We start from the raw sequence: 57671 nt of genomic DNA, 5'->3' as shown, positions 1-57671 counted from the left end.
AAAAACATGGCTTTCTATGGCGGGCTGACCGTGGAAGCGCTGGACGCCTTGCATGTGGACCTGCTGTTTCTGGGCGTGGACGGCTTCGACCTGGAGCGTGGCATCACCACCCACCACGAGCCGGAAGCCATGCTCAACCGCAAGATGGTCGAGGCCGCGCGCGCGGTGATCGCCATCACCGACAGCTCCAAGTTCGGCCGGGTCTGCCTGCACCGCATCATCCCGGTCAGCGAGTTGAATGCCCTGATCACCGACAAGGATGCCCCGGAAGAAGTGGAACAGGCCTGCCGCGCCCTGGGCGTGGATTTGCTGCTGGCCTGAGCCATCGCGCGAGGATCATCCTCCTGCCGTTTCCCGTGAGCTCTTGTAGGAGCCGATTCATCGGCGAAGAGGCTTTCCTGGTAGAGCCCTTCGCGGCTGAAGCCGCTCCCACAGCTAGCGACTAAGCCTCTCGTCGCTGTGCCTTTTTTGTGGGAGCGGCTTCACCGGCGAAGGAGCTTTCCCGGTAAAGCACTTCGCGGCTGAAGCCGCTTCCACACAGATCAGTGTTGCGCAGCATCAGGCCAGGCCAGCGCCTCAGTGCGCCCCGCCCTGCCCCTTGGCGCCGCCGAACTCCCGCACCGCATTGGCGTAGTAGATCTTGTCGATCACCGCGCGTGGCAGCGCCAGGCCGGGCACGTCGGCTTCCAGCATGTCGATGCGCTGCGACTCGCCGGTGGCCAGGTAGCGCCAGTCCGACGACCAGAAGGCGTGCGCTTCCTCGCGGAACACGGCCGGATCGCTGTCCGGCGCCTGGGTCAGGTCGGTGCCGTACAGCAGCCGATCCTGGTAGCGAATGAAGAAGTCGCGCACCTTGGCCGCATCGCGCAGGGACTGGTACTGCACCTGGCTCATGCGCGCGGCCAGGTCGACCGTGGCATTCGGGTAACGGTCCAGGAACTGGCCCAGCTTGCCCACGTCGTACTCCAGGCTGGCCATGTGCGCGCCGACGACCTGGAGCTTGGGATGGGCGGCCACGAAGCGGTCACGCGCGGCCATCAGGTCGCCGTGCGAGGGCATCTCCGGGTGCAGGTACATGTAGTAGTCCGGATGCTTGGAGAAATACTCGCGGTCGTTGTTGGTGGTCATCTGATCCAGCGGCAGCCAGCAGTTGTAGGGCTCGGCCTGATGCGCGATCAGCGGCACGCCCAGCGCGGCAATGTGCCCGGCGACCGGGCCCAGGCCCGGATCGTCCAGGAAGATCAGCTGGCCATCGGCGTTCTTCTCGACCATGCCGATGTTCTTCCACACCTTGACCGCGCGTGCGCCCTCTCCCACGGTCCGGTCCAGCTGGGCCAGGGTCTTCTCGCGCCAGCCCGGCAGGGTGTAGCCCTGCATCGAGAACGTCGTGGCCCAATGGAAACGCTGCGGGTCGGCCTTGGCCAGGGTCAGTGCGTCGTCATGCTGCTGGTCGATGCTGGGGAAGTCGGGATAGTCGACATTGATCGACAGCAGTTCGAAGTTGTCCTGGCGCGCCTGATCCAGCAAGGCCGTATTGGTGGTGTTGGCGTGGACATGCGCGTCGTACTTGCGCACCTTGGCGAAGTCCTCCATGGCGTAGGGCGCCTGGACGGCGGGCTTGGCCGCTCGCGCCTCGGCGCCTGGACCGGCCTGTGGTGCAGGGCTGCAGCCCTGGAGGACCAGGGCGAACAGCGAGCCCGCCAGCATTGAGACCTTCTTCATCCACTTGCCCTCGTCAACGAAACATAGTGCAAACATAACGAAACAAAACGCTTGCATCAATCGTTACGCTGCGCGCAGAATGCGGCCAACGCCACCGGACCTTTCTCCATGCCCCCGATTGGACGCCGCAGTGTTCTGAAGTATTTCGCCGGCAGCGTGGCCGGTGGTGTCGCCTGGAGTGCTGCGCCCTGGGCGCGTGCCGCCGCACCCGCCCAGGGCAGCACCGCCAGTGACAAGCCCGTGGTTGGCGATGCGCTGCTCAGCCTCGCGTTCGATCGCCGCATGCACACCCGCGTGTCCATGCAGGGCAAGGCGCTGACCGGTTACCAGCCCAGCGAGATCCTGTTGCTGGCCGACGGCACCGAGCTGGCGGATTTCGCCCTCACCGGCCAGGACGCCCATGCGCTGGACGATCCGCGCCATGGTCGCGGCCGGCAGACGGTGTTCCACGGCCGCGCCGCCAAGGCCGGGGTGGAAAAGCAGGTCGCCGTGAGCCAGTTTGATGCCCTGCCCGGCCTGGCGCTGCTGCAGGTGCGCTACCGCAACCTCGGAGATGCCGCGCTCACGCTGGCTGGTTGGCGCAATGCGGCCCATGCCCTGGACGATGCGCCGGGCGGCTTCTGGAGCTTCTCCGGGGCCACCCACACCGACCGCCGCGACTGGGTGCAGCCGGTGGGCAAGGACTTCGACCAGCGCAACACGCTGGCGATGGATTCTTCCGACTACGGCGGTGGCACGCCGGTGGCCAACCTGTGGCGCCGCGACGTCGGCCTGGCCGTGGGCCATGTTGAACTCGTCCCGCGCCCGCTGGACATGCCGGTGGCCCGCACCGCCACCGGCGCCCGCATTGCCATCGAGTCGCAGCAGGCCATCACGCTGGCGCCCGGGGCCGAGCTGGTGACTGAGCGCACCTTCCTGGCCGTGCACCGCGGCGACTTCTATGCCCCGCTGCAGCAGTACCAGGCCTTCATGAAGGCCGAGGGCATCGAGGGCCCGCGCCCGCCGGACTCGGCCTTCGCGCCGATCTGGTGCGCCTGGGGCTACGAGCGCGACTTCACCATGGAGCAGATCTTCGGCACCCTGCCCAAGGCCCGCGAGCTGGGCTTCGAATGGGCGGTGCTGGACGACGGCTGGCAGACCAACGAGGGCGACTGGAAGATCGACCGCAAGAAGTTCCCGCGTGGCGATGCCGACATGCGCGCCTTCACCGCGCAGGTGCGCAAGCACGGCATGCGCCCCCGCCTGTGGCTGGCGCCGCTGGCCGCCGACCCGGGCAGCGACGTGCTGCACGACCACGTGGACATGCTGCTGCTGGACAAGGAAGGCGCTTTCCAGACCGTGACCTGGTGGAACGCGTTGACCCAGTGCCCGGCCTACCAGCCGACCATCGACTTCTACGTCGATCTGGTAAAGAAGGCCATCGGCGACTGGGGCTTTGAGGGCATCAAGCTCGACGGCCAGCATCTCAACGCGGTCGCGCCCTGCTACAACCCCGCCCACAAGCACGCCAGCCCGAGCGACTCGGTCGAAGGCCTGGCCAGGTTCTGGGAGGCGATCTACCGCGCCGCGCATGAAGCCAATCCGCAGGCCGTGGTCGAGCTGTGCCCCTGTGGCACTGCGTTCGCCTTCCACAACCTGCCGGCGACCGACCAGTACCCGTCCTCCGACCCGTTGTCCTCCTGGCAGGTGCGCAGCAAGGGCAAGTCGATCAAGGCCCTGATCGGCGATCGCAGCAGCTATGCCGGCGATCACGTGGAGCTGTCGGACAACCGCGACGACTTCGCCTCCAGCGTCGGCATCGGCGCGGTGATCTCCACCAAGTTCACCTGGCCCAAGGACACCGACAAGCCCAGTGCGCCGCTGCCGCCGGGCGGCTACGTGCTCACGCCCGAGCGCGAGGCGCTGTGGCGCAAGTGGGTGAACCTCTACAAGACCCACATGCTGCCCAAGGGCGAGTACCTGGGCACGCTGTACGACATCGGCTTCGACAAGCCCGAGGCCCACGCGATCCGCAAGGACGGCGCGCAGTACTACACCTTCTATGCGCCCAGTTTTGAGGGCAAGGTGGAACTGCGCGGGCTGCCTGCCGGACGCTGGAAGGTGCGCGACTTGTTCAACGAGCGCGACCTGGGGGAGGTCGATGCGACCGCGGCGAGCCTGCCGGTGGCGTTCACGCGCTTCCTGTTCCTCCAGGCAACGCCCGTGCAGGCCACGCCGAAGGCCGCCGCATGAATGCCGCCGTCGCAACCGCACCGGCCCGCAGGCGGCCCTGGCTGGTCTTCGCGCTGACCACTGTCGCGCTGTGGGGCGTGTGGGGCGCACTGTCGCCGCTGTCGGCCGCCAACGGGTTCCCGGACACGCTGGTGTATGCGGTGTGGGCGCTGACCATGCTGCCGCCTGCGGTCTACATCCTGTGGCGCGGCGGCTGGCAGCTGGAGCGCACGCCCAGGGCGGTGGCCTACGGCCTGACCATCGGCCTGCTCGGCGCTGGCGGACAGATGCTGCTGTTCCACACGCTGACCATCGGCCCGGCGTACTTCATCTTCCCGATCATCTCGCTCTCGCCGGTGGTCACCATCGCGCTGTCGTTCCTGCTGCTGCGCGAGCGCACCGGTTGGCAGGGCACGCTGGGCATCGCGCTGGCGCTGATCGCCCTGCCCTTGCTCGATCTGTCTTTCGGCCGTGGCAGCGGCGGCCTGGGCTGGTTCCTGCAGTCGCTGCTGATCATGCTGGCCTGGGGCGTGCAGGCCTACTTCATGAAGCTGGCCAACGACAGCGTGCGCGCCGAGAGCATCTTCGCCTACATGGCGCTGGGTGCGCTGCTGCTGGCGCCGGTCGCGCTGTGGATGACCGACTTCAGCCAGCCGATCAACACCGGGCTGAGCGGACCCTGGCTGGCCGCCGGCATCCAGGTGCTCAACGCCATCGGCGCGCTGACCCTGGTGTTCGCCTTCCGCTACGGCAAGGCCATGGTGGTCGCGCCGCTGAGCAATGCCGGCGCGCCGCTGATCACCGCCGTGCTCTCCCTGGCGTTTGCCGGCGTGGTGCCGGGCCCGCTCAAGGCCGTGGGCCTGGTGCTGGCGCTGGTGGCCTCGCTGCTGCTGGTGCTCGAGCCCGAGCGCGAACCTGCCTCCCTCCCCTGACTGGATTTTCCATGCACGCTCTGCTCGACCTGATCGCGCGGCATCGGCAAGGCCATGCCCTCGGCGTGACCTCGATCTGCTCGGCCCATCCCATCGTCATCGAGGCCAGCCTGCGCCAGGCCCAGCGCAGCGGGCAGTCTCTGGTGCTGTTCGAGGCGACCTGCAACCAGGTCAACCAGGACGGCGGCTACACCGGGATGACCCCGGCCGATTTCGTCCAGTTCGTGCACGGCATCGCCCGGCGTGTGGACTTCGATGTGGCGCGCATCGCCCTGGGGGGCGATCACCTGGGTCCGAACCCGTGGACGGCGCTGGATGCCGCCGCGGCCATGGACAAGGCCGAAGTGATGGTCGCGGCCTATGTGGCCGCCGGCTTCCGCAAGATCCACCTGGATTGCTCGATGGCCTGCGCCGGCGACCCCGAGCCGCTGCCGGAAGCGGAGATCGTGCGCCGCGCGGTGCGCCTGGCGCGCGCTTCGGAAGCCGCCTGGCAGCAGGCCGGCGGCGAAGCGCCCGTGTACGTGATCGGCACCGAGGTGCCGGTGCCCGGTGGTGCCACCGAGGCCATCGAGGGCCTGGCCCTGACCACCCCTCAAGCCGCGCTGGCCACCATCGAGGCCCACCGCGTGGCCTTCCAGGACGCCGGCCTGGGCGATGCCTGGGGCCGCGTGATCGCCTCGGTGGTGCAGCCGGGCGTGGAGTTCGACCACCACGATGTCATCGATTACGACAGCGCCAAGGCCCAGGCGCTGAGCCAGTCCATCACCAGCGTGCCCGGCATGGTGTTCGAGGCCCATTCCACCGATTACCAGACCCGTGATGGACTGGCGGCACTGGTGCGCGACCACTTCGCCATCCTCAAGGTCGGTCCCGGCCTGACCTTCGCCCTGCGCGAGGCGCTGTGGGCGCTGGATGCGATCGAGCGCGAATGGATCGCCGCGGACAGGCAGGCCAGGCTGCGCGAGGTCACCGTGCAGCGCATGCAGGCCGCGCCCGGCTACTGGCAGCGCTACTACCACGGCCAGGGCCGAGGCCTGGCCACCGACCTGCAATACAGCCTCAGCGACCGCATCCGTTACTACTGGCCGGATGCGCAGATCGAACAGGCGCGGCAACAGCTGTTCGACAACCTGCGTGCCGACCCGCCGCCGCTGCCGCTCATCGGCCAGTATCTTCCCCACGCATTGCACGCTTTCCGTACCGGGACCGCCACGCTCGACCCGCAGTCCCTGGCCATGGCCCACGTCAGTGCCGTTCTGAGCGATTACCACCATGCATGCCATGACCAAGACCACGCCTGATTCCCTGGGAATTCCCGAAGCCGAGCTGGAAGCCACCGGCGCGCTGTGGACCGCGCGCGAAATCGCCCAACAGCCGGCCATGCTCGAGCAGACCCACGCGCTGGTCGCAGGGCTGCACGCGCAGCTGCAGGCCTTCGCCGGGCCGGTGACTAGCAACCCGCTGGCGCGCGTGATCCTCACCGGCGCCGGCACCTCGGCCTACATCGGCCAGTGCCTGGCGCCACTGCTGGACCGGAGCCTGGCCGCGCGCGTGGACGCGGTGCCCACCACCGATATCGTCTGCGCCCCGCAGCTGTACCTGGAGGCGGACCAGCCGCTGCTGCTGGTGTCCTTCGGGCGCTCGGGCAACAGCCCGGAAAGCATCGCCGCGGTCGAGCTCGCCGAGCAGCTGGTCAAGGACGTGCGCCACCTGGTGGTGACCTGCAATGCCGGCGGCAAGCTGGCCACCGCCGATGTGGCCAGCGCCATGACCGTGCAGCTGCCCGAGGCCACGCACGACACCAGCTTCGCCATGACCTCCTCCTTCAGCTGCATGATGTACGCCGCCCTGGCCGCGCTGCTGCCGGCGCGGGCGCTGGATGGCCGCATCGGCGCGATCAGCGATGCGGTCGAACGCGTGCTGGTGCGGGCGCGTCCGCTGCTGGAGGAATTGACCGCCGCCCGCTACGAGCGCGTGGTCTACCTGGGCAGCGGCCTGCTGCAGGGCCTGGCCCGGGAAGCCACGCTCAAGCTGGGCGAGCTGACCAATGGCGCGGTGGTGACCTGCTTCGATTCGCCGCTGGGCTTCCGCCACGGCCCCAAGACCTTCGTCACCGAGGGCACGCTGGTGGTGGTGTTCGTCTCCAACGATGCCTATACCCGCCGCTACGACCATGACCTGCTCGATGAGCTGCGCCGCGATGGCCGCGCCGCGCGGGTGATCGAGGTGACCACCCAGCCACGTCCCGGGCTGGAAGAGGACACCCTGGCCGTGCCGGAACTGGCCGGCGCGCACGATGTCGACCTGCTGTGGCCCTACATCGCCGTGGCCCAGGTCTACGCCTTCCTGACCTCGCGGGCGATGGGCGTGACCCCGGACAATCCCAACCCGTCGGGCCTGGTCAACCGCGTGGTCCAGGGCGTGCAGCTGTACGCGTTGAGCGCATGAGCGCAGCGTTCTACCTCGGCGTCGACGGTGGCGGCACCAAGACGCGCTTCGCCCTGGTCGATGGCACCGGCGCGCTGCGCGCCGAGGCCCAGCTGGGCACCACCTACCACCCGCAGATCGGGCTGGAGGGCGTGCACCGGGTGCTGGCCGAGGGCATCGGCCAGGTGCTGGCGCAGGTCAGTGGCAGCGCGGACGGCATCGCCCAGGCCTTTTTCGGCCTGCCCGCCTACGGCGAAGACAGCCGCGCCAGTGCGCGCCTGCGGCAGATTCCGCAGGCCGTGCTCGGCCATGCTCGCTTTGCCGTGGACAACGACATGGTGTGCGGCTGGGCCGGCTCGCTGGACTGCGCCGATGGCATCAACATCATCGCCGGCACCGGCTCGATGGGCTACGGCCGTCGCGGCCCCGCCGCGGCGCGTGCCGGCGGCTGGGGCGAGGCGTTCTCCGATGAAGGCTCTGCCTACTGGATCGCCATGCAGGGCTTGAACGCCTTCTCACGCATGAGCGATGGACGCCTGCCGCGCGGCGACCTGCACGGCATCTTCCGCGCGCACTTCCAGCTGCAGGACGACCTGGACATCTGCGCCTTCGTCTATGGCGATCAAGGCGGCGGACGTGGCGACCTGGCGCGCTTGTCGCCGCTGGTGGCGCAGGCCGCGCAGGCCGGCGATGCGGTGGCCATCGACATCTTCCAGCGCGCCGGGCGTGAGCTGGCCGCAATCGCCGAGGCCTTGCGCGTGGCCCTGGGCTTCGAACCTGGCGAAACGGTGCCGCTGTCCTACTCGGGCGGGGCCTTCAGCGCCGGTGAGCTGCTGATGCAGCCATTCAAGGCCGCCCTGGCCCAGGCTGCGCCGACGTTCGAACTGCGCACGCCCATCCATGCGCCGCACTACGGCGCGGCGCTGTACGCGCTGCGACTGGCAGGCGCAGCGCCGCACGCCTGAGATCGCAGGCGCGGCCAGGCGCTCCACCCATCGTCAGGCCGCCGCGGCGGTCACAAGGAACCGCGTCATGAAGTCCCTGCTGCTCGCTCTCCTGATGTGCCTGCCGTTGTCGGCTGGCGCGCAGGACACCACGCCGGAAGCGCTACGCCCCAGCGCTCACTTCTCGGTCTATGGCCATGGCGCCGCCGCCACGCCGCCGATGGGCTTCAACCCGTGGAATGCGTTCCGCACCGAGGTGGACCAGGCGCGCATCCTGGCGGTGGCCGAGTTCATCGAGCAGCACGGCCTGCAGCAGGCCGGCTACCGTTACATCAACATCGACGACGGCTGGTGGCTCAAGCGCGGCGCGGACGGCCGCATCCAGATCCGCACGTCCATGTTCCCCATCGCCACCGTCGACGGCGGCGCTGCCAGCTTCCGCGCCTGGACCGACAAACTCCACGCAATGGGCTTCAAGGCCGGGCTGTATACCGATGTCGGCCGCAACGCCTGCTCGCAGGCCTTCGACCGCCACAGCCCCAACCTGCCGATCGGCACCGCCGCCGAGCGCGAGATCGGGCTGCAGGGCTTCGAGGCCGGCGACCTGCGCACGATGTTCCAGGACTGGGGCTTTGACTACCTGAAGGTGGACGCCTGCGGCCTGGCCGACTTCGGCCAAGGCAGCGAACCGGTGCTGCAATCGGGCCATCAGGCGGTGCGTCCGCTGATCGTGCGTCGCGACCCGGTCGCCACCGACCGCACCGGTGTGGAAACCCAGTACGCGCGCGTGGGCCGGCTGCTGGCCGCGCTCAACCCGGATGAGGACTACGTGCTGGCGATCTGCCCCTGGGGCGAGGCCGGCGTGCGCGACTGGGGCGGCCGCCACGGCCACCTGTGGCGCACCAGCCCGGATATCGAACCGACCTGGGACAGCATGCTGGTCAACCTGGATTCCACCGTGGGCCGTGAGCTCTACGCCGGCCCCGGGCGCTGGAACGACCCGGACATGCTGGCCGTGGGCCTGGGCGAGTTCGATGACAGGCACCTGGTCAACGCACGCAGCCATTTCTCGCTGTGGGCAGTCCTGGGCGCGCCGCTGCTGATGGGCTTCGACCTGACCCAGGCCCCGGCCTCGCTGATCGAACTGCTGTCCAACCCCGAGGTCATCGCCATCAACCAGGATCCCGCCGGCAACCAGGCCAGCGTGGTCGTGAATCAGGGTGATCTGCAGGTGCTGGTCAAGCCGCTGGCCGCCAGCGGCGAGCGCGCCGTGGTGCTGTTCAATCGCGGCGACACCGCCACTTCCGCGCAAGTCACGCCGGCCCAGCTCAAGCTGGCCGACGGTGCCCCCTACCAGGCGCGCGATGTGTGGAAGCACCAAGCCCTTGCCACCCAGCGCGGCGCCTTGCAGGTGCGCCTGGCGCCGCATGAGGCGGCCATGTTCAAGGTCGCGGGCGCGCCGGTGATAGGCGATGCGAAACTGCTCACCGAGATGACCGGGCGCATCCATGTGGCCGTCGATGGCGCGCCGGATGAAGTCTCGCGCCAGTCCACCCCGGGCCTGGTGCCGCGTGCGGATCTGTCGCCCTCCGGCGTGCCGCTGCGCATCGCAGGCCAGTCGATTCCCTACGGCCTGGGCGCCTTGGCCAACTCGCGTTTCGAGGTCCGCCTGGGCAAGGACTTCAGGCAGTTCAGCACGCGCGTCGGCCTGCAGGACGGCGCCCGGCGCGATGCAGGGGTGGTGTTCCGCGTCTACGGCGATGGCCGGTTGCTGCAGGAAGTGACCGCGGGTGCGGGCGATGCGCAAGCCGTGCCGGTGACCGTGCCCGTGGACGGAATCGACGTACTGGAACTGGTCGCCATCGCCTCACCGCAAGCGAAGGCCGCGCTGCCCCCCGCCATCGTCTGGGGCGATGCGCAGCTGCGTTGATCCGGCGCCTGTGCCTGCGCCGATCTGGTCTCGACCTGTGTGTCGCGAACGCAACCTGCGAGCGCAGTCGGAAGAAGGGGCACGACGGCCGATCGCGATCTTGCAGGTGCTGATGTCAATGAATGCCTGCTCGCATAGCCTTCTCCTCTTGGGGAGGCCTGGGTGAGGGCGCCCCGCGCGACGAAGTCCCCAGTGGAAAAGGCCGCGCCGTTTTCCACGCTACGGCTCCGCTGGAGATGAACGCCTGCTCGGATAACTCCCTCTCCCCTCGGGAGAGGGTTGGGGTGAGGGTGCGCCTGCGCCACGCAGTCACCCGTGGAAAAGGCTGCGCTTCAGGCATGCTCCAGGAAATTCAACAGCCGCCCGCCAGGATCGCGCACGAAGAAGCGGCGTACGCCCCAGGGCTCGGTCACCGGACCGTACTCCGGCGCATAGCCCGCCCGCTCCAGCCGCCGCAAGACCTCGTCCAGGTCATCGACTTCCAGCGACAGCTCCGGCACCGGCGTGCCCGAGCCACCCTCCACCGCGAAACTGACCTGGGGACTGGTCTGGCCCGCGCCGACGAAGGTCAGGAGCCAACCATGATCCATCGCCAGCGTCAGCCCCAGCAACTCGCCGTAGAAGGCCTTGGCGGCGGCCAGTTGCTCGGTGGCGATGTTCGGTACGATGCGCGTGATCTGCATGGACGACTCCTATTTGGCACCCGCGTAAAAGGGCTGTCGGTACGAAATTGCCAGGATGACAGCTGGAATGCGAGGCCTCTCCCGGCGTGCCCCCGGTCCTAGGTCTGCCACTCGTCACTACTGCATCGCTTCGGCGCGTAAGGCCGCCTGCACTGCAGGCCGAGCACCGACCCGCTTCACGTAGTCCAACAGAGCGGGCCAGCGATCTAGGTCGATAGAGAAGAACTTACACCACCCCAGTACAGTGAACAGGTAGGCATCGACCACACTAAAAGCGGCACCCATCAGATAGTCCTGCCGGCTCAGGGTGTCCTGTAGGAAGTCGTTGTGGGAGTCGCCAGGGGGGTCGTTGTGGGAGCGGTTCCGAAATCACCGCTCGCACAATGGCCCGGATCGCAATGACCTTCGCCACACGAGCCCTCCAACCCCGCGAGCTCCCAAGCCGTACATCAACCTACGGTCGGTGTACCCGCGCAAGGCGCGAAGCCTCGAACCACCGGCCGCGCCTCGGGTTCAACGCGCGCGAAGGCCTGCACCACACCCTGATGCACCTGCCGCATCGCGAACACGCGCCCCTCCTGCGCCGGATCCAGTCCAGCGCCGAATGCCTGCCGCAGCGGCGCCAGGTCGCTGGGCTCGGCCTGGCGACTGACCTCGCTGTCCGACGGCAGAGCCATGAGCAGCTCTTCCGCCGCCAACCGGAACTGCTCGCGCCAGGCCTCGAAGGACAGCATCGGCGGCTCGCCCGATTCGGCCAGCGGCCAGGTCAAGATGTCGGTCGGCTCCGGATTGCGCAGCAGGTCGTCGATGCCGAAGTCCGGCCCATTGGCGAACAGCTCGGCCATCATCCGGCCATAGTGCTCGGTGCGGTTCTTGCGGCCGTTCGGGCGGTGGTAGGCCTTGTCCACGCAGTCGGACAGGATCGCCAGGCGCGCAACCTGCCCGGCGATGTACGGCGCATCCGCCCGTCCGCCCAGTCGGTAGTCCGAACGGATCTGCGCGCGCAGCACCGGCAGCAGGCCTTCCAGCACATTCAGTGGCTTCTCCTGCGCCTCGCGCTCGGCTTTCTCGGCGCTGTGGCGCACCTCGGCCGATCGCAGCGCGATGAAATAGCGCTCCGGCAGCGGCGCCTGCTCCGCCTCGGCCTCGATGCCCCCGCCTCCTTCGCCCATTGCCAGCTCCATGACCGACAAGCTGGGCGCCTGCTGTGCCTGCTGTGCCTGCTGTGCCTGCGGTGCGGAACTGGGCTGCGCTGGCGCAACCGCCGCAGGCTTGGGCACCTGGTCCAGCGCGGCGGCCGGGGCTGGCGCCTTGGGTTCCTGCCGGTAGGCCGCTTTCCTGTCCGGCGTGGCCGGCTGCAGCACTGCGGCCTCGGCCATCAGCGCCTGGCGACGAGTATCGCGCGCGGCCGGCCCGTGCGCGCGCCCCTGCAACTGGTCGATGCGGTCCTGCAGGAACACCGCGCGCTCCAGCAGGTCACGGCGCAGGCTGGCGCCCAGGGCCGGGTCATGCGCAGCGGACAGCCAGTCCTGGCGTGCCTGCGCATAACCGCGCTGCGCCGAGGCCAGGTCCAGCTCGTCGACCTTGGCCTGGTGGTAACCGCGACGCGCCGAACTCTCCAGCGTGACCAACCACACCAGCCCAGCGACGACGGCAATCACGATGAAGGCGATGGTGACCAGCATGGTTTCTCGAAACGGGGGGCGCGGAGCGCTCGTCACGGTAACGGCCGGGCGTCGGGTTTCTTGACGGCATCCTGCGGCGATCCTGGGGCCAAGTCGCCGCTTGCGTGCCGGATCACACTTGCGACATCGACCCGCGCACGCACCGCGCGGCCTCGCAGGCTTGGCCTGGTGACCATGCTCTGTTGCAATGCCCCACCCCCTGCGCGAGTGCACCGCTTGAGCCTTCCACGCAAGACTTACCAGGCCTTCCTGTTCGACATGGATGGCACCCTGCTCACCTCCATCGCCGCAGCCGAGCGCGTCTGGACCCGCTGGGCGCAGCGGCACGGGCTGGATGCGGCGCGTTTCGTGCCCACCATCCATGGTGCACGTGCCATCGACACCATCCGTCGCCTGCAGCTCCCGGGCGTGGATCCGGCGGAAGAGGCCGACTGGGTCACCCGCGAGGAACTCATCGATCTGGAGGGGGTGCGGCCGATCGCCGGCGCGCCGGCGTTCCTGCGTGCCCTGCCCGCCTCGCGCTGGGCCATCGTGACCTCCGCGCCGGCCGAACTGGCGCGGCGGCGCTTGCAGGCCGCGGGCCTGGACGTGCCGGAAACGCTCATCAGCGCCGACGATGTCGAGCACGGCAAACCCGATCCCAGCGGTTACCGGCTCGCCGCCAGCCGCCTGGGCGTGGACCTGGCGCAATGCCTGATCTTCGAGGATGCCGCCGCAGGCATCGGCGCGGCCGAAGCCGCCGGCAGCCGGCTGGTGGTGATCAGCGCCACCCATGCCCAGCCGATGCAAACGCCGCACACCCTCATCCCCGACTACCGCGCCCTGACCGTGCATGTGCACGCCGATGGGCTGGGCGTGGACGGGTTGCCCTGACCCCGGCTTCAGCGGCAATGGCGGGTGACCTCGTCATCCAGGCGCCGCAACTGGTCGTGGGTGCGTTTGAGCTTCAAGCGCTCGAGCGTGGCCTGCTGCCGGTGACGCGCGCGGGCGCAGGCATCGGCGCGCGGCGGGCGGCGCTCACCGCGTGCCCGGCGCCTGGTGGTCGGCACGATGGGCCGGTTGCGCTGGATCAGCTCGCGACCGATTGCGTCCAGGCGCGCCTGCAGCGCCGGTGACGTCGGCGGACCTGGCACATAATCCCAGCGCCGGCTTGCCGTGCCCGGCGGACAAGGTTGCGACTGATAGCTGACGGCATCGGCGCTGTGGCAGCGATACACGTGCTGCGCATGCGCACTGGCGATGGCCGCGCAAGCCAGCCACATCAGGACCAAACGTCCCACCTTCGGAGTCGGCATTCCCTGCCCTCGCTGTCTTCACCGCTTCACCATGCCAGGCCCCGGCACGCCAGCCACTCGGCCGACCGGCCGTCGCCATGTAGGAATCCTTGCCGACGGCGCGGACGGCCGCACACCTGGCCGACTTACAGCACGCCAGTCCTGCGCAGCTCCGGTCGACTGCGCGCGAACAGGAAGCCGTCGACGGCCAGCTGCCAGGCATGCTCGCCCGGCGGCAGCGCCAACTGACGCCGCGCCGTGCCCGCACGGCGATTCAGGCGGTACTCGCGGGACCAGGCCACCGACGGCTGGCCGGGCGGAACGGCGTGGTAAGCGCCCACCACCAGATCCAGCTGCAGGGCGCCCACCTGCCGAAGCAGCCCCGCCTGGCCGCCGCGGACCCACTCCACCCGCGTATGGCGGGCCTGGGCCAGGGCCATGACCAGGTCGCATTCCGGCCCGCTCGGTGGCCGGCCCTCCTGCAGCACCACGTACGGCGGGTCGTGCATGACTCCAACGCGCATCACCCCACGCTCGACCTGCGCCAGGGTCCCGCCCGCGTCCTGCGGCACCCGGCCGCAGGCGCTCGCAAGCAGCGCCACGACCAGGGCGGCGGGCGCCATGCGGGTACAAGGCAATCCACATGAAAAGGACATGTCGTCCACCTGCCTGGGAAGCGGGTGATCTCAGGCAATGGGCGGTGAACATCGCGTGCATCCGGCTTAGCGCTTTGGTCGTAGTGTCCATTGGCCTGAGCAGCCTCCATCCGCGCCGATCTTTCTGTACCGTTTCCCCACATGGCCGATGCGCGGCAACCCCGCCACCGCGCCTTCGGTTGTCGCGCCATCGTGCTGCTGGAAAGACATCCAATCGCGCCCCCGGAGATCGAATGTCGTTGCATCCCTACCAAGAAGACGCCAAGGACAGCCTGACCACGCGCCTGGCCGAATCCGGCCGCCTGCCCGACCCGCTCCTGCGCCTGGCCATCCGCCGCATGTGCGCGCAACGTCTGAAGCAGGAGCGCAAGGGCGGGACCGAAGCGGTGTTTGCGCGCCAGGAGGCCTGGCTGCGCGGCCTGCGCGAGGACGCCCTGGCCGTGGAGAAACCGGCGGCCAACCGCAGGCATCCCGAGCTGCCGCCGGAGTTCTTCCAGCTCTGCCTGGGCAGGCACCTGAAGTACAGCGCCTGCCTGTGGGATGAGACCACCCGCGATCTCACCCAGGCCGAGGAGAAGATGCTGCGCCTGTACTGCGAGCGCGGCGAGCTGCACAACCGCCAGCGCATCCTCGAGCTGGGCTGCGGCTGGGGCTCGCTGACGCTGTGGATGGCCGAGCGCTATCCGCAGTCGCGGATCACCGCGGTGTCCAACTCGCGCCTGCAGAAGGACTACATCGAAGCGCGCTGCCGCGAGCGGGCGATCTTCAACGTCGAGGTGCTGTTGGCCGACGTCAACACGCTCGCGCTGGCCACGGCCAGCTACGACCGCGTGGTCTCCATCGAGATGTTCGAGCACATGCGCGACTACCAGGCGCTGCTGGGCCGCATCGCCGACTGGCTCGCGCCCGGCGGCAAGCTGTTCGTGCACCTGTTCTGCCACAAGGAGCTGCTGTATCTGTTCGAGGCGCAGGGCAAGGACGACTGGATGGGCCGGCATTTCTTCACCGGCCGGTTGATGCCATCGGCCGATACCCTGCTGCAGTTCCAGGATGCCTTGCAGATCGAGGAGCGCTGGCTGCTGTCCGGCACCCATTACGAGAAGACCGCCAATGCCTGGCTGGCCAACCAGGATGCCCACCACGACAAGGTCATGGGGGTGATGCGCCAGACCTACGGCCTGGCCGATGCCGCGCTGTGGTACCAGCGCTGGCGCATGTTCTGGATGGCCTGCGCCGAGCTGTTCGGCTACTCCAAGGGCGAGGAGTGGATGGTGGCGCACTACCGCTTCCGGCGCTGACGCGCCGCGGCGGCCGTGGCCCGGCACGGGCTGGCACGGGCTGGCACGGCCGGGCGCGCCCCGCCGCTCCGCCACTTCCCTTCGCGGCATATATGGATAATATATGATCCATATATCCGGGAGGTTCCATGGGCATCGTCAACATCGACGACGAGCTGCACGACCAGCTGCGTCGCGCCTGCACCGTCACCAGCCGCTCCATCAACGCCCAGGCCAACTTCTGGATCAGGATCGGCATGCTATGCGAGACCAACCCCGGCCTGAGCTTCCAGGAGCTGGTGGCGCGCGAACTGCAGGCCGCCGGCGTGCGGCCACAGCCGATGGCTGCGGCACGCACGTGACCAAGCGGCCCGAGGAAATCGCGCTGATGGCCGAATCCGGGCGCCTGCTCGCCTCGGTCTTCCGCATGCTCGACCAGCTGCCGATGGAAGGCATGAGCACAATGGAGATCAACGACCGCGTCGAGCGGATGATCGTGGACGACCTGCAGGCGCGACCGGCCAGCAAGGGGCAATACGATTTCCCCTACGTGCTCAATGCCTCCATCGACGATGTGGTCTGCCATGGCATGCCCTCGCACCAGGACGTGCTGCGCAGCGGGCAGATCGTCAATCTCGACATCACGCTGGAAAAGAACGGCTACATCGCCGACTCCAGCACGACCTACCTGATCGGTGAGGTCGCCTATCCCGCCCGGCGCCTGGTGAAGGCCGCCTACGAGGCCATGTGGAAAGGCATCGCCCAGGTGCGGCCGGGCGCGCGCCTGGGCGATATCGGTCACGCCATCGCCCGCCACGCCAGGGCACAGGGCTACAGCGTGGTCAAGGAATACTGCGGCCATGGCATCGGCCGGCAGATGCACGAAGATCCGCAGGTCTTGCACGACGGCCATGCCGGCACCGGGCTGGAACTGCAGGAAGGCATGACCTTCACCATCGAGCCGATGCTCAACCAGGGAAAGGCCGCTATCCGCGCCAAGCCGGACGAATGGCCGGTATATACGCGCGATCGCAAGCTCTCGGCGCAGTTCGAGCACACCGTCGCGGTGACCCGCACCGGGGTGCGCGTGCTGACCCTGCGCGCGGATGAAACGCCACTGTGCGCGGTGGAATAAGCCCGACAGCAGCGCAGGCGCCGCGCCGCCTCAGCTGGCAGGCCGCAGCTGCAGCGCCAGCCACGCGCCGAGCGCGACCAGCACAAGCCCCCCGGCCAGGCTGATCCCAAGATTGGCCAGCAGGGCCGCACTGCGGCCGCTGCGGAAGAAGATCAGGCTCTCCATCATCAGCGAGGAGAAGGTGGTCAGCCCGCCCAGCACGCCGACGATGAGGAAGGCCCGCAGGTAGAGGGCCGCCGCGCCGCGATGCTCCAGCCAGACCAGCAGGAACCCGGCCACGAACGCGCCGAGGAAGTTCGCCGCCATCGTGCCGTATGGCAGCGTGTTGCCGAACTGCCGCAGCATCACCCCGCCGATCCAGAAGCGCAGGCCGGCACCGAGCGCACCCCCGGCCATCACCAGCCCAAGCTGCTGCCACCACAGGGCCGGGTTCATCACATGCCTGCCCTCGCCGGCGCAGGCCGAGGCGACAAGGGACGCCCCTGTCGCGCTGGCGCGATTCTCAGCGGGTGTTCCGGGTAGTCACGAACGAAAGCCGCCACCTGCGAGTACTGACTGGGAAGCGGCGGGCCATCGTTGCCGCGATAGCTGAAGAAGCGAAAGCCCGCCGCGTACAAGGCTTGGACTTTTTTCCATTGCGCCAGGTTGCGCGATGGCGGGGCCTTGAAAGCGCGCCCCATTTCATACAGCGCTGCGCTGCAGCAGGGACAGCGCAGCTCGCGCGCCGGCCGTGGAGCGACCTTGAAACTCTTGCGACACGCAAAGCAGGCATGTGCGACCAGGTAGGCGCCGCCGCACCCACGCGTGGATTTGGCCGCGGCAGGCGCACGATTGCCGAGATCGCGTCGCAGCGCCATGCGCCGGGCGCGCTCCTCGAGTTTCTTGTCGGAAGCGATGCCGCCCATCCTCAACCCCGCGCCTTGTCCGCGCGCGCCTGCGCCCGTGCCTGGCGCAGGGCATCGAGCTTCTGCTTCAGCTTGATCTCCAGGCCGCGCTCGACCGGCTGGTAGTAGATGCGCTCGCCCATGGCATCAGGAAAGCCGGTCTGGTCCAGCGCAATGCCGCCTTCGGCGTCGTGGTCGTACTGGTAGCCCTGCCCATAGCCCAGCCCCTTCATCAGCTTGGTCGGCGCATTGCGCAGGTGCATCGGCACTTCCTGGGTGCCAGTCTCGCGCACCTCGGCCTTGGCCTGGTTGAAGGCCGCATAGCCGGCGTTGGACTTGGCGGTACTGGCCAGGTACAGCACCAGTTGGGCGAAGGCCAACTCGCCTTCCGGGCTGCCCAGGCGCTCGTAGATGTTCCAGGCCTCCAGCGCCATCTGCTGCGCACGCGGGTCGGCCAGGCCGATGTCCTCGATCGCCATGCGCGTGAGCCGGCGCGCCAGGTAGGCCGGGTCGCAGCCGCCATCGAGCATGCGCGTGAGCCAGTACAGGGCCGAGTCCGGGTTGGAGCTGCGTACGGACTTGTGCAGCGCCGAGATCTGGTCGTAGAACTGCTCCCCGCCCTTGTCGAAGCGGCGCGTGCGGTCGGCCAGCACCTGCTCCAGGGTCTGCGGGGTGATCTGCCCGGCCTCGTCAGCCGCAAGCTCGGCGGCGATCTCCAGCAGCGTCAGCGCCCGGCGCACGTCGCCGTCGGCAGCCGTGGCGATCTGCAGCAGCAGCGCGTCCTCGATGCCAATGCCCTGCCCGCCCAGGCCGCGCTCCTGATCTTCCAGCGCGCGGCGCAGCGCCACCGCCACGTCCTGCGGCGAGACCGACTCCAGCACGTGCACGCGACAGCGCGAGAGCAGCGCCGAGTTCAGCTCAAAGGAGGGGTTTTCGGTCGTGGCGCCGACGAAGACAATCGTGCCGCGCTCGATATGCGGCAGGAAGGCGTCCTGCTGGGCCTTGTTGAAGCGGTGCACCTCGTCCACGAACAGCACCGTGCGGCGTCCGTCGGAAAAACGATGCGCGGCCTCCGCCAGCACCTGGCGCACCTCCGGCAAGCCCGAGAGCACCGCCGAGATCGCCTTGAACTCGGCCTGCGCGTAGTGCGCCAGCAACAGCGCCAGGGTGGTCTTGCCGCAGCCCGGCGGCCCCCACAGGATCATGGAATGCACGCGCCCGGATTCCACCGCGCGGCGCAGCGCACTGCCCGGTGCCAGCAGGCGCCGCTGTCCGACCATGTCGTCCAGCGCGCGCGGACGCATGCGCTCGGCCAGCGGTTGCAGGTCCGAGCGGTCCACACTCAGCAGGTCGGGACCGTCGGAAGAAGGGGAGCGGGATCTCGGCACCCGCCTAGTTTACGCGCTGGGCGCGTGCAGGCTCAGTTGCTCACCACGTCCACGCCAGCGGCTGGCGCATACTTGAAGGTGGACGCACCGAAGGACGGGTTGCGCTTCCAGCCGGCGAAGGAGATCACCGTGCGCTGGCCGACCGCATCGGTGACTTCCATGCGCGCCAGGCCCGCGGCGTTGAAGCCCAGCCGCGCGCGCTCGAAATTGGCGGTGGCCGGGTCCTTGGGCCACAGCGTGAGCCACTGCAGGCCCTCCTGCTCGGCGTTGTCCTCGACCTGGAACATCTGGTCCAGCCGCGCCGGGTCCAGCAGCGCCGCCAGCGGGCTGTTCTGCTCCTCGGTGCCCTGGTCGCGCACCGTGGCCTGCTTCAGGTCCGGCTCGTAGATCCAGACCTTCTTGCCATCGGCCACGATCAGCTGCTCGTAGGGCTTGGTGTACTCCCAGCGGAACAGCCGCGGCGCGGACAGGGCCACCCGACCGCTGGAACTCTCCTTCAGCTTGCCGTCCTTGTTCAGCACCTGCTGGCTGAACTGCCCGTCCAGGCCCTTCAGTCCGGTGGTGAAGGTCTTGAGCTCGTCGCGGCCGCCTGCCTGGGCCATCCCTGCGAACAGAAAAGCGGCCAGCACCGCGGTCTTGATCATGTGTTTCATGGGATCGGGCCCCTAGTCCCCGGTTGCTGCCATCGATGGCGCAAAGTGTGCCGTGGCATGTCTGAACGCGCGACCGTTGACTGCATCCCACAGAGCAAGCAGTTCAATCCCGGCGGTTGAAGCTGCATCAAGAGCCTCTCCCACAGGACCACCAAGGCCGTGGAATCGAGTCGAGGCCTTCAAGGCGCAGCCTGCGTCTGCACCGTCCGCAGGTCGCCATAGACCACCTGCCCGCGGAACCCGCGCAGCACCTGCCGGTACAGCGCGCGGAACGCCGCATAGTCCTGCGGCTGGCACAACGCCTGCGGGCCATGGATGGCGCGGGTCTCCAACACATGCCGCGCGCTCACCGTGCGGCCTTCGCGCGTCCAGTCCACCGTGTAGCGCCCGGCCGCGGTTTCGAAGCTGCTGGCCTTCGGGATGGCCACCACCGGCACGCTGGCCGGAAAGCTCAACCGGTAGATCTCCTCGCGCCGCCCATCGGTGCAGTAGAACGGCGTCAGGTTGCGTTCGCTGGAGGCGCTGGCCGCCAGCTCACGCATGGAATCCACGCCCGGCGGCTCGGGCAGGGTCATCCCCCCCACCACGCCGAAGTCCACGTAGTCGTTGGCGCGGAACTGGAAGCTGTAGTTGAACGGCGCATCCAGATCGTCCGGGCGCCCCTGCAATTCCAGGCGACCGACTCCATCGAAACCGGCACTGGCCATCAGCGCATCCTCAATGCGCCTGCGGTTCTGTCCGGTCAAGCGCGAGAACGTCTCGCGCAAGGTGATTTCGCCGGTCGCACCGCTGTCCAGTCGGGTCCGCCCTTCCAGCCCGCCATCGGCGCTGAAATCGAAGACGCCCTCGAAGACCGAGGCGCTCATCGCCGGGCCATTGTCCGGCGTGCGCGCCAGCGCGCCATTGACGGTATGCACCACCGGCGCGCCCAGGTCACCGGCCGGCATTTGGCCGAAACGCGCATACGGGCTGGTCGAATCCAGGTACAGGTCGAACTCCGGCAGATAGGTGATGGCGTGGTTGAAACGCCCCAGCACCGCCACTTCCGGCAGGCTGGGCCCGCCGCCGGCCCCGATCAGCACCGGCGAGCTGGCGATGCCCTTGGCCGCCAGCAGCGCCTCCAGGATCACGGTGTGGTCCTTGCAGTCGCCGTAGCGACTGGCCAGGATGCTGTCGGCCGGATTCGGTTCCAGCCCGCCGTTGCCCAGGTACACGGCCACGTAGCGGATGTTGAGCGCCACCCATTGATAGATCGCCCGGGCCTGCTCGCGTCGGTCGCCGATGCCGGCAGTGATGGCCTCGGCCTGCGCCCGCACCTTCGGCGTCACCTGCGCGGCGGGTCCGGCGCTGCGCTGGTAGGCACGGCCCATCGCGGCGTAGTCGGGATAGGTGCTGGCCAGGATGGTTGGGCTGTACTCCCAGGCCGCGGCGGTCCAGGGCTGGTTCGGCAAAGGCTGGCGGTTGCTGTAGCTCCAGGACCACTGACGGCGCCCGTCCTTCAACCGCACCTGGCGGCCGCCCTGCACCTGCCGGGATGCGACATGCAGCGGCAGCTCGCGCGGCGCGGTCAGCGTGACCCGGGCGTCCTCGAACTGGGTGAACAGGCTGAAGGTCTCCCACAGCCCGAAATACCCAGGGAAGTAAGGCTGGCGCTGGTCGCGACGGTAGCGATAGACCAGCCGCGTGCCCGGCGCCAGGTTCGGGAACACGATCACCCGGACCTTGCGGTCGGCGTACATGGCCGCCTGCGCGCTGGAATAGCTCTCCTGCGTATAGATCTTGTCGGCCGGCACGTCGTGCCGCGCACCGTCGGTGCCAAGCGTATAGGCCTGCTCCACCGTCAGCGCTTCCATCTTCTCGCTGTAGCTCAGCCGCACCTGGCTCCAGCTCTCCACCCCGGCCTGGGTCTTGACCAGCACCTCGTACTCATCCACTTCGCTGCTGGTGAAGTCCGGTTTGACCTCGTAGTCGGCGCGATAGCGCAGGAAGCTGAAGGCGGTTGCGGCTTCTTTCGGTTCTGTGGACGCGGATGTCCTCGCAGGTGCTGCGACCGATGCGGACTGCGCCGACGCGCTGCCCGGAAAGGCAGAAGCAAGCAGGACCAAAGCGCACGTAGTCAGCGAAACGATGGCGTCGAACAGGCGCATCAGACCTACAAACTCGATCAGGGACGTCGGTACCGTGACAAAGCATGGGCGTGGGCGCAATGGCCAAGGGCCGGGAGCCGGCAACTCGGGTGTGTCCAAGCTCATGCAGCGATTCGATGCGCCCCAATCGCGGCACGCTTCACCGGATCAGGTCCGGGCGCCTGTCACCCGCAGGGACAGCGCCGAGGCGTACACCTGCCCCGAGATCGCATCGAGCGATTCCATGCCACGTATCAGGCGGCCGCTCCGAAAAGGCGCGTAGTCGTTGAAGCTGCCCATCCCACCGAACACCGACATCACCCTGCCCGACAGCGCGCTGAGCTGTCCCTGGTCCAGGCCCTTGCAGCCAAGCTGCTCAGCCTCGGACAGGCAGCGCTCGAAGTGAGCGGTCCACTGGCACTGCCCATCCAGCGACAGCACCTTGGTCAAGGTCTGCAAGCACCTGATCAAGTCCTCCAGCTGGACGCGACGATCGGCTTGCGACACCGCAGCCGGCTGATCAGGAACTCCGTGCAAGGGCGGCCTATCGCGGTGGCGGCGGCGCCAGCACACTGCGGTCGCCGTTGTGCTCGGGCGGCGACACCACACCGGCCGCTTCCATCGCCTCCACCAGCCGCGCGGCGCGGTTGTAGCCGATCTTCAGGCGCCGCTGCACGCCGGAGATCGAGGCGCGGCGGGTCTCGGTGACGATCTTCACCGCCTCGTCGTACAGCGGGTCGCTTTCGTCTCCGCTTGAACTGGCCGCCTCGGGCAGTCCGGTCGCCCCGATGGCCGTGCCATCGCCCAGGGTCTGCACCTCGTCCAGCACCCCCTCGATGTAGTCCACCGGACCCAGCGCCTTGAGGTGCTCGACCACGCGGTGCACTTCCTCGTCGGAAACGAAGGCGCCATGCACGCGCTCGGGCATGGCCGTGCCCGGCGGCAGGTACAGCATGTCGCCGTGACCCAGCAGGGTTTCGGCGCCGGACTGGTCCAGGATGGTGCGCGAGTCGATCTTGGAGCTGACCTGGAAGGCGATGCGCGTGGGCACGTTGGCCTTGATCAGGCCGGTGATCACGTCCACCGACGGGCGCTGGGTGGCCAGGATCAGGTGGATACCGGCCGCGCGGGCCTTCTGCGCCAGGCGGGCGATGAGCTCTTCGACCTTCTTGCCGACGATCATCATCATGTCGGCGAATTCGTCGATGAAGATGACGATGAACGGCAGCGTCTCCAGCGGGCGCGGCGCCTCAGCCAGGTCGGGGTTCGGCTTGAACAGCGGGTCCATCAGCGGCTGGCCGGCCTCGATGGCGTCCTTGACCTTCTTGTTGAAGCCGGCCAGGTTGCGCACGCCCACCGCGCTCATCAGCTTGTAGCGGCGCTCCATCTCGGCCACGCACCAGCGCAGGCCGTTGGCGGCCTCCTTCATGTCGGTGACCACCGGCGCCAGCAGGTGCGGGATGCCCTCGTAGACGGACAGCTCCAGCATCTTCGGGTCGATCATCAGCATCCGCAGGTCCTTGGCCGAGGCCTTGTACAGCAGGCTGAGCACCATGGCGTTGACCGCCACCGACTTGCCCGAACCGGTGGTGCCGGCCACCAGCAGGTGCGGCATGCGCGCCAGGTCGGCCACCGTCGGACGGCCGCCGATGTCCTTGCCCAGGGCCAGCGTCAGGTGGCTGGCCGAGCGGTCGTACTCCTTGGACCGCAGCAGCTCGGACAGAAAGATCATCTCGCGGCTGGTATTGGGGATCTCCAGGCCGATCACCGACTTGCCCGGGATCACGTCCACCACGCGCACGGACTTGACCGACAGCCCGCGGGCGATGTCCTTGTCCAGCGAGCTGATCTGGCTGACCTTCACGCCCGGTGCCGGCTCCATCTCGAAGCGAGTGATCACCGGGCCCGGGAAGGCGCCGGTGACCTGCACGTCGATGCGGAAGTCCTTGAGCTTGAACTCGATCTGCCGCGACAGCGTCTCCAGGGTCTGCTCGGAGTAGCCCTTCACCTGCGGCTTGGGGTCGTCCAGCAGGGCCAGCGGCGGCAGCCCATCGGCATTGCCGCCGGTGCCATGGAACAGCGGGATCTGCTGCTCGCGCTTGGCGCGTTCGCTTTTCTCCACCACCGGCGCGGCCGGCGGCTCGATCTTGACCGGCTCGCGCTTGGCGCGGGCCACGGTGTCGGCCTTGCGGATCTCCTCGCGCTCCTCGCGCATGGCCCGGGTCTTGTTCCAGTCCTCGGCCTGCTTGCTGCCACGACGCAGCAGGTCGGGCAACGTCAGCATCCAGCCGCCGATGCGCTCCATCACCGCCAGCCACGACAGTCCGGTGGCCAGGGTCACCGACACCAGGAACAGCGCCAGCAGGAACAGGTTGCCGCCCAGTCCGCCGAACAGCACGGTCAGCGAGTTGCCGATCAGGCGGCCCAGGATGCCGCCGGGCCCGGCCGAGAAGTCCGCCGCCGGCACCCCGCGCAGCATCAGCAACCCGGTGGCCGACACCAGGAAACCCACCATGCCGGTCAGGCGCAGCGCCGGGCCCAGATCATCGCGGCGCTCCCCTTCCTCGCTGGTGCCCATGCCGAACAGGGCGATCCAGGCGATCGCGCCCAGGATGATCGGCAGCAGGAAGGCCACGTAGCCGGACAGGTACAGCAGGATGTCGGCCACGTACGCGCCGACCTTGCCCCCCATGTTGTGGATGGGCGCGGTGATCGAGCCGGACTTGGACCAGCTGGGGTCATCCGGCGAATAGGTGAACAGACAGGCCAGCAGGTACAGCAGGGCCGGCGCGATGCAGATCAGCGCCAGGTCGCGCCACAGCTTCTGGCGGCGAGGATTGGGGGGCACGGCGGCGCCGCGGCTGGGCGCCGCACCGGCCTTGGGCTTGCTGTTGCGCTCTGGTAACTGCTTCGCAGCCAAATCGATCGACCTTGAGGAATGTTCCGTTAGTCGTTGATGTTAAACGAATCGCCGAGGCATTACAGCCTGCACCGCATGCTGGGGCGACCACAAAAAACGCCGCGGGTGCGGCGTTGCCGGGTGACGCCCGCCGATGCCTGCGGACCGGCGCATTCCATTCGTGCGCCTTGATTCGACACCCCCGCATCGCCACTCTATGGCCCTGCAAGATGCGCCCAATCCTCGCGCCATCGCCTGTTTTTTCAACCATTTCGAGTATACATGAGCACTTCCAAGCACAGCCGCCTGTTGATCCTGGGCTCTGGCCCGGCCGGTTGGACCGCCGCCGTCTACGCCGCCCGCGCCAACCTCAAGCCGGTGGTGATCACCGGGCTGCAGCAGGGCGGTCAGCTGATGACCACCACCGAGGTCGACAACTGGCCCGGCGATGCCCATGGGCTCATGGGACCTGACCTGATGGCGCGCATGCAGGCCCACGCCGAGCGCTTCGAGACCGAGGTCATTTTCGACCATATCCATACCGCCGACGTGTCCCAGCGCCCGTTCAAGCTGATCGGCGACAGCGCCGAGTACACCTGCGATGCGCTGATCATCGCCACGGGCGCCACCGCCAAGTACCTGGGCCTGGAATCGGAAGAGGCCTTCAAGGGGCGTGGCGTGTCGGCCTGTGCGACCTGCGACGGCTTTTTCTATCGCGAGCAGGACGTGGCCGTGGTCGGCGGCGGCAACACCGCCGTGGAAGAGGCGCTGTACCTGTCCAACATCGCCAACAAGGTCTACCTGGTGCACCGCCGCGACACCTTGCGTGCCGAGAAGATCATGCAGGACAAGCTGCAGGCCAAGATCGACGCCGGCAAGATTGTTCCGGTCTGGCACCACGTGGTGGACGAAGTCCTGGGCGACGAGACTGGCGTGACCGGCCTGCGGGTCAAGTCGGTGCAGGACGGCAGCACCCAGGACCTGAAGGTGCATGGCTTCTTCGTGGCCATCGGCCATACGCCCAACACCAGCCTGTTCGATGGCCAGCTGGAGATGAACAACGGCTACCTGAAGATTCAGTCCGGCCTGGACGGCAATGCCACCCAGACCACCGTCCCGGGCGTGTTCGCCGCGGGCGATGTGGCCGATCAGCACTACCGCCAGGCCATCACCTCGGCCGGTTTCGGCTGCATGGCCGCGCTGGATGCCGAACGCTTCCTGGACAAGGCGGAGTAAGCGCGCCCAGCCCAGGACGCCTAGATGGACAAGCTGCTGCTCAAGCAGTGCATCTACTACGGGAGCTGGCTGGTCTGGCCACTGGCACTCTGGGTGCTCTGGCAGTGGCGTCGCCGCCGTGGCCGCTGGCTGGCGGCGCTGCTCCTGGCAGGCTGTGCGGTATTCGCCTGGGCGCGGTTCGCCGAGCCAAACTGGATCCGCGTCCAACGGACCACCCTAACCGGCACCGGCGCGCAGGCGCGCGTGGCGCTCATCAGCGATCTTCACCTGGGCGTCTACAAGGGCCGCCAGGACCTGCGCCGGCTGGTGGAGCGCATCAACGCGCTGCAGGTCGATGCGGTGCTGATCGCGGGCGACCTGACCTACGAACCGGCAGGGAGTGCGCTGGCGCCGCTGTTCGCGCCCTTGTCCCAGTTGCGCGCCCCGGCCTTTGCCGTGTTGGGCAACCATGACCAGCAGAAGCCCGGCCCCGATATCGATGCCGAACTCCGCACCGCACTGGCGCTTCACGGCGTCACCGTGGTCGAGGGGCGGCAGGTCGCGCTGAAGGGGTTTCGTCTTGCAGGCCTGGGGGATCGATGGGCGCACCGGGACGACCCCTCGTTCCTCACGGCGCTGCCTCCGCAAGGCCCGCTGCTGGTGCTGGCGCATAACCCTGATAGCGCGGTCGCACTTCCGCCCAGGCGTGTCTCGCTGGTGCTCTCGGGCCACACCCACGGTGGCCAGATCCGCATTCCCTGGTTGTACAAGCGCGTCATTCCAAGCCAGTACGGCTTTGATCGCGGCGAGCAGCTGCTGCAGACTCCGCAAGGCCCGGTGCGTGTGTTCACCACGGCTGGCACGGGCGAGATCGGACTGCCCCTGCGGCTGTTCAATCCCCCGACCATCGATGTGCTGGAGCTGCGTCCGTAGGATCGCGGCATCCGAGCGCGTCCCGCTCGCACCGGCCGATCTGTCAGACCAGGCGCAGCATGAAGCCGCCTCCCACAGCGTCCTCCAGCTTTCCTCGCAGCCCGGTAATGGCGACCCTATCCGGTGCCGATCTCCCGGCCAATTCTTGACCACCGCACCACCTTCTTCATCGACGTGTCGAGTCCGGGTCCGTAGCATCGAGGGCCATGCTCCGCACCCTGACTTCTCTCGACGATGTCCCTGCCCAGGCGTGGGACGCCCTGCACGATGGACGCAACCCTTTCATCGCCCATGCCTTCCTTGCCGGACTCGAGCGGCACGGCTGCCTGAGGCCGGATTGGGGCTGGCAGCCTCACCACCTGACCCTGTGGCAGGACGGGCAGTTGCTCGGCGCGGTCCCCGGCTACCGCAAGACCAATTCGCACGGCGAGTTCGTGTTCGACCACGCCTGGGCCCAGGCCTATGCGCGCTATGGGCAGGACTACTTCCCCAAGTGGCTGGGCGCGGTCCCGTACTCCCCGGTGACCGGGCCGCGGCTGCTGGCGCCGGATGCGGGCACCCGCCAGCGCCTGCTCGACGCGATCAGTGCCCATGTCGTCGAACAAGGCTGGTCTTCGGCCCACATCAACTTCCATACCGAGCAGGACGAGGCCAGCTTTCCAGGCACCTGGCTGCAGCGCCTGGATGTCCAGTACCACTGGCGCAATCCCGGCCATTGGCAGGACTTCTCCGGCTTCCTCGCCGATTTCGACCACAAGCACCGCAAGAATATCCGGCAGGAACGCGCCAAGCTGGCCAGCACCGGCGTGCGGTTCCGCACGGTCGATGGCCACCAGGCGTCGAGGCAAGACCTGCGGGCGATGTACGGGTTCTACCTGCAAACCTTCAACGAGTACGGTAACTCCCCTGCGCTGACAATTGAATTTATTGAACATCTTGCCGCCGAGATGCCGCGGAACCTGGTCATCGTCCTTGCCGAACTGGAGGGCGAGGCCATCGCCGGCGCCCTGTATCTGCGCGGTCCCGACACGCTGTACGGACGCTATTGGGGGGCTAGCCGCACCCTGCCCGGCCTGCATTTCGAGACCTGCTACTACCAGGGGATCGAGTACTGCCTGCGCGAGGGCCTGGACCGTTTCGAGCCTGGCGCCCAGGGCGAACACAAGATCGCTCGGGGCTTCCTGCCGGAGTTGGTCCGCAGCCGGCACTGGATCGCAGATCCCGATTTCGCTGAGGCGCTGGGCCGCTGGTGCGGGGAGGAACGCGAGGCGATCCTGCGCTACGCCCGCAGCCTGCAGGCACACAGCCCGTTCAAGACGGCGCCCGCGCCGTGAGCCGCCGGCTGCCCTTCCTGCTGGGCGCGGACCCGGCATCGCCGTTCCCGCCCGCCTCCCAGGCGTTGACCGAACCGGACGGCCTGCTGGCCCTGGGCGGGGACCTGTCGCCGCAGCGCTTGCTCAATGCCTATCGTGGCGGCATCTTTCCCTGGTTCTCGAAAGGCCAGCCGCTGCTGTGGTGGTCGCCCGACCCGCGCATGGTGTTCGCCACCGACGCGGTGCGCCTGTCCTCGCGCTTCAGGCGCGCCTTGCGCCATTCGGACTGGATCGTGCGGGCCGACACCGCGTTCGACCAGGTGATTGCCGCCTGCGCCGCCGCGCCCCGGCCCGGCCAGGACGGAACCTGGATCACCTGGGAGATGCAGCAGGCCTATTGCCAGCTGCACGCGCTGGGCCACGCGCATTCGGTGGAAGTCTTCGACGGCCAGGCGCTGGTCGGAGGCATCTACGGCGTGGCCATCGGCCGGATGTTTTTCGGCGAGAGCATGTTCAGCGGCGCCAGTGGCGGTTCCAAGGTGGCCATTGCCATGCTGGCAATGACCTTGCAGGAATGGGGCTGGCCGCTGATCGATGCGCAGCTGCACAACCCGCACCTGGATTTCCTCGGCGCGCGGATGCTGCCGCGCGAGCGTTTCCTGCGACGCATCGCCCCGCTGGTCGAAAGCCCGGGCCAGCCCGGCCTCTGGACCGAGGCCTTTGGCGAGCGTCAGGCCTCGCTGCTGGCCCAGGCCACCGGGCCCGCTTAACTGAATTTTGCCTCTCTGCGCAAGTCCGGGTAAAATACCCGGCTTTGCAGGCTTGCCTGCCCCAGACAACAGGTTTCCATGTCGAAAGACGATTCCATCGAATTCGAAGGCACCGTTGCCGAAACGCTGCCCAACACCATGTTCCGCGTGAAGCTCGAGAACGGTCACGAGATCATTGCGCACATTTCCGGCCGGATGCGCAAGAACTACATCCGCATCCTGACCGGCGACAAGGTCAAGGTCGAGATGACGCCCTACGATCTGACCAAGGGTCGCATCACCTACCGCATGAAGTGATTGCGGTAAGTTGTTGAACAAAAAAGGCGGCCTAGGGCCGCCTTTTTGGTTTCGCCACAAGTGACGGTCATTCGACCGTCGCGGGTAGCAGGCGCTCGGGCTCGGACTGGGTCTCCACCGACAACTTGCCATCGCGCACATCGATGGTGACCTTGCCGCCGTTGACCAGCTTGCCGAACAGCAGTTCGTCGGCCAGCGGACGCTTGACCTGGTCCTGGATCACACGCGCCATCGGGCGGGCGCCCATCAACGGGTCGAAGCCGTTCTGCGCCAGCCAGTCGCGCGCCTCCGGCGTAGCGCTCAGGCTGACGTGCTTTTCGTGCAGCAGCATTTCCAGCTCGATCAGGAACTTGTCCACCACGCGCAGGATGTGGTCGAAGCCCAGTGCCTGGAACTGCACCACCGCATCCAGGCGGTTGCGGAACTCCGGCGTGAAGCCGCGACGGATCACCTCCATCGCATCGCTGGAATGATCCTGCTTGGTGAAGCCGATGCTCCTGCGCGAGGCCTGTGCGGCACCGGCGTTGGTGGTCATCACCACAATCACGTTCTTGAAGTTGGCCTCGCGCCCGTTGGTATCGGTCAGCATGCCGCGGTCCATGACCTGCAGCAGGATGTTGAAGATGTCCGGGTGCGCCTTCTCGATCTCGTCCAGCAGCAGCACGCAGTGCGGGGTCTTGACGATCTTCTCGGTCAACAGCCCGCCCTGGTCGAAGCCGACATAGCCCGGAGGCGCGCCAATCAGGCGGCTGACCGAGTGCGGTTCCATGTACTCGGACATGTCAAAGCGCACCAGCTCGATGCCCAGCTGCATGGCCAGCTGCTTGGTGACCTCAGTCTTGCCCACGCCGGTCGGGCCGGCGAACAGGAAGTTGCCGATCGGCTTGTCCGGGTTGCCCAGGCCGCTGCGCGCCAGCTTGATGGCCGAGGCCAGCGACTCGATCGCCTGATCCTGGCCGAAGATGACCATCTTGAGGTTGCGCTCCAGGTGCTGCAGCACATCCTTATCGGTCGCGCTGACCTGCTTGGCCGGGATGCGCGCCATCTTGGCGACGATGGCCTCGATCTCCTCGGTGTCAATCAGCTCCTTGCGCTCGGCCTGCGGCAGCAGGCGCTGGCGGGCGCCAGCCTCGTCGATCACGTCGATGGCCTTGTCCGGCAGCAAGCGGTCGCCGATATGCTTGACCGACAGGTCCACCGCGGCCTGCAGCGCCTCATCGGCATAAGTCACGCCGTGGTGCGCCTCGTACTTGGGCTTGAGCCCCTGCAGGATCTCGAAGGTCTCGGCGATGGTCGGCTCGACCACGTCGATTTTCTGGAAGCGCCGCGCCAGCGCGCGATCCTTCTCGAAGATGCCGCGATATTCCTGGAACGTCGTCGAACCGATGCAGCGCAGCTCGCCCGAGGCCAACGCTGGCTTGATCAGGTTGGAGGCGTCCATGGTGCCGCCGGAGGCCGAACCGGCACCGATGATGGTGTGGATCTCGTCGATGAACAGCACCGCGTGCGGCACCTTCTTCATCGCCGACAGCACCGCCTTCAGGCGCTTCTCGAAATCGCCGCGGTACTTGGTGCCCGCCACCAGCGCGCCCAGGTCCAGCGAGTAGATCACCGCGTCTTCCAGCACCTCTGGCACGTCGCCGTCGACAATGCGCTTGGCCAGGCCCTCGGCCAGGGCGGTCTTGCCCACGCCAGCCTCGCCGACGTAGAGCGGATTGTTCTTGCGGCGGCGGCACAGGACCTGGATGGTGCGCTCGATTTCCTCGGCGCGGCCGACCAGCGGGTCGATCTTGCCGTTGCGGGCCGCCTCGTTGAGGTTGCTGGCGTACTCGGCCAGGGCATCGCCCTTGGGCTCGGCCTCCCCGCCTTCGCTGGCGCGGGCCTCTCCGTCCGGGCCGGGAGCCGCCAGGCCCTCCTCGCCCTGCTTGGCGATGCCGTGGGACAGGTAATTGACCACGTCCAGGCGGGTCACGTCCTGCTGGTTGAGGAAGTACACGGCGTGCGAGTCCTTCTCGCCGAAGATGGCCACCAGCACGTTGGCGCCGCTGACCTCCTTCTTGCCCGAGGACTGCACGTGGTACACGGCGCGCTGCAGGACGCGCTGGAAGCCCAGCGTCGGCTGGGTGTCGCGGCCATCGTCCTCGGCCAGGCGCGAGACCGAAGCCTCGATGGCCTGCTCCAGGTCGCTGCGCAGCCGGCCGGCATCGGCGCCGGTGGCCTTGAGCACGGCCTGGGCCGAGGGATTGTCGAGCAGGGCCAGCAGCAAGTGCTCAACGGTCATGAATTCGTGGCGCGCTTCCCTGGCGCGCTTGTAGCACTGGCCAATGGTCTGTTCGAGGTCTTTGCTGAACATCGTGGGGGCTCCAATTGCCTATTGAGGACAATATGCGGCCAGTCGGATCAAATTCCACAACACCGTCTGGTTTCTGTGTTCAGGAAACGTCGCCATTGGCCTCGGCGCGGCGCCCCCGGTCAGGTCTTCTCCATCGTGCATAGCAGCGGGTGCTGGCTCATGCGCGAATATTCGTTGACCTGTGCCACTTTGGATTCAGCCACCTCGCGCGTGTAGACACCGCATACGCCGCGGCCGCGGGTGTGGACGTGCAGCATGATCTGGGTCGCCTTTTCCAGGTCCAGATTGAAGAATTGCTGCAGGACGGTCACCACGAAGTCCATCGGGGTGTAGTCGTCGTTGAGGATCAGGACCTGGTAGCGCGGCGGCGGCGCGACTTCCGGCTTGCCGGTCTCCACCATGACCCCATGGTCGTGTTCGTGTTCGTGCTGGTTCTGGCGCGTCATGGGGCAATTATAAGGAGCGGATTGGACGCATCGGCGCTGGAGCCGCACAATTTGCGCCGTTCATCAGATCCGTCGAGACCGATGCCCCTGTATTCCTGCTCACCCTCCCCACCCCGGCCCGGCGCGTGCCCCGTGCCGGTGGCGCATCCCGTGACCAGGTGCGACTGATGGCCGCCGGACAGGCCCCGTGGTACCCGGACGTCACCGTGGCGACCGTGGTGGTGCGCGAGGGCAAGCTGCTGGTGGTGGAGGAGTACGCCGGCTCGGATCGCCTGCAACTCAACCAGCCTGCCGGTCACCTGGACCCGGACGAGACCCTGGCCCAGGCCGCCGTGCGTGAGACGCTGGAAGAGACAGGCTGGGATGTGGAGCTGACCGGCTTCATCGGCGCCTATCAATGGACCGCGCCCAGCGGGCAGGAATTCCTGCGCTTTGCCTTCTTTGGAGAGCCCCTGCGCCATCATCCGCAGCGCAGGCTCGACGATGGGATCGAACGGGCGATCTGGATGACGCCCACCGAGCTGCAGGCCCAGGCCGATCGCCACCGCAGCCCGCTGGTGTGGAAGGTCGTGCAGGACTACCTGGCGGGGCAGCGCTATCCCCTCTGGCTCGTCCAGGCCGTGGCGTGAGCGTGCGCACCGTGGTCGGCGTGTCCGGCGGCGTGGATTCCAGCGTGGCCGCCCTGCGCCTGCGCGATGGCGGGGAAGAGATCGCCGGCCTGTTCATGCAGAACTGGGCCGACGATGGCAGCGGCGAGTGCCGTGCCGACGATGACCGCCGCGACGCGGTGGCCGTCTGCGGCAGGCTGGGGATCCCGTTCCATTTCCGCGACTTTTCAGACGCGTACTGGAAAGGTGTGTTCGAGCACTTCCTGGCCGAGTACGCCGCCGGGCGCACGCCCAACCCGGATGTGCTGTGCAATCGCGAGGTCAAGTTCAAGCACTTCCTCGACGCGGCCCGCGAGCTGGGCGCCGAGCGCATCGCCACCGGTCATTACGCACGGGTCGCCCATCACCACGGCGCCTGGCGCCTGCTGCGCGGACGCGACCGCGGCAAGGACCAGAGCTATTTCCTCCATCAGCTGGGCCAGGAACAGTTGGCGGCCACGCTGTTTCCCGTGGGTGAGCTGCACAAGCCCGACCTGCGCCGGATCGCGCGCGAGGCCGCACTGCCCACGCACGACAAGAAGGATTCCACCGGCATCTGCTTCATCGGTGAGCGCGATTTCCGCACTTTCCTTGGCCAGTACCTGCCCGCGCGCGAAGGCGAGATGCGCGACCCGCAGGGTGCGGTGATCGGGCGGCACCCGGGGGTGTTCTTTTTCACCTTGGGACAGCGCGAAGGCCTGCAGATCGGCGGGGTCAAGGGCCGGCCCGCGGCGCCCTGGTACGTGGTGGGCAAGGACGTGGCACGCAACGTCCTGTATGTGGATCAGGACACGCGCAGTCCTTATCTGCACTCGCAGCAGCTATGGTCCGAGCGCGCGCATTGGATCGCAGGCGGCCCGCCAGCCGCACAGTTCGAATGCACCGCGCAGACGCGCTATCGCCAGGCCGACGAACCCTGCCGGGTCACGGTCGCCGCGGACGGGACGCTGGAGGTGGACTTCCCCACGCCGCAGCGTGCCGTCACGCCGGGGCAATCGGTGGTGCTGTACCTGGGGGAACAGTGCCTGGGCGGCGCGGTCATCGCACGGACCGATGCCCCCCTGGAACGCAAGATCATGGAGCAAGCAGCTTGAGCAATTCCCTCGAAGACCGTGTGATGGCGCTGGCCGGCCTGATGCAGGCCTTGACCCAGGTCCGTCGCGTGGCCGAAACCGGCGAACACGACGGCCCCATCGTGCGCACCCTGATGGACAGCATCTTCCGCATCGACGCGCCGTCGGTGCAGGCGGTGTACGGCCGCGTGGGCGAACTGGCACCGGGGCTGCAACTGGTGCGCGATTATGGCCTGGGGCGGCTCGCCGACCCCACGCTGCCCAAGCTGGCGATGGCGGTGCTGCAGCTGGAGCGCCGGTTCGTGGCAGAAGACGAGACGGCCGCGGCCGTGCGCGCTGGTCTGCAGGACCTGGCGCCGCAGGCGCAGGCCGACGGCAGCATCCATCCCGACGTGCTGGCCGCGGTCGGCACGCTGTATGCCGACACGGTCAGCCATCTGCGTCCGCGGGTGATGGTCTCGGGCAATCCGCATTACCTGGCCCAGCCCGGGGTGGTCAGCGAAGTGCGCGCCATCCTGATGACGGCGCTGCGCTCGGCGGTGCTGTGGCGCCAGTGCGGCGGCAAGATGTGGGACTTCATGTTCTCGCGCCGCGCCATGGCGGCCGAGGCCGAGAAGCTGCTTTGAGCCATTCCCGCCAGGTGCGCGGCGCGGGTTGCGAGCTTCGAATCAGCCTTTGAACGCACGGGTCACCGGCTCGGCGCGATGGCGCCATGCCCGGCATCCACCACGTGACCTGATCAATCGGGGATCTCTCTACTGACGCGCGCCTGGTGTCTACGGCTTCGATGCGCGGGTGATCGATTCCGCCGGGAAGGCCGAACGGACGCGGTTGAGTAGGCAAAAGAAAACCGATGCCAGGGGACTGGCATCGGAGGCTTTGGAACCTAGTTGATCGCGTGCACAACGTGGATCCGGGAGAGCACCTTCGGTGCCGTGTCGCGGCCTGTTGCCCGGTGGACAAGCTTCGCGTTGTCCACCCTACGACGTGCACCTGGGGTCGACGGTAGGGTGGATGACGCTCTTCCATCCACCACCGCGGCAAACCACACCGCGGGCAAGCCCGTAGGGTGGATGACGCTCTTCTCATCCACCACCGCCGCAAGACCAACACCGCGGGCGTACCGGCCCAGCACGTAGGGTGGATGACGCCCTTCCATCCACCACCCCGCCGGCAACACGCAGGCATGCCGGCTCAGCCGCCGCAGGCCTGCCCGCTGTGCGGCAGGCCTGCGTGAACCAATGCGTCACCGCATTCGCCAGCTTCCGTGTTGCCTTAAGGCCTGACTCAGGCCGCGGTCTTCTCGCCGACCTGGTAATCCTCGATCTGGTCGAAGTTCATGTAGCGATAGATGTCCGCGGCATTGGCGTCCAGCACGCCGATATCGGCCATGTACTCCTCCTTGGTCGGGATGCGGCCCAGGCGCGAGCAGATCGCGGCCAGCTCGGCCGAACCCAGGTAGACGTTGGAGTTGCGGCCCAGGCGGTTGGGGAAGTTGCGGGTGGAGGTGGAGAACACCGTGGCGCCCTCCTTCACCTGCGCCTGGTTGCCCATGCACAGCGAGCAGCCCGGCATCTCCATGCGCGCACCGGCGGTGCCGAAGGTGCCGTAATGGCCTTCCTTGGTCAGCTCGGCGGCATCCATCTTGGTCGGCGGGGCGACCCACAGCTTAGTCGGAATGTCGCGCTTGCCTTCCAGCAGCTTGGAGGCGGCACGGAAATGACCGATGTTGGTCATGCACGAACCGATGAACACCTCATCGATCTTGGCGCCGGCCACTTCGGACAGGGTTTTCACATCGTCCGGGTCGTTCGGGCAGGCCAGGATCGGCTCGTGCACGTCGGCCAGGTCGATCTCGATCACCGCCGCGTACTCGGCATCGGCGTCGCCCTTGAGCAGCTGCGGATCGGCCAGCCATTCCTTCATCTTGTCGATGCGGCGCTGGATCGAACGTGCGTCCTGGTAGCCCTGCTCGATCATCCAGCTCAACAGCGTGATGTTGCTGTTGATGTACTCGATGATCGGCTCCTTATTCAGGTGCACGGTGCAACCGGCAGCAGAACGTTCGGCCGAGGCGTCGGACAGTTCGAAGGCCTGCTCGACCTTCAGGTCCGGCAGCCCTTCGATCTCCAGGATGCGGCCGGAGAAGATGTTCTTCTTGCCCTGCTTGGCCACGGTCAGCAGACCGGCCTTGATCGCGTACAGCGGGATCGCGTTGACCAGGTCGCGCAGGGTCACGCCCGGCTGCATCTTGCCCTTGAAGCGCACCAGCACCGACTCAGGCATGTCCAGCGGCATCACGCCGGTGGCCGCGGCGAAGGCGACCAGGCCCGAGCCGGCCGGGAAGGAGATGCCCACCGGGAAGCGGGTGTGCGAGTCGCCGCCGGTGCCGACGGTGTCGGGCAGCAGCATGCGATTGAGCCAGCTGTGGATGACGCCATCGCCCGGACGCAGGGAGATGCCACCGCGGGTGGAGATGAACTCCGGCAGGGTGTGGTGGGTCTTGACGTCCACCGGCTTGGGGTAGGCCGCGGTGTGGCAGAACGACTGCATCACCAGGTCGGCCGAGAAGCCCAGGCAGGCCAGGTCCTTCAGCTCGTCGCGGGTCATCGGGCCGGTGGTGTCCTGCGAACCGACCGAGGTCATCTTCGGCTCGCAGTAGGTGCCCGGACGCGCGCCCTGGCCTTCCGGCAGGCCGATCGCGCGGCCGACCATCTTCTGCGCCAGCGAGTAGCCCTTGCCGGAATCGGCCGGCTGCTGCGGCAGGCGGAACAGGTCCGTGGCCGGCAGGCCCAGTGCCTCGCGCGCCTTGGCGGTCAGGCCACGGCCCACGATCAGCGGAATACGGCCGCCTGCGCGCACTTCGTCGAACAGCACCTCGGACTTGACCTGGAACTCGGCGATGACCTGGCCGTCCTTCAGCGCCTTGCCCTCGTACGGACGCAGCTCGATCACATCGCCCAGCTCCATCTGCGACACGTCCAGCTCGATCGGCAGCGCGCCGGCGTCTTCCATCGTGTTGTAGAAGATGGGGGCGATCTTGGAGCCCAGGCACACGCCGCCGAAGCGCTTGTTGGGGATGAACGGGATGTCCTCGCCGGTCCACCACAGCACCGAGTTGGTCGCGGACTTGCGCGAGGAACCGGTGCCGACCACGTCGCCCACGTAAGCGACCAGATGGCCCTTGTCCTTCAGATCCAGGATCTGCTGGATCGGACCGCGCTTGCCGTCCTCCTCCGGGGTGAAGGGCGCGCCTTCGCGCTTGTTCTTGAGCATCGCCAGGGCGTGCATCGGGATGTCCGGGCGCGTGGTCGCGTCCGGTGCCGGCGACAGGTCGTCGGTGTTGGTCTCGCCCGGCACCTTGAACACCGTCAGCGTCATCGACTGCGGCACTTCCGGCTTGCTGGTGAACCACTCGGCGTCGGCCCAGCTCTGCAGCACGGCCTGGGCGTTGGCATTGCCGGCGTCGGCCTTTTCCTTGACGTCGTGGAAGGCGTCGAAGATCAGCAGGGTGTGCTTGAGGCCGTTGGCGGCGATGGCGCCCACGGTGGCGTCATCCAGCAGCTCCACCAGCGGGTGCACGTTGTAGCCGCCCAGCATGGTGCCCAGCAGCTCGGTGGCGCGCTCGCGGCTGATCAGCGTGTTCTGCTCGGTGCCGAAGGCGACGGCGGCCAGATAGCTGGCCTTGACCTTGGCCGCATCGTCCACGCCGGCCGGCACCCGATGGGTAATCAGCTCGACCAGGAATTCGGCCTCGCCCGCCGGCGGGGCCTTGAGCAGTTCGATGACCTCGGCGGTCTGCTGCGCGGTCAGCGGCAGCGGCGGGATGCCAAGCGCGGCGCGCTCGGCAACGTGGTGGCGATAGGCTTCCAACATGGTCAACTCCCGGTTGAGACGGACATTAGGTGTCAAGGATCAGGCCTGCGGCAGGATGAGCTTCAGGCCCTTGAAGTAGTCGCGGTAGAACGGCTGGCTGTAGGTGATCAAGGCATCGCACTGCAGCAGGGCGTGCGAGCCGATCAGGAAGTCGGACAGCGTGTGCCCGGCCCCGCCGCGTTGGCGATAGCGGCGCTGCATCTCGCCGGCGCGCAGGGCGGACTTGGATTCGACCGGGCTGAAGTGCACGCCCATCTCCTCCAGCACGCCCAAGGCCTCTGCCCCGCCGCGCAGCGAGGCGCAGATCTCGGCCAGGGCCACGTCGCACACCACCACCCGGCCACTGCCCAGGCACTGGCGCAGGCAGGCCTCGGCGGCATCTGCCTGCGGGCCATTGGCGAGCAGGTCGATCAGGACGGGCGAATCGATGGCGATCACGTGCGGGCTCTATCGAAGGCGATGGCGATCAGCCTTCCGAGGATTCGCGGCTGCCGCGGACCGCCGCCTCGACCGACTCGAAGCCATCCAGCGCAAAACGCCCGCGCGCCTTGGAGATCGCATCGTCCACGCTCTTGCGCAGGATGATGCGGCTGCCGTCGAGTTCGACCTTGAGCTGGGTGCCCTTGGTCAGCCCGAGCGCATCGCGCACGGCCTTGGGGAGGGTGATCTGCCCGCGTTCGGCAACGGTGGCTTCCATCGGTATGCCCCATGAGGTATGCATGAATTATACATACTTTTGGGTTCATACTGCTGGGCGTCGCAGCAGCGACAACCTGCCTGTCACGTCCGCGGCGCCATAGTTGACGCGACCAACAGGTCATCCAGCCAAGTTTTCGGAGCCCACCGCCACGGCGGCTCGCGCGCACCGATCAAGGAGCCAAAGCCCATGAGCGATTCCTTCAAGACCCGCAGCCAGCTCGATGTCGCCGGTCGGTCCTACACCTATTACAGCCTGCCCACCCTGGGCCGGCAATTCGACATCGCCCGCCTGCCCTACTCCATGAAGATCCTGCTGGAGAACCTGCTTCGCTGCGAGGACGGGGTCAGCGTCATCCCCGAGCACATCCAGGCAGTTGCCAAGTGGGACGCCAAGGCCGAGCCGGATACCGAGATCGCCTTCATGCCGGCGCGGGTGGTGCTGCAGGACTTCACCGGCGTGCCCTGCGTGGTGGACCTGGCGGCCATGCGCGATGCGGTGGTCAAGCTGGGCGGCAGCGCCGAGCAGATCAATCCGCAGATTCCCTCCGAGCTGGTCATCGACCACTCGGTCCAGGTCGATGTGTTCGGCAAGCCCGATGCGCTGGACCTCAACGGCAAGATCGAATTCCAGCGCAACGCCGAGCGCTACAGCTTCCTGCGCTGGGGGCAGAAGGCGTTCGACAACTTCAAGGTGGTCCCGCCCAACACCGGCATCGTGCACCAGGTCAACCTGGAGCACCTGGCGCGCGTGGTGATGACCGCCGAGCACGACGGCACCACCCTGGCCTATCCGGACACCGTATTCGGTACCGACTCGCACACCACCATGATCAACGGCATCGGCGTGCTGGGCTGGGGCGTGGGGGGCATCGAGGCCGAGGCGGCGATGCTGGGCCAGCCCTCTTCCATGCTGATCCCGCAGGTGGTGGGCTTCGAGCTGACCGGCAAGCTGCCCGAAGGCGCCACCGCCACCGACCTGGTGCTCACGGTGACCCAAATGCTGCGCAAGCTGGGTGTGGTGGGCAAGTTCGTGGAGTTCTTCGGCGAAGGCCTGCAGCACCTGCCGCTGGCCGACCGCGCCACCATCGGCAACATGGCCCCCGAGTACGGCGCCACCTGCGGTATCTTCCCGATCGATGCCGAGTCGCTGACCTACCTGCGCCTGTCCGGCCGCAGCGAGGACCAGATTGCGCTGGTGGAGGCCTATGCCAAGGCCCAGGGCCTGTGGCACGACGCGGACAGCCCGCATGCCGAGTACAGCGCCACGCTGCATCTGGACATGGGCGAGGTCAAGCCGTCCCTGGCCGGCCCCAAGCGTCCGCAGGACCGCGTGCTGCTCAGCGACATGCAAAAGAACTACCGCGACAGCCTGGTGCCCTTCGCCGAGGCGCGCGAGAAGAAGCGCAAGAGCGATGCCAAGCAGGAAGATCGCCTGGCCAACGAAGGCGGCGGTGGCACCGCCGTGGGCGCCAAGGAATCGCACCGCGAGTCCACCGGCGACAGCGGCGCCGGCTGGAAGCTGAAGGATGGCGCGGTGGTGATCGCGGCGATCACCTCGTGCACCAACACCTCCAACCCGGCGGTGATGCTGGGCGCGGGCCTGCTGGCGCGCAATGCGGCAGCCAAGGGCCTGAAGGCCGCGCCCTGGGTCAAGACCTCACTCGGCCCAGGCTCGCTGGTGGTCACTGACTACCTGAAGAAGGCCGGGGTGATGGACGACCTGGAGAAGCTGGGCTTCTACGTCGTCGGCTACGGCTGCACCACCTGCATCGGCAACTCGGGGCCGCTGCCGGACGATGTCTCGGCGGCCATCGCCGAAGGCGACCTGGTGGTGTCCTCGGTGCTGTCGGGCAACCGCAACTTCGAAGGCCGCGTGCATCCGGAAGTGAAGATGAACTACCTGGCCTCGCCGCCGCTGGTGGTCGCCTACGCCATCGCCGGCACCACCGACATCGACCTGACCACCCAGCCGCTGGGCACCGGCGCGGACGGCAAGGAGGTGTTCCTCAAGGACATCTGGCCGACCAACAAGGAAATCGGCGACTTCATCGCCAAGACCATCGGCCCGGAGATGTTCGCGAAGAACTACGCCGACGTGTTCAAGGGCGACAGCCGCTGGAACAACATCGCCTCGCCCGATGGTGGGCTGTACGAATGGGACGGCCAGTCCACCTACATCAAGAACCCACCCTACTTCGAAGGCATGTCCAAGGAGTCGGGCAGCATCGACGACGTGCACGGCGCGCGCATCATGGGGCTGTTCGGCGACTCGATCACCACCGACCACATCTCCCCGGCAGGCAACATCAAGAAGGATTCGCCCGCGGGCCGTTTCCTGCAGGAACGCGGCGTGCAGCCGGCCGACTTCAACAGCTATGGCAGCCGTCGCGGCAACGACGATGTCATGGTGCGCGGCACCTTTGCCAACATCCGCATCAAGAACCTGGTGTTCGGCGGCGAGGAAGGCGGCAACGCCCTGTACTACCCCAAGGCCGGCGGCGAGCCGGAGAAGCTGGCCATCTACGATGCGGCGATGAAATACAAGGCCGATGGCGTGCCGCTGGTGGTCATGGCCGGCAAGGAGTACGGCACCGGCTCCTCTCGCGACTGGGCCGCCAAGGGCACCAACCTGCTGGGGGTCAAGGCGGTGATCGCCGAAAGCTTCGAGCGCATCCACCGCTCCAACCTGGTCGGCATGGGCGTGCTGCCGCTGCAGTTCAAGGACGGCCAGAACGCGCAATCGCTGGGCCTGGATGGCTCGGAGGTGATCGACGTGACCGGCCTGGAAGACGGCCAATCCCGGACGGCGCAGGTCGTGGCCAGAAAGGGCGATGGCACCGAGGTGAAGTTCGAGGTCCGCGTGCTGCTGCTGACGCCCAAGGAAGTGGAGTACTTCCGCCATGGCGGCCTGCTGCATTACGTGCTGCGCCAGCTCGCCGCGAAGAAAGCGGCCTGAGCAGGCGCGTCCTGCAAAGAAGGAGGCCGGCCTGTCCGGCCTTCTTTTTTATGCGGGACGGAAAACGCTAGAGCTTGCGCTGCCAGCTGGCGCTGTAGAGCTTCCAGTCCTGCCCGTCGGCGCGCCAGCCGGTCTCGACCCGGTAGGCCGCTCCGGTCTCGGGGATCCAGCCACCGTTGCCGCCGGTGAGGATCATCTCGAAGCTGGCCGTGGCGGTCTGGCCCTTCACCTCCACGGCGACCGGCCCCAGCGTGACCCCGACCGCCTGCCGGGACAGGACCTGCGCGCGCAGCAGGTTGTGCAGCGTGGCCCTGTCCATGGCGTCGTTGCCACTGAAGTCCTCGGCCACGGCGTCCATGACCCTGCTGATCTGCCTGGCCTGGACCTGCGCCTGCAATTGGGAGATCTGCTCGCGCAGGCGCTGTTCCGGCGGCGTGCGCTGGCAGGCCAGCAGAGCTGACAGCGCCGTCAGCAAACACAGGCCCGCCCAGCCCATACGCGCCTTTGGTCGTGGTTTCACGATTTCCATTCGGCCCGGTATCCTCATGCCACTCGTGGCCAAGGCCACATCGTTGTCATCCCTTGGGGGGGAATCAACACCATGATTCAGGACCGTCCCTGGTTCAAGAACTATCCAGCCGGCGTCCCGCACGAAGTGGACCTGGAAGGCTATCGCTCCATCATGTCCGTGCTGGACAAGGCCATCGAAAAGCATCGCGCCCGTCCGGCCTTCCGCAACTTCGGCAAGGTCCTGACCTACGGCGAGATCGATACGCTCAGCCGCCAGTTCGCCGCCTACCTGCTGGGCGAGCTGGGCCTGAAGAAAGGCGACCGCGTCGCCCTGATGATGCCCAACTGCCTGCAGTATCCGGTGGCGATCTTCGGCACGCTCCGCGCCGGCCTGACCGTGGTCAACGTCAATCCGCTCTACACCCCCCGCGAACTCAGGCACCAGCTGGTGGACGCCGGCGCCAGCGTGCTGGTGGTGGTGGACAACTTTGGCCATACCGTCGAGCAGGTGATCGCCGACACGCCGGTGCGCCAGGTCATCACCACCGGGCTGGGCGACCTGCTCGGCTTCCCCAAGGGGCCGGTGGTCAACTTCGTCCTGAAGTACATCAAGAAGATGGTGCCCGACTACAGCCTCAAGCAGGCCGTGCGCTATCGCGATGCGCTGTCCATCGGCGCCCGGCACACGCTGCCGGCGGTGGATATCCAGCCTGACGACATCGCTTTCCTGCAGTACACGGGCGGCACCACCGGCGTGGCCAAGGGCGCGATGCTCACCCACCGCAATCTGGTGGCCAACATGCTGCAGGCCGGCGAGTGGATCAGCCAGGGCCTGGACGAGGGCAAGGAAGTCATCATCACCGCCCTGCCGCTCTACCATATCTTCGCGTTGACGGCCAACGGCCTGGTGTTCGTGGAAAACGGCGGACTGAACCACCTGATCACCAACCCGCGCGACATGAAGGGCTTCGTCAAGGAGCTGAAGACCTCCGGGTTCACCGCCATCACCGGCGTCAACACCCTCTTCAACGGCCTGCTCAACACGCCGGGCTTCGAGTCCCTGGATTTCTCCAGGCTCAAGATGACCCTGGGCGGCGGCATGGCCGTGCAGCGTGCGGTGGCCGAGCGCTGGAAGCAGGTCACCGGCGTGACGCTGGTGGAAGCCTATGGGCTGACCGAGACCTCGCCGGCTGCCTGCATCAATCCGATGAACCTCAAGGACTACAACGGCTCCATCGGCCTGCCGGTGCCTTCCACCGATGCCTGTGTGATGGACGACGCTGGCCAACCGCTGGGCGTGGGCGAGGTCGGCGAGCTGTGCCTCAAGGGGCCGCAGGTGATGAAGGGCTACTGGAAGCGCCCGGAGGAAACAGCCAAGGCCATCGACGCCAATGGCTGGCTGCACACCGGCGACATGGCCAAGATGGACGAGGGCGGCTTCTTCTACATCGTGGACCGCAAGAAGGACATGATCCTGGTCTCCGGGTTCAACGTGTATCCCAACGAGATCGAGGACGTGGTGGCGGGCATGCCCGGCGTGCTGGAGGTGGCGGCCATCGGCGTGCCGGACGACCGTTCCGGGGAGACGGTGAAGCTCTTCGTCGTGCCCAAGGACCCGAACCTGACCACCGAGCAGGTCAAGGCGTTCTGCCGCGAGAATCTCACTGGCTACAAGCAGCCACGCCAGATCGAGTTCCGCAAGGAGCTGCCCAAGACCAATGTCGGCAAGATCCTGCGCAAGGACTTGCGCGACGCCGAACTCGGCAAGCCATCACAGCATTAGCGGCCCCGGCGGTCCTGGCATGAAAATTGCCTGGTTGACATAGCTCGCATTTCCGTACATTGGTCGCCAAGTTGCGACCGAAAGCAGACTTGCCACCTGTCGTCAGCGCTTTCTGAACGCGATGTTCATGTATAGATTTTGCATGTGACGTGACCCACGTCACATGAAATTCTATGTCCAGTCGCCCGATAGGGCATCACACGCCGCCAGGAAACCATCGCCATGAGCACCGTCGAGCCGCTGCTGCGCACCCGCTCTTTCTCCACCATCCGTACCGAGTCCACCCCGGACAACAACGTCCATTGGATGTACATGCATACGGACATGGCCCCGGGCACCCGCCCCTGCTTCCGCCGCAATCTGCTGGAGGAGATGTGGAAGTTCACCTCCTCCATCACCCGCTCCTCGGCCGAGCGCCAGCGCGGCAACCTGCGTCATTTCGTGTTGGCCTCCGATGCCACGGCCTTCAATCTGGGCGGCGATCTGGAGCTGTTCGCCCAGCTGATCCGTGAGCGTGACCGCGAGACCCTGCTGGGTTACGCCAAGCGCTGCATCGAGGGTGTGCACATCCTCAGCACCGGCCTGGGCGGCGATGTCAGGACCATCGCCCTGCTGCAGGGCGATGCGCTGGGCGGTGGCCTGGAGATGGCGCTGGCCTGCCACACCATCGTGGCCGAGGAAGGCGTGGAAATGGGTTTGCCGGAGGTGCTGTTCGGGCTGTTTCCGGGCATGGGCGCCTACTCCTTCCTGTGCAAGCGCGTCTCGCCGCAGATGGCGGAAAAACTGATCCTCGACGGCCGCCTGTACAGCAGCGAGGAGATGTACAAGCTCGGGGTGGTCGACATCCTGGTCAAGAAGGGCCAAGGCCAGGAGGCCGTGCGTGAGCTGATCCAGCGCCAGCAACGCGCCGCCCATGCGCATCTTGCGCTCAACGCCTGCCGCAACATCGCCCAGCCGGTGAGCTACGAGGAGCTGATGGCCATCACCGAGGTGTGGGTGGACACCGCGCTGGCCCTGGGCGAGCGCTCGCTCAAGATGATGGACCGCATCGTCAGGGCGCAGGAGCGCCGCTCGGTCCACGCCGCGTAACCGCCCGCCGCCATGACGGACCGGGGCAATGCCATGCCCCGGTGCGGCGTTTAGCTGGACAGTCCCTGCTGGTCTTCGCCCGAGCCATCCTGGCGCGGCCGGCGGCGCAGTTCCAGCGCGGCGCGGCCGTGGATCAGCTGGGCGTTGACCATCGCCAGGCGCTGCTTCCATTCCTGGCCCAGCTGCCAGTCGCTGAGTTTCATCAGCTCGCTGCTGCTGGCGGCAAGCTGCACCAGTCCCAGGTTGCTTGCCACGCCCTTGAGCGCGTGGGCGTGCTCGCGGACGCGCTCCAGATCGCCGCCCTGCATGGCATGGCTGATGCCGCCGATGCAGCCATCGGCATCGTTCAGGCACTGGGAGACGAACTCGCGCTCGAACTTCTCGCCCATGCCCAACGCGCTCAGCTCATCCAGCACGCTGGGGTCCAGCGCCTGGTCCTCGGCGGCCAGTTCCTCGCGCGGCACGCTGACCACCGTGCCGCCCTTGCCGTTGCCGGCGATGTCGGCCAGCACGTCCAACAGCCGCGTGGCCACCACCGGCTTGGCCAGGAAGGCGCGCGCGCCGGCCAGTTCGCAGCGATGGATAGCATCGGGGGTGACGTCGGCGCTGAGCACCACCACCGGGGTCCGCGGACCCCCGCCGGCCTGCATGACCTTGAGCTGCTTGAGCAGGTCCAGGCCGCTGACCCCCGGCATGTGCAAGTCGATGATCAGGGCGTCGTAGTCGCTCAGGGCCATCGCATCGAGCGCTTCCTCGCCCCCGTTGACGCACACCACCTTGTGGCCGGCCTTCTGCAGCAGACGCTGTACGACCATGCGATTGGCTTCGTGGTCGTCGGCCACCAGCACCTGCAGGCTGCGCACGCGGGCGCGATGGCGCAGGAAGGGATTGGAGAAGGCAATGACGTTTTCGCCGACGTCCTGCTCGCCTTCCAGCACCGCCGGGACCGGCTCGGGACGCTCGGCGGGGGCGCGCTCGAAGGGCAGTTCCACCCAGAACGTGCTGCCCTGCCCCAGCACGCTCTTGAAGCCGATGCGGCCGCCCATGGATTCGGCCAGGCCCTTGGCGATGGTGGTGCCCAGCCCGGTCCCGCCGTAGCGCCTGCGCAGACTGACGTCGGCCTGCTCGAAGGCGTGGAACAGCCGCCCCTGCAGCTCTTCGTCGATGCCGATGCCGGTGTCTTCGATCTGGAAGCGCACCCGGATCTTGCGGGTGTCGAAGTCCTCGCTCACCCAGGCCTTGAGCCTGACCGAGCCATGCTCGGTGAACTTGACCGCATTGCCCATCAGGTTGAGCAGGATCTGGCGCAGGTGGCGCGCATCGCCCTTGATCTTCTCCGGGACTCCCGGGGCGATCTCGATCTTGTACTCCAGCCCGCGCGCGCGCGCCTGCGGCATCAGGATGAAGCCGATGCTCTCCACCACCTCGCGCGGCGCGAACAGCTCGGCGTCCAGGCGGATCTTGCCGGCCTCGATCGCGGAGATGTCCAGCACGTCCTCCACCAGCGAGAGCATGCTGCGGGTCGAGGCCTGGATCGTGGACAGGCACTCGCGCTGTTCCGAATCCAGCCGCGTGGTGGCCAGCAGCTCGGACATGCCGGCCAGGCCATTGAGCGGCGTGCGGAACTCGTGGCTCATGTTGGCCAGGAAGCGACTCTTGGCCTCGTTGGCGCGGCGCGCCTCGTTGGTGGCCCGGGTCAGCTGCTTGAGCAGGCCCGACAGGTACATGGGAATGGCCACCAGCCCCACCAGCAGCCCCAGGCCCAGAGTAATGTTCTCGCGCCAGTAGGCATTGGTGGCCAGCACCAGGCCGAAGCAGGTCGAGGCCATGGACACTGCCGCGATCAGGTAGGCATTGCCGAAGCGCAAGCCGTTGCCGACCGTCACCCACATCATGATGACGTACAGCCAGGCCAGCGGCTCGCCCTTGAGCGCCATGGCCACCGACATCAGGCCGTAATCGGTGAGCATGCCGATCACCCGGCGCACGTCCGAGCGGCCGGGCGCGGCCAGGATCCACAGGAACAGGGCCACGCCGATGCTGACGCCGGCGGCGCTCATGACCGTGGACAGCTCGTACACGTTCTGGTCGATCGTGCCGAGCGAGGCGCCGATCATCATGTAGACGATCACCGCCGAGAAGATGACGATGCGGATCAGCGCCTGCCCGTGCTCGCTGTCCTGGCGGCGCGCCAGGCGGCCGCTGATCTGGGAAACGATATCGTTCATGGACTACTCCAGTCCGGGTTTTGCCTGCACGGTTGAGTATCGGCGGCAGATGTCGTCCAGACGCTCGCGCCCCCTGATCAGCGCGTCCACGCACGCCGGGCAGAACAGCCGCCCGCGCTGGGCGTAAAGGTACGCCAAAGCGGCCTCCTGTTCCCAGGCCTTCTTGTAGGGCCGTGGCGAGAGCAAGGCGTCCATCACATCGGCCACGGCCACGATCCGGGCCTCCAGCGGAATCTCCTCCCCGCGCAGGCCGTCGGGATAGCCGCTGCCGTCGTAGCGCTCGTGGTGGCGCAGGGCGATCAGCGCGCCGGTCTGGATCAGCCGGTTCTGGCTGCCGCTGAGCAGTTCGTGGCCGATCTTGGGATGCCGGCGCATGACTGCCATCTCTTCATCGGTCAGCGGGCCGGGCTTGAGCAGCACCGCGTCCGGAATGGCGATCTTGCCCATGTCGTGCAGGGGCGCGGCCAGTTCAATGGCGCGCACCTCGTCTTCGGGCAGGCCCAGTTGCTCGGCGATCAGCCCGGCGATGCGCGCCATGCGCTCCAGGAAGGCGCTGGTGCCGGTATCGCGGTACTCGATGGCGCGCGCCAGGCGCGAAAGCGTTTCGCGCTCGCGCTCCTCGACCTCATGCATGCTCGACAGCAGGCGCTGCTCCAGCGACAGCGCCCGCTGCTTGATGCTTTCGGACTGCTGGCGCAGCTGCAGCAGGTTGCGACAGCGGGCGCGCAGCTCGCGCGGGCGCACCGGCTTGACCAGGAAATCGATGACCCCCGCCTCCAGGGCAGCCTGCCGGATCGGCTCGTCGCCCACCACGGTGACCAGGATGATCGGGATATCGCGGTTGGCCGGCAGGCGCCGGAAGCGCCGCGCCAGCTCCAGGCCGTCCATGCCCGGCATGCGGTAGTCCAGCAGCAGCAGATCGGCGCGATTGTTCTCGCACCAGGCCAGCGCCATTTCCGGGGCGCCGAAATCGAAGACTTTCAGCTCCGAGCCGATGTCCTCGATCACATGGCGCAGCATGGTGCGGGCCGAGGTCTGGTCATCGACGATGACGATATTCAGGCCGTGTGCGTCACCAGGCGGCCACGTGGCGTGGCTGTCGTTGCTGGAGAGGCGGTTGTAGACACGGCTTGCGGCGAGCATGTGCAGATCCTGACAGGGAGCGCGTGCGCTCCGGGAACAGCAGCGGTCAGCCGGACCGGTTGCATTGCAGTCCACCTGGAACGTGGCTCAGATCACGCCGCAAGCAACGTGCCATAGAGCCGGCGCGACTGCAAATGGCCCGACCCGGCGAACACTGATTGAACACGGAGGCTGGAAAGGCGGCCGGCCAGGGCCTTCCGCCTCGTTCTGCTCTTCCATATCCGCCGCAACCCAGGAATCTTTAACAGGCGCAGGCCGCCCCCGAGGGTGCCCGCCAGCGCCACAGGCTGACCCGCAGCGTCAGCCTGCCGGACGCATGTAGGGAAACAGCAGCACGTCGCGGATCGAGGCCGTGCCCGTCAGCAGCATCACCAGGCGGTCGATGCCGATGCCCAGCCCGCCGGTCGGCGCCATGCCGTACTCCAGCGCACGGATATAGTCGGCGTCGAAGTGCATCGCCTCGTCGTCGCCCCCCTCCTTGGCATCGACCTGGGCGCGGAAGCGGGCCGCCTGGTCCTCAGGATCGTTGAGTTCGGAGAAACCGTTGGCGATCTCCTTGCCGTTGATGAACAGCTCGAAGCGGTCGGTATAGCCCGGCTCGGTGTCGCTGGCGCGGGCCAGCGGCGAGACCTCGACCGGGTGGTCGGTGATGAAGGTCGGCTGCACCAGGGTGTGCTCGACGGTGGCCTCGAAGATCTCCAGCAGCAGCTTGCCCCAGCCGTAGGACGGCTTGACCTTGATCTTCAGGCGCTCGCAGTGGCGCAGCAGGGCATCGCGGTCGGTGCAGTCCTGGGCGGTGATTTCCGGATTGTGGTGGCGCACGGCCTCATCCATGCGCCAGCGGCGGAAGGCCGGGGCCAGGTCGATCTGCGCGCCGTCCCATTCCACCTGGGTGGTGCCCAGCACGCTCTGGGCGGTATCGCGGATCACCGCCTCGGTCAGGTCCATCACCTCGTGGTACGTGGCGTAGGCCTCGTACAGCTCGAGCATGGTGAATTCGGGGTTGTGCCGGGTGGACACGCCTTCGTTGCGGAAGTTGCGGTTGATCTCGTACACGCGCTCCAGGCCGCCCACGACCAGGCGCTTGAGGTACAGCTCCGGCGCCACGCGCAGGTACAGCTGCAGATCCAGCGCATTGTGGTGGGTGGTGAAGGGCCTGGCCGTGGCGCCGCCCGGGATGTAATGCATCATCGGCGTCTCCACTTCCAGGAAGCGCCGGTTGTCCAGCCAGGAGCGGATCGCGCGGATGATCTTGGAGCGCTTGATGAAGACCTCGCGCGCCTCCGGCGTCACGATCAGGTCCACGTAGCGCTGGCGGTAGCGCTGCTCGACATCGCTCAGGCCGTGCCACTTGTCCGGCAGGGGGCGCAGCGACTTGGTCAGCAGGCGGATGGCCGAGGCCTTGACCGACAGCTCGCCGGTCTTGGTACGGGTCAGGCCGCCTTCCACCGCGACGATATCGCCCACGTCCCAGCCCTTGAACGCGGTGTAGGCCTCGCCCAGCGCATTGCCCTGCAGGAAGAGCTGGATCCGTCCGGACTCGTCCTGGATCTGCGCGAAGCTGGCCTTGCCCATCACCCGCTTGGCCATCAGGCGGCCGGCCAGCCTGACCTGCCGCTCCAGGCCTTCCAGCGCCTCGGCGGTGTAGCGCTCGTCATCGGCGAATTCGTCCTGCAGATCGCCCGCGTAGGTGTCGCGCTTGAAATCGTTGGGAAAGGCGATGCCCTGCCCGCGCAGCGCGGTGAGCTTTCCACGCCGCTCGGCGATCAGGCTGTTCTCGTCGGGGGGCGTGGTGGGCTGGTCGGTCATGGGGGGCGTCTTAGGAACGAGTGGAGAGGAACGAGAAACGAGTGAGGAAGCTGGATTGCGCGGGCGTGGGGCCGAAGGTATTCAAACGGTGAGGAACGGCGTGGCGGTCAGGATCGGGGATCTGCTCGTTCCTCGTTCCTCTCCACTCGTTCCTGCCCTCAAGCGTCAACCCGCTTGGAGCCCGCTTCCAGGCCGGATTTCAGGCTGGCTTCGACGAACTCGTCCAGGTCGCCGTCGAGCACCTTCTGCGTGTCGGAGCGCTCGATGCCGGTGCGCAGGTCCTTGATGCGGGACTGGTCCAGCACGTAGTTGCGGATCTGGCTGCCCCAGCCGATGTCGGACTTGGTCGCCTCCACGGCATCGCGTTCGGCGTTGCGCTTCTGGATTTCCAGCTCATAGAGCTTGGCGGCCAGCATCTTCATCGCGTTGTCGCGGTTCTGGTGCTGGCTGCGTCCGGTCTGGCAGGCCACCACGATGCCGGTCGGCACGTGGGTGATACGCACGGCCGACTCGGTCTTGTTGACGTGCTGGCCGCCGGCGCCGGAGGACCGGTACACGTCGGTCTTCAGGTCGGCCGGATTGATGTCGATGTCGATGTTGTCGTCCACTTCCGGGGAGACGAACACCGAGGTGAAGCTGGTGTGGCGGCGGTTGTCCGAGTCGAACGGCGACTTGCGCACCAGGCGGTGCACGCCGGTCTCGGTCTTCAGCCAGCCGTAGGCGAAGTCGCCTTCCACGCGCAGCGTGGCGGACTTGATGCCGGCCACTTCGCCGCCGGAGACTTCCATTAGCTCGGTTTTCCACCCGCGCGACTCGCACCAGCGCAGGTACATGCGCAGCAGGATCTCGGCCCAGTCCTGGGCCTCGGTGCCGCCGGCGCCGGCCTGGATGTCGACGAAGGCATTGCTGGCGTCCATCTGCCCGGAGAACATGCGCTGGAACTCCAGCTTCTCCACGGAGGTGGCAAAGCGCTCGACATCGGCCTGCACGGCGACGGCGGTCTCCTCGTCTTCCTCCATCTCCGCCAGTTCCAGCAGCTCCGACGCGCCGGTCAGGCCCTCGCTCATGTCGCGGATGCCGTTGACGGTCTTGTCCAGCAGGGCGCGCTCGCGGCCCAGCTTCTGCGCGTACTCCGGGTTGTCCCAGATGGAGGGGCTTTCCAGCTCGCGGCTTACTTCTTCCAGGCGCTCGCGCTTGGCATCGTAGTCAAAGATACCCCCGTAGCGAATCCAGCCGCCCCTGGAGGTCGGCGATGCGCTGGCGGATGGGGTTGAGCTCGATCATGGAACGGGTTTCCTGCAGGCAAGACCGCAATTCTAACAAGTCGGCCCGGGCGTGGCGCCCTGCCCTGGCAGACCCCGGCGATGGCCGGCCGGCTGTTTCACGCTGCGCATCCGGCGCTGCGCGCGCTGTTCGATGTCCTGGCAGGGCCCGGAGGCGGCGTTTGGGCCGGCCTTTCGGGCGCGAGCTGCCGAATCGCGGCGCTCGGAGGCGCCCTGCCATACGGGTGCTGACGCTGTTGCCCTGCGCGCTTGCTCAGGCCGCTTCGTGGTGCTCGACGATCAGCTGGATGGCGGTGCCGCCGCGGTAGTCGTCCGGGCACAGGCGAAAGGCCAGGCGCAGGCGCGAGGGCGGCGCATCGCCGCGCCAGCCGCCGAAGTGGATGGCATTGATCGGGGCCTGTTGGCCCTCCAGGCGCAGCACCAGCTTGAGATGGCGCTCGCTCAGCACCCGCCAGTCCAGCACGTCGAAGCAGCCATCGAACAGGGGCTCGGGATATCCCTGCCCCCACGGCCCGCCATCGCGCAGGGCCATGGCGTGCTGGATGTCGAATTCGCTCCCCAGCAGCTCACCGTCGCTGAGCAACTCGTGCTGCAGCAGCGCCTGGTCCAGGCTCTGCTGGGTGTAAGCCAGGAACGCGTCGCGGAAGGCCGGCAGGTCCTCCAGCGCCAGGGTCAGGCCGGCAGCCATGGCGTGGCCGCCGAAGCGCGGGATCAGTCCCTCGTGGCGCGCATCCACCGCGGCCAGCGCATCGCGGATGTGGAAGCCGGGAATCGACCGGGCCGAGCCACGCAGCTGCGTGCTGCCAGGCTCGGCCGGTGCGAAGGCGATGACAGGGCGGTGCAGGCGGTCCTTCATCTTGGAGGCGACCAGCCCCACCACGCCCGGATGCCAGTCCGCATCGAACAGGCAGACCGCCACCGGCGCCTGGCCCTCGCTGGCGGCCAGCCTGGCGATCGCGGCCTCGGCCTCGTCGGTCATCTGCTGCTGGACGCCGCGGCGCTCGGCATTGATGCCGTGCAGGACCTGCGCCATTTCGCGTGCCGCCTGCGGATCGTCGCTGAGCAGGCAGGCGATGCCCAGGGCCATATCCTCCAGGCGCCCGGCGGCGTTGAGGCGCGGGGCGATCGCAAAACCGATATCCGAGGCGGTCAACCGCGCGGCCTGGCGCCCGCAGACCTCGATCAGCGCGTTGAGCCCGGCGCAGCCCTGCCCTGCCCGCAGGCGTCGCAGGCCGGCGGACACCAGCGCCCGGTTGTTGGCATCCAGCGGCACCAGGTCGGCCACCGTGCCCACCGCGACCAGGTCCAGCAGCGTGGTCAGGTCCGGCTCTGGCGATGGCAGGCCGCCGGCCTGGCGCAGTGCCCGGCGCAGCGCCATCAGCACGTAGAACATCACGCCGACGCCGGCCAGCACCTTGCTGGGAAAGCCACAGCCGGGCTGGTTCGGATTGACGATGGCATCGGCCACCGGCAGGCGCTCGCCCGGCAGGTGGTGATCGGTGACCAGCACCTTCCAGCCCTTGGCCTTGGCCAGGGCGATGCCGGCGTGGCAGGCGATGCCATGGTCCACCGTGACCAGCAGGTCCGGCTTCAGCGCGTCCAGCTCTTCCACCAGTGCCGGCGACAGGCCATAGCCATGCACCATGCGGTTGGGCACGGCCGGGCTGACATGACGCGCGCCCAGCAGGACCAGGCCGCGCACGGCCAGGGCGCAGGCGGTGGCGCCGTCGCAATCGAAATCGCCCACCACCACGATGTGCTGGTCCTGCGCGATCGCCTCGGCCAGCAGTGCGGTGGCCTGGGCCATGCCGAGCAAGCCTTCCGGCGGCAGCAGCTGGGCCAGGCGTGGCCGGGCCAGTTCCAGCGTGGTCGCGCCCCGGCTGGCGTACAGGCGCTGCAGCAGCGGCTGCACGCTGGGCGGCCAGCCATCGCAGACCACCGGCGCGCGCCGGGCGATGCGCGTACCGCTCACAGTGCCTGCAGGTCCTGCAACGGCCGACGCCAGAAGCGCCAGCGCTGGGCGTGCTGCAGCTGCGCCAGACGGCCATCGGCAAAATCCAGCGCCAGCCCGGTCAACGCGCCCTTGGCCAGCTCGTCCAGCAGCGGCTGCAAGGCCTCGCCACAGAGCATCTCGGTGGAGGTCAGATGCCGCAGGTCCACCAGCACCGACCCTTGCGCGGACGGATCGGTCGCCCCGGCGGCATGGGCCAGCGCCGACAGCAGATCCTCGCGGCTCTTGACCTGCGCATGCGTGGTGCGGACCGCGTCGGGCAGCGTGCCGGCGCCCCAGAACCACAGGCCGTTGACCGCTGCCTTGCCTGCCGCCTGGCGGGCGGCGTTGGCCGGGTGGGCATGCAGCAGGATCTGCGCCTCGTTGAACAGGGCCCGCCAGCGCCGGCCGGCATCGCCCGCGGGCAGGTGCGCGAACAGGTCGTCGCCCACGGCCAGGTGCGGTGGGGTGAAATCCGGCAACGGGGTTCCGGGCGTCAGCCGCAGGTACCAGCGCGAGGGCACCGGCGCATCGAGCAGCATGCCGGCGTCGCCGAACAGCGGCTTGAGCGCGCGCAGCAGCGCCTGGCACTCGTCCGCCTGCAGCGCCAGCGCCTCGCCGTGGGCCAGCATGCGCGCGCCATTCATGTCCGGGGCCATGTAGGCCGGATCGGCACGCAGCCACAGCGCCCCGGCGGCGTCTTTCGCATCGCGCTGCCGGGTCAACGCTGCCGGCGCCCAGCGATCGGGCACCAGTTGGAAATGCCGATGCAGTTGGGCCCGCTCGCCCGGCTCGACCGACCGCACATCCGCGCGCGCCAGCGCACGCCCGACGCCAGCGGACAACGCACCCGACAGGCGGGTGCGTGGAGGCAGCAGCAAGGTGGCCTGGGTCATGCGGACCGCCGCGTCCGGAACTGCATCAGCCGTGGTAGGCGACGCTGACGATCTCGTAGTCGTGCTCGCCGGCGGGGGCCTGGATGGTCACCGTGTCGCCTTCGTTCTTGCCGATCAGGGCGCGCGCGATCGGCGAGGAAATGGCGATCAGCGACTGCTTGATGTCCGCCTCCAGGTCGCCGACGATCTGGTACTTCTTCTCCTCGTCGGTATCGACGTCGGCCAGCACCACGGTGGCGCCGAACACCACGCGCGAGCCGGCGTTCAGCGCAGCCACGTCGATCACCTCGGCGGTGGACAGCTCGGCTTCCAGCTGGTTGATGCGACCCTCGATGAAGCCCTGCTGCTCGCGGGCGGCGTGGTACTCGGCGTTTTCCTTCAAATCGCCGTGGGCACGCGCCTCGGCGATGTCGGCGATCACCTGCGGGCGCTTGACCGACTTCAGATGGTCGAGCTCGTCGCGCAGACGCTGCGCGCCGGTCTTGGTGATGGGGGATCTCATGCTTGCAACTCCTTGTGCAGCTCCTGCAGCGCCCAGACCGGGCCGGTCCCGCGGAACTCCAACGATTGCACCAGCGCACGCGCGCCGGCAATGGTGGTGGAATACGTGACGCGCTGTTGCAGCGCCTCGCGACGGATCGAGAACGAGTCGGAGATCGCGCTGCGGCCTTCGGTCGTGTTGACGATATATACCAGCTCGCCGTTCTTGATCAGGTCAACGACATGCGGCCGGCCTTCGGCGACCTTGTTGACCTGCTCGCACTCCAGGCCGTTCTGGCGCAGCCAGGCACAGGTGCCCTGGGTGGCCACCAGCGTGTAGCCCTTGGCGACCAGGTCCTGCGCCACCGGCAGCACCCGCTTCTTGTCCGGATCGCGCACCGACAGAAACGCCTTGCCCGGCTTCGGCGCGCGGATGCCGCCGGCCTCCTGCGCGCGCGCGAAGGCGGCGCTGAAGCTGCGGCCCACGCCCATGACCTCGCCGGTGGAACGCATCTCCGGCCCCAGGATCGGGTCCACGCCCTGGAACTTGGCGAACGGGAAGATCGCCTCCTTCACCGAGTAGTAGTCCGGCACGATTTCCTCGGTCGCGCCCTGCTCCTGCAGGGTCTTGCCGGCCATGCAGCGGGCGGCGATCTTGGCCAGTGCCATGCCGGTGGCCTTGGACACGAACGGCACGGTGCGCGAGGCGCGCGGATTGACCTCAAGCAGGTAGATGGTGTCATCGCCCTCCTCGTTGGTCTGGATCGCGAACTGGGTGTTCATCAGGCCGATGACGTTCAGGGCCTTGGCCAGCTCGACGACCTGGCGCCGCAGCTCGGCCTGGGTCTTGGGCGAGAGCGAATACGGGGGCAGCGAGCAGGACGAGTCGCCCGAATGCACGCCGGCTTCCTCGATGTGCTCCATCACGCCACCGATCAGGACCTGGCCGTCCTTGTCGGCGATGATGTCCACGTCGCATTCGACCGCGTTGTCCAGGAAGCGGTCCAGCAGCACCGGCGAATCGTTGGAGACCTTGACCGCATCGCGCACGTAGCGCGCCAGGTCGGACTCGCCGTAGACGATTTCCATCGCGCGGCCGCCCAGCACGTAGCTGGGGCGCACCACCAACGGATAGCCGATCTCGCGCGCCAGCACCAGCGCCTCCTCGGCATTGCGGGCGATGCGGTTTGGCGGCTGCTTCAGGCCCAGCTTGTCCACCAGCTGCTGGAAGCGCTCGCGGTCCTCGGCCAGGTCGATCGAGTCCGGCGAGGTGCCGATCACCGGCACGCCGTTGGCCTCGAGCGCGCGCGCCAGCTTCAGCGGGGTCTGCCCGCCGTACTGCACGATCACGCCCTTTGGCTGTTCCAGCTCGACGATCTCCAGCACGTCCTCCAGCGTCAGCGGCTCGAAGTACAGGCGGTCGGAGGTGTCGTAGTCGGTGGACACGGTCTCCGGATTGCAGTTGACCATGATGGTCTCGTAGCCATCCTCGCGCAGCGCCAGTGCCGCATGCACGCAGCAGTAGTCGAACTCGATGCCCTGGCCGATGCGGTTGGGGCCACCGCCCAGGATCATGATCTTGTCGCGATTGCTGGGCGCGGCCTCGCACTCGTCCTCATAGGTCGAGTACAGATACGCGGTGCTGGTGGCGAACTCGGCCGCGCAGGAATCCACGCGCTTGTACACCGGCCGCACCTTGTGGGCGCGGCGCAGCGCACGCACGGCCGCCTCGTTGGTGCCGGTCAGCTGGGCCAGGCGCGCGTCGGAGAAACCGGCGCGCTTGAGCTTGCGCAGGCGCGCGGCATCCAGCGCATCGATGCCCCCGGCGGCGACCTGTGTCTCGAACGCGATGATGTCCTCGATCTGGTCCAGGAACCACGGATCGATGAAGGACAGCTTGTAGACCTCGTCCACGCTCATGCCGGCGCGGAAGGCGTCGCCGACGTAGAACAGGCGTTCCGGACCCGGCGCCTTCAGCTCGCGGCGCAGGGTCTGCAGGTCGTCCTCGCTGGACAGGTTCAGGCCGGTGGGGTCCAGGCCGATCTTGCCGGTCTCCAGGCCACGCAGCGCCTTCTGCAGCGATTCGGAGAAGGTGCGGCCCATGGCCATCACCTCGCCCACCGACTTCATCTGCGTGGTCAGGCGCGCATCGGCCTGCGGGAACTTCTCGAAGGCAAAGCGCGGGATCTTGGTGACCACGTAGTCGATCGACGGCTCGAACGAGGCCGGGGTCAGACCGCCGGTGATCTCGTTCTTCAGCTCATCCAGCGTGTAGCCCACGGCCAGCTTGGCCGCGACCTTGGCGATCGGGAAACCGGTGGCCTTGGAGGCCAGCGCCGAGGAACGCGACACGCGCGGGTTCATCTCGATCACCACCACCCGGCCGTTTTTCGGGCTGATGCCGAACTGCACGTTGGAGCCGCCGGTGTCCACGCCGATCTTGCGCAGCACGGCGATGGAGGCATCGCGCAGGCGCTGGTATTCCTTGTCGGTCAGGGTCTGCGCCGGGGCCACGGTGATCGAGTCGCCGGTGTGCACGCCCATCGGGTCCAGGTTCTCGATGGAGCAGACGATGATGCAGTTGTCCGCAGTATCGCGGACCACCTCCATCTCGAACTCCTTCCAGCCCAGCACCGACTCCTCCACCAGCACCTCGGTTGTCGGCGACAGTTCCAGGCCGCGGTTGACGATCTCGATCAGCTCCTCGCGGTTGTAGGCGATGCCGCCGCCGCTGCCGCCCAGGGTGAAGCTGGGACGGATGATGGTCGGATAGCCCACCGTGGTCTGGATCTCCAGCGCCTCTTCCAGCGTGTGCGCCACGGCCGCCTTGGGGCATTCCAGCCCGATCTCGCCCATGGCCACGCGGAACAGCTCGCGGTCCTCGGCCATGCGGATGGCCTCGCGCTTGGCGCCGATCAGCTCGACGTTGTACTTCTCCAGCACGCCGTGGTCGGCCAGGTCCAGCGCGCAGTTCAGCGCGGTCTGGCCACCCATGGTCGGCAGCAGCGCGTCGGGCTTTTCCTTGGCGATGATCTTCTCGACCGTCTGCCAGTTGA

The 57671-nt window shown here is 67.6% G+C and carries 48 protein-coding genes and 1 pseudogene (2 of these 49 only partly in view); 22 read left to right on the top strand and 27 right to left on the bottom strand.

Going from position 1 to position 57671, the window contains the following annotated elements:
* Nucleotides 1-321, top strand: partial view of a transcriptional repressor AgaR gene (agaR, locus tag EPA99_RS05525; protein ID WP_129470189.1) — the 3' end only. Its footprint begins 468 nt before the window's first position; the window shows 321 of its 789 coding nt (coding positions 469-789); its start codon lies off the left edge, out of view; its stop codon occupies nucleotides 319-321.
* A 255-nt stretch (nucleotides 322-576) separates the two neighbouring features.
* Here the strand turns inward: agaR and EPA99_RS05520 are convergent, their stop codons facing one another.
* Nucleotides 577-1722 (bottom strand): amidohydrolase family protein, encoded by a 1146-nt coding sequence (locus EPA99_RS05520; protein ID WP_241688270.1) that lies wholly within the window; start codon nucleotides 1720-1722, stop codon nucleotides 577-579.
* A gap of 108 nt (nucleotides 1723-1830) precedes the next feature.
* Here EPA99_RS05520 and EPA99_RS05515 point away from each other — a divergent pair, with 108 nt between their 5' ends.
* From EPA99_RS05515 to EPA99_RS05490, 6 genes are all read left to right on the top strand, one after another.
* Nucleotides 1831-3954 (top strand): glycoside hydrolase family 36 protein, encoded by a 2124-nt coding sequence (locus EPA99_RS05515; RefSeq protein WP_129470188.1) that lies wholly within the window; start codon nucleotides 1831-1833, stop codon nucleotides 3952-3954.
* Nucleotides 3951-4865, top strand: coding sequence for a DMT family transporter (locus EPA99_RS05510; protein WP_129470187.1), 915 nt, complete (start codon nucleotides 3951-3953; stop codon nucleotides 4863-4865). Before EPA99_RS05515 ends, EPA99_RS05510 begins: the two co-directional genes overlap by 4 nt.
* Before the next feature lie 11 nt (nucleotides 4866-4876).
* A complete protein-coding gene (locus EPA99_RS05505; protein WP_129470186.1) occupies nucleotides 4877-6166 on the top strand; it encodes a D-tagatose-bisphosphate aldolase, class II, non-catalytic subunit in 1290 nt (429 codons plus the stop codon).
* The gene (locus EPA99_RS05500) at nucleotides 6147-7313 is read left to right on the top strand and encodes an SIS domain-containing protein (RefSeq protein WP_241688269.1); all 1167 of its coding nucleotides are present in this window, start codon (nucleotides 6147-6149) and stop codon (nucleotides 7311-7313) included. Before EPA99_RS05505 ends, EPA99_RS05500 begins: the two co-directional genes overlap by 20 nt.
* Nucleotides 7310-8257 (top strand): N-acetylglucosamine kinase, encoded by a 948-nt coding sequence (locus EPA99_RS05495; RefSeq protein WP_129470184.1) that lies wholly within the window; start codon nucleotides 7310-7312, stop codon nucleotides 8255-8257. The genes EPA99_RS05500 and EPA99_RS05495 overlap by 4 nt, the downstream gene beginning before the upstream one ends.
* Before the next feature lie 67 nt (nucleotides 8258-8324).
* Nucleotides 8325-10166, top strand: coding sequence for an NPCBM/NEW2 domain-containing protein (locus EPA99_RS05490; protein ID WP_164978569.1), 1842 nt, complete (start codon nucleotides 8325-8327; stop codon nucleotides 10164-10166).
* A 332-nt stretch (nucleotides 10167-10498) separates the two neighbouring features.
* Here the strand turns inward: EPA99_RS05490 and EPA99_RS05485 are convergent, their stop codons facing one another.
* From EPA99_RS05485 to EPA99_RS05475, 3 genes and pseudogenes are all read right to left on the bottom strand, one after another.
* Nucleotides 10499-10849: a VOC family protein gene (locus EPA99_RS05485; RefSeq protein ID WP_129470182.1), complete on the bottom strand. Its 351-nt coding sequence runs from the start codon at nucleotides 10847-10849 to the stop codon at nucleotides 10499-10501.
* A 117-nt stretch (nucleotides 10850-10966) separates the two neighbouring features.
* Nucleotides 10967-11167 (bottom strand): annotated as a pseudogene (locus tag EPA99_RS05480) (glutathione binding-like protein); the annotation flags it as partial.
* Between the two features lie 131 nt (nucleotides 11168-11298).
* The gene (locus EPA99_RS05475) at nucleotides 11299-12534 is read right to left on the bottom strand and encodes a hypothetical protein (RefSeq protein WP_129470181.1); all 1236 of its coding nucleotides are present in this window, start codon (nucleotides 12532-12534) and stop codon (nucleotides 11299-11301) included.
* 216 nt (nucleotides 12535-12750) lie between these two features.
* Between EPA99_RS05475 and EPA99_RS05470 the strand changes: the two genes are divergently transcribed.
* Nucleotides 12751-13407, top strand: a complete 657-nt coding sequence (locus EPA99_RS05470) for an HAD-IA family hydrolase (RefSeq protein ID WP_206733692.1) — start codon at nucleotides 12751-12753, stop codon at nucleotides 13405-13407.
* Nucleotides 13408-13415: 8 nt separating this feature from the next.
* On the opposite strand, the gene EPA99_RS05465 is transcribed toward EPA99_RS05470, so the two are convergent.
* On the bottom strand, nucleotides 13416-13814 hold the full coding sequence (locus EPA99_RS05465) for a hypothetical protein (RefSeq protein ID WP_129470180.1): 399 nt from the start codon (nucleotides 13812-13814) through the stop codon (nucleotides 13416-13418).
* Nucleotides 13815-13954: 140 nt separating this feature from the next.
* Nucleotides 13955-14431, bottom strand: coding sequence for an ABC transporter substrate-binding protein (locus EPA99_RS05460; RefSeq protein WP_129470179.1), 477 nt, complete (start codon nucleotides 14429-14431; stop codon nucleotides 13955-13957).
* A gap of 266 nt (nucleotides 14432-14697) precedes the next feature.
* Here EPA99_RS05460 and EPA99_RS05455 point away from each other — a divergent pair, with 266 nt between their 5' ends.
* From EPA99_RS05455 to map, 3 genes are all read left to right on the top strand, one after another.
* Complete coding sequence (locus EPA99_RS05455) at nucleotides 14698-15762, top strand: SAM-dependent methyltransferase (protein ID WP_129470178.1); 1065 nt, start codon at nucleotides 14698-14700, stop codon at nucleotides 15760-15762.
* 128 nt (nucleotides 15763-15890) lie between these two features.
* On the top strand, nucleotides 15891-16103 hold the full coding sequence (locus EPA99_RS05450) for a ParD-like family protein (RefSeq protein ID WP_129470177.1): 213 nt from the start codon (nucleotides 15891-15893) through the stop codon (nucleotides 16101-16103).
* Entirely contained in the window at nucleotides 16100-16876 is a 777-nt protein-coding gene (gene map / locus EPA99_RS05445; RefSeq protein WP_129470176.1) for a type I methionyl aminopeptidase, read from the top strand. Before EPA99_RS05450 ends, map begins: the two co-directional genes overlap by 4 nt.
* A 30-nt stretch (nucleotides 16877-16906) precedes the next feature.
* On the opposite strand, the gene crcB is transcribed toward map, so the two are convergent.
* The 7 genes from crcB to EPA99_RS05410 all read right to left on the bottom strand — a co-directional run bounded on the left by crcB (nucleotide 16907) and on the right by EPA99_RS05410 (nucleotide 24847).
* A complete protein-coding gene (gene crcB / locus EPA99_RS05440; protein ID WP_129470175.1) occupies nucleotides 16907-17311 on the bottom strand; it encodes a fluoride efflux transporter CrcB in 405 nt (134 codons plus the stop codon).
* The gene (locus EPA99_RS05435) at nucleotides 17311-17781 is read right to left on the bottom strand and encodes a hypothetical protein (RefSeq protein WP_129470174.1); all 471 of its coding nucleotides are present in this window, start codon (nucleotides 17779-17781) and stop codon (nucleotides 17311-17313) included. Before EPA99_RS05435 ends, crcB begins: the two co-directional genes overlap by 1 nt.
* Nucleotides 17782-17783: 2 nt before the next feature.
* A complete protein-coding gene (locus tag EPA99_RS05430) occupies nucleotides 17784-19148 on the bottom strand; it encodes a replication-associated recombination protein A (protein WP_129470173.1) in 1365 nt (454 codons plus the stop codon).
* Nucleotides 19149-19180: 32 nt separating this feature from the next.
* Nucleotides 19181-19801: an outer membrane lipoprotein periplasmic chaperone LolA gene (gene lolA, locus EPA99_RS05425; protein ID WP_129470172.1), complete on the bottom strand. Its 621-nt coding sequence runs from the start codon at nucleotides 19799-19801 to the stop codon at nucleotides 19181-19183.
* A gap of 179 nt (nucleotides 19802-19980) precedes the next feature.
* Nucleotides 19981-21948 carry a DUF3857 domain-containing transglutaminase family protein gene (locus tag EPA99_RS05420; protein WP_129470171.1) on the bottom strand — a complete coding sequence of 656 codons (1968 nt, stop codon included), beginning with the start codon at nucleotides 21946-21948 and terminating at the stop codon, nucleotides 19981-19983.
* Nucleotides 21949-22095: 147 nt separating this feature from the next.
* The gene (locus EPA99_RS05415; RefSeq protein ID WP_129470170.1) at nucleotides 22096-22386 is read right to left on the bottom strand and encodes a DUF6966 domain-containing protein; all 291 of its coding nucleotides are present in this window, start codon (nucleotides 22384-22386) and stop codon (nucleotides 22096-22098) included.
* Nucleotides 22387-22471: 85 nt separating this feature from the next.
* A complete protein-coding gene (locus EPA99_RS05410) occupies nucleotides 22472-24847 on the bottom strand; it encodes a DNA translocase FtsK (RefSeq protein WP_129470169.1) in 2376 nt (791 codons plus the stop codon).
* 261 nt (nucleotides 24848-25108) lie between these two features.
* Between EPA99_RS05410 and trxB the strand changes: the two genes are divergently transcribed.
* From trxB to infA, 5 genes are all read left to right on the top strand, one after another.
* The gene (trxB, locus tag EPA99_RS05405) at nucleotides 25109-26062 is read left to right on the top strand and encodes a thioredoxin-disulfide reductase (RefSeq protein WP_129470168.1); all 954 of its coding nucleotides are present in this window, start codon (nucleotides 25109-25111) and stop codon (nucleotides 26060-26062) included.
* 24 nt (nucleotides 26063-26086) lie between these two features.
* Nucleotides 26087-26974 carry a metallophosphoesterase gene (locus tag EPA99_RS05400; protein ID WP_129470167.1) on the top strand — a complete coding sequence of 296 codons (888 nt, stop codon included), beginning with the start codon at nucleotides 26087-26089 and terminating at the stop codon, nucleotides 26972-26974.
* 206 nt (nucleotides 26975-27180) lie between these two features.
* On the top strand, nucleotides 27181-28308 hold the full coding sequence (locus EPA99_RS05395) for a GNAT family N-acetyltransferase (protein WP_129470166.1): 1128 nt from the start codon (nucleotides 27181-27183) through the stop codon (nucleotides 28306-28308).
* Nucleotides 28305-29057 carry a leucyl/phenylalanyl-tRNA--protein transferase gene (aat, locus tag EPA99_RS05390; RefSeq protein WP_129470165.1) on the top strand — a complete coding sequence of 251 codons (753 nt, stop codon included), beginning with the start codon at nucleotides 28305-28307 and terminating at the stop codon, nucleotides 29055-29057. The genes EPA99_RS05395 and aat overlap by 4 nt, the downstream gene beginning before the upstream one ends.
* A 78-nt stretch (nucleotides 29058-29135) precedes the next feature.
* Entirely contained in the window at nucleotides 29136-29354 is a 219-nt protein-coding gene (gene infA, locus EPA99_RS05385) for a translation initiation factor IF-1 (protein WP_055943174.1), read from the top strand.
* Between the two features lie 67 nt (nucleotides 29355-29421).
* Here infA and clpA read toward each other — a convergent pair whose 3' ends face one another.
* Complete coding sequence (clpA, locus tag EPA99_RS05380; RefSeq protein WP_129470164.1) at nucleotides 29422-31707, bottom strand: ATP-dependent Clp protease ATP-binding subunit ClpA; 2286 nt, start codon at nucleotides 31705-31707, stop codon at nucleotides 29422-29424.
* Between the two features lie 119 nt (nucleotides 31708-31826).
* The gene (gene clpS, locus EPA99_RS05375; RefSeq protein ID WP_129470163.1) at nucleotides 31827-32153 is read right to left on the bottom strand and encodes an ATP-dependent Clp protease adapter ClpS; all 327 of its coding nucleotides are present in this window, start codon (nucleotides 32151-32153) and stop codon (nucleotides 31827-31829) included.
* A gap of 167 nt (nucleotides 32154-32320) precedes the next feature.
* On the opposite strand from clpS, the gene EPA99_RS05370 reads away from it, so the two are divergent.
* The 3 genes from EPA99_RS05370 to EPA99_RS05360 are packed head-to-tail and all read left to right on the top strand — an operon-like array spanning nucleotide 32321 to nucleotide 34499.
* Nucleotides 32321-32782, top strand: coding sequence for an NUDIX hydrolase (locus EPA99_RS05370; RefSeq protein ID WP_129470162.1), 462 nt, complete (start codon nucleotides 32321-32323; stop codon nucleotides 32780-32782).
* Nucleotides 32779-33894 (top strand): tRNA 2-thiouridine(34) synthase MnmA, encoded by a 1116-nt coding sequence (mnmA, locus tag EPA99_RS05365; RefSeq protein ID WP_129470161.1) that lies wholly within the window; start codon nucleotides 32779-32781, stop codon nucleotides 33892-33894. Before EPA99_RS05370 ends, mnmA begins: the two co-directional genes overlap by 4 nt.
* Nucleotides 33891-34499, top strand: coding sequence for a lysogenization regulator HflD (locus EPA99_RS05360; protein WP_129470160.1), 609 nt, complete (start codon nucleotides 33891-33893; stop codon nucleotides 34497-34499). Before mnmA ends, EPA99_RS05360 begins: the two co-directional genes overlap by 4 nt.
* 661 nt (nucleotides 34500-35160) lie before the next feature.
* On the opposite strand, the gene acnB is transcribed toward EPA99_RS05360, so the two are convergent.
* From acnB to EPA99_RS05345, 3 genes are read right to left on the bottom strand one after another with little or no spacing between them, the layout of a single operon-like run.
* Nucleotides 35161-37749: a bifunctional aconitate hydratase 2/2-methylisocitrate dehydratase gene (acnB, locus tag EPA99_RS05355; protein WP_129470159.1), complete on the bottom strand. Its 2589-nt coding sequence runs from the start codon at nucleotides 37747-37749 to the stop codon at nucleotides 35161-35163.
* Nucleotides 37750-37788: 39 nt separating this feature from the next.
* A complete protein-coding gene (locus tag EPA99_RS05350; protein WP_129470158.1) occupies nucleotides 37789-38187 on the bottom strand; it encodes a type II toxin-antitoxin system VapC family toxin in 399 nt (132 codons plus the stop codon).
* Between the two features lie 28 nt (nucleotides 38188-38215).
* Nucleotides 38216-38446, bottom strand: coding sequence for an AbrB/MazE/SpoVT family DNA-binding domain-containing protein (locus EPA99_RS05345; protein WP_129470157.1), 231 nt, complete (start codon nucleotides 38444-38446; stop codon nucleotides 38216-38218).
* A gap of 189 nt (nucleotides 38447-38635) precedes the next feature.
* On the opposite strand from EPA99_RS05345, the gene acnA reads away from it, so the two are divergent.
* Nucleotides 38636-41404 carry an aconitate hydratase AcnA gene (gene acnA, locus EPA99_RS05340; RefSeq protein ID WP_129470156.1) on the top strand — a complete coding sequence of 923 codons (2769 nt, stop codon included), beginning with the start codon at nucleotides 38636-38638 and terminating at the stop codon, nucleotides 41402-41404.
* A 67-nt stretch (nucleotides 41405-41471) separates the two neighbouring features.
* Here acnA and EPA99_RS05335 read toward each other — a convergent pair whose 3' ends face one another.
* On the bottom strand, nucleotides 41472-41924 hold the full coding sequence (locus EPA99_RS05335; protein ID WP_241688268.1) for a hypothetical protein: 453 nt from the start codon (nucleotides 41922-41924) through the stop codon (nucleotides 41472-41474).
* A gap of 81 nt (nucleotides 41925-42005) precedes the next feature.
* On the opposite strand from EPA99_RS05335, the gene EPA99_RS05330 reads away from it, so the two are divergent.
* Both EPA99_RS05330 and EPA99_RS05325 read left to right on the top strand, forming a co-directional pair.
* Entirely contained in the window at nucleotides 42006-43697 is a 1692-nt protein-coding gene (locus EPA99_RS05330) for a long-chain fatty acid--CoA ligase (RefSeq protein ID WP_129470155.1), read from the top strand.
* Nucleotides 43698-43919: 222 nt separating this feature from the next.
* Nucleotides 43920-44786 carry a crotonase/enoyl-CoA hydratase family protein gene (locus EPA99_RS05325; RefSeq protein ID WP_129470154.1) on the top strand — a complete coding sequence of 289 codons (867 nt, stop codon included), beginning with the start codon at nucleotides 43920-43922 and terminating at the stop codon, nucleotides 44784-44786.
* Nucleotides 44787-44836: 50 nt separating this feature from the next.
* Here EPA99_RS05325 and EPA99_RS05320 read toward each other — a convergent pair whose 3' ends face one another.
* From EPA99_RS05320 to carB, 8 genes are all read right to left on the bottom strand, one after another.
* Nucleotides 44837-47014 carry an ATP-binding protein gene (locus EPA99_RS05320; RefSeq protein WP_129470153.1) on the bottom strand — a complete coding sequence of 726 codons (2178 nt, stop codon included), beginning with the start codon at nucleotides 47012-47014 and terminating at the stop codon, nucleotides 44837-44839.
* A 3-nt stretch (nucleotides 47015-47017) separates the two neighbouring features.
* Nucleotides 47018-48157, bottom strand: coding sequence for a response regulator (locus EPA99_RS05315; RefSeq protein ID WP_129470152.1), 1140 nt, complete (start codon nucleotides 48155-48157; stop codon nucleotides 47018-47020).
* 300 nt (nucleotides 48158-48457) lie between these two features.
* A complete protein-coding gene (gene lysS, locus EPA99_RS05310; RefSeq protein WP_129470151.1) occupies nucleotides 48458-49966 on the bottom strand; it encodes a lysine--tRNA ligase in 1509 nt (502 codons plus the stop codon).
* A 158-nt stretch (nucleotides 49967-50124) separates the two neighbouring features.
* Nucleotides 50125-51250 (bottom strand): peptide chain release factor 2 gene (gene prfB / locus EPA99_RS05305; protein ID WP_129470150.1). Its coding sequence is split into 2 segments (ribosomal slippage): nucleotides 50125-51174 and nucleotides 51176-51250, totalling 1125 coding nucleotides; the frame shifts between segments, so codons are not numbered across the junction.
* Between the two features lie 252 nt (nucleotides 51251-51502).
* Nucleotides 51503-53263 carry a single-stranded-DNA-specific exonuclease RecJ gene (gene recJ, locus EPA99_RS05300; protein ID WP_425479171.1) on the bottom strand — a complete coding sequence of 587 codons (1761 nt, stop codon included), beginning with the start codon at nucleotides 53261-53263 and terminating at the stop codon, nucleotides 51503-51505.
* Nucleotides 53218-54135 (bottom strand): phosphoglycerate mutase, encoded by a 918-nt coding sequence (locus tag EPA99_RS05295; RefSeq protein ID WP_129470148.1) that lies wholly within the window; start codon nucleotides 54133-54135, stop codon nucleotides 53218-53220. Before EPA99_RS05295 ends, recJ begins: the two co-directional genes overlap by 46 nt.
* Nucleotides 54136-54160: 25 nt before the next feature.
* A complete protein-coding gene (greA, locus tag EPA99_RS05290; RefSeq protein WP_129470147.1) occupies nucleotides 54161-54637 on the bottom strand; it encodes a transcription elongation factor GreA in 477 nt (158 codons plus the stop codon).
* Nucleotides 54634-57671 carry the 3' portion of a carbamoyl-phosphate synthase large subunit gene (carB, locus tag EPA99_RS05285; protein ID WP_129470146.1) on the bottom strand. Its footprint extends 205 nt past the window's final position, so 3038 of the gene's 3243 nt are visible here — the last part of the coding sequence; the start codon falls outside the window, past its right edge — the gene reads right to left on this strand; its stop codon occupies nucleotides 54634-54636. The genes greA and carB overlap by 4 nt, the downstream gene beginning before the upstream one ends.

The sequence above is a fragment of the Pseudoxanthomonas composti genome (assembly GCF_004122095.1).
Lineage (GTDB): Bacteria > Pseudomonadota > Gammaproteobacteria > Xanthomonadales > Xanthomonadaceae > Pseudoxanthomonas_A > Pseudoxanthomonas_A composti.
The sequence above is the reverse complement of the archived record's forward strand: the minus strand, read 5'-3'. Positions and strand labels throughout refer to the sequence as shown.

Excerpts from the sequence above, each read along its gene's own strand:
- EPA99_RS05520 (WP_241688270.1), bottom strand. The coding sequence starts at position 1,722 with ATGAAGAAGGTCTCAATGCTGGCGGGCTCGCTGTTCGCCCTGGTCCTC.
- EPA99_RS05515 (WP_129470188.1), top strand. The coding sequence starts at position 1,831 with ATGCCCCCGATTGGACGCCGCAGTGTTCTGAAGTATTTCGCCGGCAGC.
- EPA99_RS05510 (WP_129470187.1), top strand. The coding sequence starts at position 3,951 with ATGAATGCCGCCGTCGCAACCGCACCGGCCCGCAGGCGGCCCTGGCTG.
- EPA99_RS05505 (WP_129470186.1), top strand. The coding sequence starts at position 4,877 with ATGCACGCTCTGCTCGACCTGATCGCGCGGCATCGGCAAGGCCATGCC.
- EPA99_RS05500 (WP_241688269.1), top strand. The coding sequence starts at position 6,147 with ATGACCAAGACCACGCCTGATTCCCTGGGAATTCCCGAAGCCGAGCTG.
- EPA99_RS05495 (WP_129470184.1), top strand. The coding sequence starts at position 7,310 with ATGAGCGCAGCGTTCTACCTCGGCGTCGACGGTGGCGGCACCAAGACG.
- EPA99_RS05490 (WP_164978569.1), top strand. The coding sequence starts at position 8,325 with ATGAAGTCCCTGCTGCTCGCTCTCCTGATGTGCCTGCCGTTGTCGGCT.
- EPA99_RS05485 (WP_129470182.1), bottom strand. The coding sequence starts at position 10,849 with ATGCAGATCACGCGCATCGTACCGAACATCGCCACCGAGCAACTGGCC.
- EPA99_RS05475 (WP_129470181.1), bottom strand. The coding sequence starts at position 12,534 with ATGCTGGTCACCATCGCCTTCATCGTGATTGCCGTCGTCGCTGGGCTG.
- EPA99_RS05460 (WP_129470179.1), bottom strand. The coding sequence starts at position 14,431 with ATGGCGCCCGCCGCCCTGGTCGTGGCGCTGCTTGCGAGCGCCTGCGGC.
- EPA99_RS05455 (WP_129470178.1), top strand. The coding sequence starts at position 14,698 with ATGTCGTTGCATCCCTACCAAGAAGACGCCAAGGACAGCCTGACCACG.
- EPA99_RS05450 (WP_129470177.1), top strand. The coding sequence starts at position 15,891 with ATGGGCATCGTCAACATCGACGACGAGCTGCACGACCAGCTGCGTCGC.
- crcB (WP_129470175.1), bottom strand. The coding sequence starts at position 17,311 with ATGAACCCGGCCCTGTGGTGGCAGCAGCTTGGGCTGGTGATGGCCGGG.
- EPA99_RS05435 (WP_129470174.1), bottom strand. The coding sequence starts at position 17,781 with ATGGGCGGCATCGCTTCCGACAAGAAACTCGAGGAGCGCGCCCGGCGC.
- lolA (WP_129470172.1), bottom strand. The coding sequence starts at position 19,801 with ATGAAACACATGATCAAGACCGCGGTGCTGGCCGCTTTTCTGTTCGCA.
- EPA99_RS05420 (WP_129470171.1), bottom strand. The coding sequence starts at position 21,948 with ATGCGCCTGTTCGACGCCATCGTTTCGCTGACTACGTGCGCTTTGGTC.
- trxB (WP_129470168.1), top strand. The coding sequence starts at position 25,109 with ATGAGCACTTCCAAGCACAGCCGCCTGTTGATCCTGGGCTCTGGCCCG.
- EPA99_RS05400 (WP_129470167.1), top strand. The coding sequence starts at position 26,087 with ATGGACAAGCTGCTGCTCAAGCAGTGCATCTACTACGGGAGCTGGCTG.
- EPA99_RS05395 (WP_129470166.1), top strand. The coding sequence starts at position 27,181 with ATGCTCCGCACCCTGACTTCTCTCGACGATGTCCCTGCCCAGGCGTGG.
- infA (WP_055943174.1), top strand. The coding sequence starts at position 29,136 with ATGTCGAAAGACGATTCCATCGAATTCGAAGGCACCGTTGCCGAAACG.
- clpA (WP_129470164.1), bottom strand. The coding sequence starts at position 31,707 with ATGTTCAGCAAAGACCTCGAACAGACCATTGGCCAGTGCTACAAGCGC.
- clpS (WP_129470163.1), bottom strand. The coding sequence starts at position 32,153 with ATGACGCGCCAGAACCAGCACGAACACGAACACGACCATGGGGTCATG.
- EPA99_RS05370 (WP_129470162.1), top strand. The coding sequence starts at position 32,321 with ATGGCCGCCGGACAGGCCCCGTGGTACCCGGACGTCACCGTGGCGACC.
- acnB (WP_129470159.1), bottom strand. The coding sequence starts at position 37,749 with ATGTTGGAAGCCTATCGCCACCACGTTGCCGAGCGCGCCGCGCTTGGC.
- EPA99_RS05345 (WP_129470157.1), bottom strand. The coding sequence starts at position 38,446 with ATGGAAGCCACCGTTGCCGAACGCGGGCAGATCACCCTCCCCAAGGCC.
- acnA (WP_129470156.1), top strand. The coding sequence starts at position 38,636 with ATGAGCGATTCCTTCAAGACCCGCAGCCAGCTCGATGTCGCCGGTCGG.
- EPA99_RS05330 (WP_129470155.1), top strand. The coding sequence starts at position 42,006 with ATGATTCAGGACCGTCCCTGGTTCAAGAACTATCCAGCCGGCGTCCCG.
- EPA99_RS05325 (WP_129470154.1), top strand. The coding sequence starts at position 43,920 with ATGAGCACCGTCGAGCCGCTGCTGCGCACCCGCTCTTTCTCCACCATC.
- EPA99_RS05320 (WP_129470153.1), bottom strand. The coding sequence starts at position 47,014 with ATGAACGATATCGTTTCCCAGATCAGCGGCCGCCTGGCGCGCCGCCAG.
- EPA99_RS05315 (WP_129470152.1), bottom strand. The coding sequence starts at position 48,157 with ATGCTCGCCGCAAGCCGTGTCTACAACCGCCTCTCCAGCAACGACAGC.
- lysS (WP_129470151.1), bottom strand. The coding sequence starts at position 49,966 with ATGACCGACCAGCCCACCACGCCCCCCGACGAGAACAGCCTGATCGCC.
- EPA99_RS05295 (WP_129470148.1), bottom strand. The coding sequence starts at position 54,135 with ATGACCCAGGCCACCTTGCTGCTGCCTCCACGCACCCGCCTGTCGGGT.
- greA (WP_129470147.1), bottom strand. The coding sequence starts at position 54,637 with ATGAGATCCCCCATCACCAAGACCGGCGCGCAGCGTCTGCGCGACGAG.